Raw genomic sequence first — 57,671 nt, 5'->3', positions numbered from 1 at the left:
TTTGTCTGATGAATTTGCGTATTATCTTGCTGGATAGCGAGTGGCAAGCATTGGAAGATGGCATTGTGTTCAGAGTCGAGCGGCAGCAAAGTCGCATGATGCGTTTTGGCCGCATCAATCATGACTTTACCTGCCATGACTAACGCCTCTTTATTAGCCAATAAGATACGTTTGCCTGCACGTGCTGCTGCTAATGTAGACGCCAGTCCTGCCGCACCTACGATTGCTGCTACAACCGTATCAGTCTGTGAGTCAGTAGCGATATCTACCAATCCTGCCTCGCCCCCAACGACATCACTAGCGATTCCCGCTGCTTTGAGTCTGCTAGCAAAATCATCCACTGCTGCTGTCGGCACACTGACGCGCTTCGGCAAGAACTGCTGACAGAGCATAAATAGCTTGTCTAAGCGATGATAACCTGACAAAGCATAGACTTCATAGGTGTGCGGTTGCGCCGCTAATATTGCTAAGGTACTATCGCCAATCGAGCCTGTCGCGCCTAGTACGGCGATGCGTTGCGTCATAACCATTAATGCCCATGATACTTAAAAATAATAAAAATAGAATATCGTCTATCCACTACAAAACTATTGCTTTGGTAACTTCGCTAGCTATACTAATACATTGCTTGCACTTGGCTCACTTATATCAATATTACTGAGAATAAACTACAGAAAAGGTTTGAACAGAACAGTGCTGCTATATAACCTTACACCACCATTAAACTAAGCTGCTGTATCGCCCAAAAACCAAGTGCAAATATCGGTGTTGCAGACAACAATGAATCGATACGATCAAGAATACCACCGTGACCTGGCAAGATAGTCCCTGAATCTTTTACATCAGCACGGCGTTTGAGCATCGACTCAAACAAATCCCCAAGTACAGATACAAGAATAGTGATGGCTGATAACGCTACAAATGCAATTAACGGCACACCCGTCAGCTGTAGTTTAAAGACACTGATAGCTACCACAACCAACAGCCCTGTGACGAGGCCACCGGCCAGTCCTTCCATGCTTTTATTGGGCGAAACATTGGGTGCCATTTTTCGGCGACCAAGCTTGCGTCCAACAAAATATGCGCCGCTATCTGCACACCATACCAATAAGAATACATACAGCAGCCACCACGCAGATAACTGCCAGAGATAGAACATCGCTGTAATAGATGCCGTCAAAATAACTGCACCCATCATTGCTAGCTGATTGCCGTACCATCTCGTTTGTGTCGGGAAGACTCGAACCCAAGACAATGCCATCAGCCATATCCCTAACGAAGCTACCCACCAAAATAGCCAAGTCACCTTGAACATTAGTGATAATATAGTAAGCGCTAAAACCACTAGAACAAATACAGCAGGTTGGCGCCACTTAGGCATCAATTTGGCCCACTCATGAGCGGCAATGACGACGCCGATAGCCAATAATGGTGCAAATAAAATAGGTGTTTGGCTCGCAAACATTGCAATACCAACGATAATAACGAGAACAATTGCCGTCTTAATTCGTTGCCACATATTTATCGAGCCTTATAATAATGAAGAGCAAATGGTCAAAAAATGCATTAATGAAGAGCAAATGGTCAAAAAATGCATTATAGCAGCTAACTAACTATGGCTTAGTGATAGTGATTAATATCAATTCAAATCGTTTATCATTGCATAAACCAGCACTATTGACCAGTTATACATACTGACTGAACCTATCTACCCACTCGCTGCTCAGTAAGCCTGCTGTTCTGTCACTACCTGCTCGCTGGTTTTGCCAAAGCGGCGTTGACGTTTAGCAAACTCTGCAATCATCAAAGCCAACTCTTCTGCTGCAAAATTCGGCCACAATGTGGGAGTAAAAAATAGCTCAGCATAGGCAGATTGCCACAATAAAAAATTGGAAATACGATACTCGCCGCCTGTACGCACTAACATATCTACTGCTGGGGTGTCGGCTAATTGTACGTAGTTACCTACCAATTCTTCGCTGACATCCTCAGCTTTTAATTCGCCAGCTTGCACTCGCTGAGCCAGTTGTTTTGCTGCATTTGCAATATCCCACTGTCCACCGTAGCTAATCGCAATTACCAGCGTCATCGCATCAAAATCTGCCGTCTTTTCTTCTGCATCAGCCATTAGAGCCTGTAATGACTCACTGAGCTGACTGCGATCACCGATGAAACGCAGGCGAATACGATACTCATTCATGCGCGGCATTTGCTCATGAATCGTCGATGTGAGTAGCTGCATCAACAATGCTACCTCACTAGGCGGTCTTTGCCAGTTTTCGCTAGAAAATGCAAATACAGTCAACACTTCAATGCCTGTATTGACACAATACTCGACGATAGGATCGAGCGCATTTTTGCCAGCCACATGTCCTTGACCGTGGCCCAAATCATTGGCTTTACCATAGCGGTTATTACCATCCATAATGATAGCGATATGATGAGGAAGAATAGCGGGTGCCAAAACGGCTGAAGTGGACATAGGCGAACTTGCTTATTGTTAAGGTAAATAATAATAACGTGTGCAATGACGATTACAAAGCGCCATTGATATAATTCACTAACTTATCATAATTGCGTTGTTAGTTTTTAATACCTAAAACACGATGAACACAGTTCAATCAATGTCTTTGGCATAATATAGACATGGTTTCATATAGTTGATTCAGTTTAAAAGAGGTACAAGGCAACCAAATGCAGGTGTATACATGATACTCCAAGCGAGGTTAACGCTTTAGCTCTTTTATACAGGATTGGCTATATAAGTCTGCATAATAATAAACAGCCAATAACTATAAAGTATTGGCTGCTCAATTACAGATAATCTACCGAACTGATTCTTGCTATAAATAACAAGTATATCAGCATTAAACTTCCATCAAATCGCTTTCTTTCTTACTCAAGCGAGCGTCAATCGTTTCAATATATTTGTCAGTGATTTTTTGAATATCATCACTAGCACGGCGCTCATCATCTTCTGAGATTTCTTTTTCTTTTGCCAAGTCTTTGATGTCGTTCATCATGTCACGGCGAATATTACGGATAGATACTCGGCTGCTTTCAGCTTCGCCACGTGCAAGCTTTTGCATGTCGCGACGAGTGTCTTCTGTCAAAGCTGGCATCGGAACACGAATCACATCAGCAGTCATTGGATTCAGACCCAAATCTGCTTCACGAATGGCTTTATCTACTGCTTGTACCATCGTACGGTCAAACGGTTGGACCAGTAAAGTACGTGAGTCTTCAACGTTGACACTTGCCACTTGGTTCAATGGTGTATCAGAACCGTAGTAGCTAACCATCACACCTGACAACATGCCTGGATGCGCGCGACCAGTACGAACTTTACTGAAAGTGCTTTCAAGCGCTTCCAACGTTTTTTGCATGCGTGCTTCGCCGTCTTGTTTAATCTCTTTAATCATTGTGTATCCTTATTTATCGTTACCGACAAATCTTTTATTTGCTATTGGGATATTAATTATTTTTTGCTAATCGTTAGCTATTTACTGACGTTAATTACCAGTATCGCATCAATTAATGAAAAACTCGTGTGCCTTCATTTTCACCCATAATGACATTCAATAATGCATTAGGCTTAGTCATATCAAACACTTGTAGCGGTACGTTATGCTCACGGCATAATGCGATAGCCGTTAAATCCATGACACCTAGCTTTTGCTCTAGTACTTCATCGAAAGTCAGACCGTCATATTTGACTGCATCATCATTTAGACTTGGGTCTTTGTCATAGACACCATCAACTTTAGTCGCCTTCAAAATCAAACCAGCTTCGATTTCGATACCGCGCAAACAGGCAGCGGTGTCAGTGGTAAAGAACGGGTTACCCGTACCTGCAACAAAGATACAAACTTCGCCGTTTTTGAGATAACGAATCGCATTACGACTGCTATAGCTTTCGGTGACTTCACCAATCGGTAACGCTGACATCAAACGAGTTTTGATATTGCGACGCTCAAGCGCATCACGCATTGCCAGTCCGTTCATAACGGTCGCTAGCATGCCCATCTGATCACCAGTAACACGGCCAACGAGACCTTCTTTTTGTAATTGCGCACCGCGATATAAGTTACCACCGCCGACCACGATACCAACTTGAACACCAAGTCCACGTAAGTGAGCAATAGATAAGCTCATTTTATCAAGCACTTCGGTATCGATACCCATGTCTTTACTACCGGCTAAGGCTTCACCGGAGAGTTTCAGCAAGATACGAGCGTAACGCGGGTTTTTGTCAGACATGAGGTCACCTTGTTATCATGAAATTATAAAGAAAATTATCGGTAAAATACAAATCGAGTTTGTCCACAACGCTACACTTACAGCTAAGCGTATTAAAAAGGCCAAATTGCGCTAATTGTAGCAAAAACTGCCCATCATTGGGCAATTTTCACTCACATATCTTATTGGGTATCTAGCCTTGATAACTGGCGAACAGATCGTATTCGCTAGCATCATCGATAGTCACTGTTAAAAACTGCCCTACCTTAACTTGAGTGTTGATGTCATCAACATAGACATGACCATCAATTTCAGGTGCATCAGCATAGCTACGGCAAATAGCAATATTTTCATCGCTATCGATTTCATCGACCAATACCATTAAGGTTTTGCCAACTTTTTCTTGCAGCTTTTGCGCTGAGATATCCTGTTGTAGCGCCATTAGTCGCTCATAGCGAGACTGCTTAACGTCTTCAGGCACATGATCAGGCAAGTCATTGGCCACTGCGCCTTCTACTTCTGAATACGTAAATGCGCCCACGCGATCGAGGCGTGCTTCAACCAACCAATCAAGCAAGCACTGGAAATCTTCTTCTGTCTCGCCAGGGAAACCAACCACAAAGGTCGAGCGAATCACAATATCAGGACAGATATCACGCCATGCTTTGATACGAGCCAAGGTGTTTTCACTATGCGCAGGACGTTTCATCGCTTTTAGGATACGATGACTGGCATGCTGGAACGGAATATCTAGGTAAGGGAGCAGCTTCTTCTCCCCCATCAATTCAACAACTTTGTCCACATGTGGATACGGATAAACATAATGCAAGCGAACCCAAATGCCCAAATCGTTCAATGCTTGGCATAAGTCATAAAACTTAGACTTGAGCGGCATACCATTCCAAAAGCTGGTCTTGTACTTTAGGTCAAGACCATAGGCTGAAGTATCTTGCGAGATGATAAGCAATTCTTTCACACCAGCTTTTTTGAGCGCCAGTGCTTCGTTCATCACGTTATCAATCGGGCGCGATACCAAATCACCACGCAAGCTTGGGATAATGCAGAACGTACAACGGTGATTACAGCCTTCTGATATTTTTAGATAAGCATAATGACTTGGGGTCAGTTTGATACCCGCTTCATCGATCAAATCTATTTTTGGATCATAGTTCGCATCTTCGTTGCGATTTGGCTTGGGCACATGCTGCGACACTGCCGTAATCACTTCGTCATAGGCATGCGCGCCCGTTACTGCTAGTACCGCTGGATGCATTTCACGGATTTTGTCTGCTTCTTTACCTAAACAGCCAGTGACAATCACTTTACCGTTTTTGCTAATGGCTTCGCCTATTGCATCAAGCGACTCTTGTACTGCGGACTCAATAAAGCCGCAAGTGTTTACCACGACCAAGTCAGCACCATCATAATCACTGGCTACTTGATAGCCGTCACGGCTTAGCTCAGTGATAATACGCTCACTATCTACCAATGCTTTTGGACAACCTAGTGACACAAAACCAATCTTTGGCGCTGCACTAACTGGCATCGTAGCAGTCGCATTGGCAGTCAAGGCTGAAGTAGCATCGCTGCTTTGGGCTACACTACGGTTTTGGTTGTGGTTGGCTTTATGATGGTAAGGTTGTTTAGTATCTGCTTGACTGATATCTGTCTGGCTCTGCTCTTGTACTGTTGTAGGCGCGGCAGGATTGAAGATAGTGGCAGTGTCTTGTACAGCAGATAGAGGATTTGTTGCTGTCGTATTCACTGACTCGGTAGAAGTTTTGGACATGGCTGACCTTGCTAGAGATAAATTGGCTGAGCGCATTGTACGTTTTTTTTGCAAAAATCACCAGTTTTGCCGCTCTATAGTCTTGATTTGTGGTTAAATATTATCTCAAGCATCTGACTTTTTTGGGCATGACTAATGAACGCTGATTTTATAACCGCTAAAACAACCCCTGATCTTACATTTATATCTCAGCATTTATTCACTGCTATTTTATGGGTCAACGATGAGCTATTCATCACGCGTTTGAATGCTCAAGCCGAGCAGCTACTCGCTATCAGTACTGGCAGACTCATTAACCAATCAATCTTGACACTATTAGCACCCGATGAGCTGAAGTCTAAAGACACTATATCTATCGATAATGATAGTGACGATACGAATGCAAATGAGCCTTCGAGCGAGCCAGCTTACTCTTTGACCGAGCGCTTTGTACAATCGCAAAACTACCAGCAGCCTTTTATCGATCATGATCACATTATAAAAACACCGTTAAATAATAATTTATCGTTGTCAGTCGACTATAGCGTCACGCCGGTCATCTATGAACAGCAGCCCTATTTCATTATTGAGATGTGGGGCAAAGATCGTCAAAGTCGCATCTCTGAAGAGGAGCGCAAACAGCAGCAGTATACAGTTGCTCGTCATATGCTACGCTCAGTGGCGCACGAAATAAAAAATCCTCTCGCTGGTATTCGCGGGGCAGCACAACTGCTACAACGACAGTTTATTAAATTCAGTGACGCATCTACTACTAGCACCTCTAGCGCTGACAGTGCTTTGACAACTACCAATGCTGACACGCAGCATGATTTGCAAAAAATGAATCAAAAATTGCGTAACTATACGGATATTATTATCTCAGAAACTGATCGACTAACTCATCTTATTGGTCAGCTGCTGGGTTCTAATCAACTACCAAACTGGCAGACGCTTAATATTCACGAGCCCCTAGAGCATGTCTTAACCTTAGTGGCCAATCAGTATCCACAGGTAGTGTTACAGCGTGATTACGATTTATCATTGCCAGAGTTGTGCGCTGATAAGGATCAACTGATTCAAGTGTTTTTAAACCTCATTAACAATGCTTGTGAGTCGATGACTGAGTTCGAACAAACGCTGCAACAGAATAAAATCTCAGAATCTCAAGAATCGCCACAAGCTACCAGACAAACTGGGAGCAGTTCTGATTATCAACCAACGCTGCATATTCAAACGCGGGTTGCCTTTCAGCATACAATCGTAGGACAGCAGCATAAGCAAGTGATGCAAATCACCATTACCGATAATGGCTCAGGTATTGATCCAGCCCTAATCGGTCAAATATTTTTCCCAATGGTCACCAGCCGTGCAGCAGGGACAGGTCTTGGGTTATCCATCGTTCAAGATATTATCAGTCATCATCATGGTATGATTGATGTGAGCTCGACAAAAGAGCAAGAAGATAAGCAAACCCGATTCACACTATATCTGCCATTTACTCAACCTATCACTGAGACATAAATATATTACGACATAAATCTGCTAAGTTTCATAACGCTCCATACCCAATCCCCAACTTACCACCAATAATTGCTGATTAGGCCTAATACATGACTGAATATAGCGACAACCTCCAACCTAAAAGCGATACTCCATCACCACAATCACAAATAGTAACTGTGAACAATGCACCCAACGACCACCCTGCGACATTGTGGTTAATCGATGACGATGCAGCCCTACGTATGGTGTTGGCAGACACGTTTGAAGATGCTGGATTGACCGTTATCAGTTTCACCCAAGCGCAGGCAGCATGGACTCGCCTTAACGATGCTTTAAAACAGCAAGAGCCAACAGAGCAATTACCTGACGTCATATTAACCGATATTCGTATGCCAATGATGGACGGATTGTCTTTTAGTGACTGGGTCCATCAGCATTTCCCAAAAATGCCAATCGTCATTATGACGGCACATTCAGACCTGACTTCTGCTATCAATAGCTATCAGACAGGTGCTTTTGAATACTTGCCCAAGCCTTTTGACTTAGATGATGCAGTTGCAACGATTTATAAGGCCATCAATTATCAGCCCAGTTTAGAAACAGCTACCAACCTTTCAGATGAACCTAATACCAATATAACGTCTGACACTTCCACTGAAAATCCGATAAAACCTAGAGCAGTATCTGCTAGTAAGACAACCAAAGACAATAAGAACAAAGATGTAGTCGAAACCAAAGGTAATGGGAATCCTAGCGGCATCATTGGGCAATCCCCAGCCATGCAAACGGTATTTCGTGCTATTGGCAGGCTAGCTCAATCTCCTATTTCTGTCTTAATTACTGGGGAGTCTGGTACAGGTAAAGAGTTAGTTGCCAGCGCTCTACACCAGCACTCACCGCGTAAACAGCAACCATTTATTGCCCTCAATATGGCAGCCATACCGCACGACTTGATCGAGTCTGAGCTATTTGGCCATGAGAAAGGCGCATTCACTGGTGCGACGACAATGCGTCAAGGCCGATTTGAGCAGGCAGACGGTGGTACTCTATTCTTAGATGAAATCGGTGACATGCCTTTTAGCACTCAGACGCGACTATTAAGAGTCCTAGCCAATGGAGAGTTTTATCGTGTTGGTGGACAGCAGCCAATAAAGGTCGATGTACGTATCATCGCAGCCACTCACCAAAACTTAGAAGAGCTGGTAAAACAAAGCCGATTCCGCGAAGATTTGTTTTATCGTCTCAATGTCATTCGACTGCCTCTACCACCACTACGTACACGCCCTGAGGATATTCCTGCCTTAGCCCTCTACTTTATGCAGTCTGCCGCAGAGCAAATGAGTACCACACCGAAGCATCTACATCCTGCTGCATTGCAAATTATGCAGACGTTCGACTGGCGCGGTAACGTGCGTCAACTAGAGAACGTCTGTTTGTGGCTAACCGTGATGGCCACTGGTGATACTGTCATGGCGACAGATTTGCCACCAGAGCTACTTGAAAACATCTCACCTAATGCAGTGCTTCATGACGAACACAGCTCATCAGAATCAGAGGAAGGAAGCCAAGAGTATTTGGTACAGAATGGCGAAGTATCAAATAGTAATGTATTAAACAATCATCAAAATAATCGAAATAGTCAGATGTCTAAAAGCCAAAGTTGGCAGCAAGCATTGGCTGATTGGGCTGAACAATCCCTAAACACAGGCGAGACTGACATTTTGCAAACAGCAACACCTGAGTTTGAGCGCGTTTTATTGACAGCAGCACTCAATCATAGCGGCGGCAAAAAAATAGAGGCTGCAAGCTTACTTGGTTGGGGGCGTAATACTCTGACACGTAAATTACAACAGCTAGACATCTCTGCGCCAAGAGTAACAACTAAAGAGTAAATAAACGCATAAAACGCTATGATAAATAACTAATAATATCAATCACTTAAAACAGTCACCAAAAATAAATATCAAATAATTAAAAATAATTGCAAATAGGGGTTGCCAAACAATTAAAACTCTATATAATAGCCAACCACTGAGACGCACTACCGAATCAGTTAACTATCTGGATAGTGTTTGAGTTTAATCACTTTTGATGATAGAGTAACGAAAATGGGGCTGTGGCGGAATTGGTAGACGCACCAGATTTAGGTTCTGGCGCCGCAAGGTGTGAGAGTTCGAGTCTCTCCAGCCCCACCATTTTCGGATAGTACATCTTAGACCAAATATTAAAGCCTGCTTTTTAGCAGGTTTTTTTGTGTCTGAAATTTGACGTTAAAGCTGCAAAACACCCCATCAGAAGCTTTAAGCTACTTTCACAACCTTTCTAAACCCTTCAAAATTTCATCTGCACTCTGGTAGCGCCTCTCTACCCGCTTTGCTAATGCTTTTATGCACTTGTTATAAACATCATTAACTAATAGAAATTTTTTGCTTACTGTCATTGAATATTGCACTACGCTGATTTTTTCGGAGGGTTTCACGTTTAATGATATTTTTTGCATCGACCTCTTCTAAAGGTGATGTTGTTTCGCGAAAAAGATCGCCATCGGCTATTAAAGATAAATAACGAGAACAACAAACTCTTAAAAAAGAGGTGAAATTACCAATGTCATGATCAGCATCGAGAGACTCAAGGTATAGTTTAGTAATCAGCTGATTAACCGTCATTTGATCACGAAATGCCAACTCTTCTAATATATCCCAAAAAAACACTTCCAAACGAATTGAGGTAACTACTCCCTGAATTCGAAGCGATTTGGTTTTAGAGCTCCACAAGCTATCATCAGCACTAATAAACAGTTGGCACATATATCCTCTCTCGATACTGGGGTCTATTGAACGTTCAATAGACCCGAATTAAGGCTTATAGCAAAGCAACAAACTGCTTCAGCATAGCTGGGTGAGCAGGCCATGCAGGACCCGTTACCAGTTGGCCATCCGTAATAGCACCATCCATAGGTAACTCGATATACTCAGCGCCAGCCATTTCTATTTCTGGCTGACATGCAGGGTAAGCAGATACTTTTTTACCTGTTAGCACGCCAGCAGCCGTCAGTAATTGTGGCCCATGGCAAACCGATGCAATCGGTTTATCAGTATTTGCGAAATGCTGAATCATTGCAATAACCTTGGCATTCAAACGCAAGTATTCTGGCGCACGTCCACCTGGTAAATACAAAGCATCGTAATCTGCGACATCAATATCGGCAAAAGACGCATTAAGAACAAAGTTATGACCACGCTTTTCGGTATAAGTTTGATCCCCTTCAAAGTCGTGTATTGAGGTAGCGATGCTATCCCCTTCAGCTTTATCTGGGCATACCGCATCAACCTCATGCCCCATTGCTAGAAGCGCTTGGAACGGAACCATGTTTTCATAGTCTTCAACGAAATCACCAGTAATGATAAGTACTTTAGCCATGATATTCTTCCTTTATTATCATAAAATGAAATGAAGTATTGTCACTCAAATTGCCCGATATAGTCGATCCACTATAAAATAAATACAGCGATACGGATTATATTTTGCGCCGCCTCTGTCTATGTAGGCACAGCAAGCAAAAAAAACCGTATCGCGTAGTTGTATCTCTTTTATTTAGGACTGACTATAGCGACTTAGCTTAAAATGAGCCTGAATATCCATTCAAACATAAAAAACAATGACTAGGTAATATGTGAATACTACAAACAGTCGCTTTTTGAAAATAGCTTTTTGAAAATAGCTTTTTGAAAATAGCTTTTTGAAAATAGCTTTTTGAAAATAGCTTTTTAAAAATAAAATCATCAACTCAGCTATCATCTAATGATATTAACTCCTTTAAGACAGCGTCCATACTCCGATACCGTCTACCTACCCGCTTCGCCAATGCTGTATCGACAATACATTGATAATGGCTATATTCTGGCGGCAGCTTTGGAATAGGTTGCTGGCAATGCTGAATCGCCCACGCTTTTGATTTATCCTTGCTGTTAGCAGCTACCTGAAACGGTCGCTTGCCTGTTAGCACCTCAACCATCATGATGCCAAACGCATAGATATCGCTTTGTACTGTTGCACCCTGCCCTTGCCAACGCTCAGGTGATAAATATGCTAGTGTTCCAGCAATATTTGGATGACTATTAGCCACCGTTATATGTTGTGCTAACGCAAAATCAGTGAGTAATAATCTAGATGTCAGACCATTACTCATAATATCTACTGGCAACTCATCGTCAGCCCTCTCAAGCAAAATATTGCTAGGCTTAATATCATTATGCAACCAGCCAATCTGATGCAAATTAGCTATTAAGTATGCGGATTGAGTGATGAAATGATATTTTTGTGCCGCTGTTAGTGATAGATATTTTGAAGTAGTCAGCTGACTCGCTAAGCTACCGTTAGAGTAATAAGGCATGGCTACTATCACGAGCTGTTGTAACTGCTCTAGTATTTGAACGTTTATGCAATGATAAGCCAATAGTGGCGCTGCGATAGTCTTATCTTTGATTTTTAGTGAAGCATTTACAGCAGCTAAAATATCCGCTTCGTGAGTTAAGTCGGAAGCGATAGGATAAGCGCTATCACTCAACTGCCATTTAATCATGACTTGACCAAACTGTGAATGCTGGGCACGCGTTAAGCCTTGATAATGAATCCTTTTGATGTCTTGTGTTTGTTCTGTGCTTTGCTGAGCAATACGTTGATGTACTATCTCACTAAAATGCTGTGCAACTAACTCTTGGGTAATAATGGACAATAGCTGCTCTGCCTGAGCTTGCAAAGCTTGCGTAATAGACGGATTACTGGCACTATTTTCCATAGTATTGTTTCTCATAATATAGTGAGATTACTGCCTTACCATTCGTATCATTTCCAAAAATAATAATAACGCGAATAATGGTTACAAGTACTACGCTTAGTAGCCACTAAGATTATGGGCACTGAATTTTAGCAGCGTTAATTGTATTTTTGGGTATGGTATTAAAGATAACTTTAATTGCTAGAGCCACTATGTCACAACCAACTATCCCGACCACGCCATCTGATCAACCTACTTATGCCCTACCCGCACCTTTGTTAGATTTACTCAGTCAATACTTGCAAGAGCAGGTTACACCGACTATTGAAATCGACCCAAACCAGCTGGCTTATCGCTGGGTTGGCGGGCGCACTGGCCATCTACAGCCTTTATCGGTCAACCTGTTTTTGAGCTTAGATGATTTGCATGGTATCGATAAGCAAAAATCGAAACTGGTTCAAAACACCCGTCAGTTTATTAAAGGTTATCCTGCCAATCACGTCTTAATGTCAGGGACACGCGGTGCTGGTAAATCATCATTAATTCGAGCCTTGCTTCAAGCCCATCATAATGAAGGCTTGCGTATTATTGAGGTTGCCCGCGATGATCTACAAATATTAGACAAGATTCGCGCTGCCATTAATGCTCTACCAGCAGATTGTCATTGCCGCTACATCGTATACTGTGACGATCTCGCTTTTGACAGTCAAGACGAAAGCTATCGTACGCTAAAGAGTGTGCTTGATGGTGCGCTTGATTCAGAACAGGACAAACTATTGGTCTACGCTACCAGTAATCGCCGTCGCCTACTACCGCAAATGATGAAAGACAATATTAATATATACAACGGTCAAACGGATGAAGTCAATCCTTATGAGGCCATTGATGAAACCGTATCATTGTCAGACCGATTCGGCTTATCACTCACTTTTCACCCCATGGATCAGCAGACTTATCTGCATATTATTCAGCATTATCTGAATTTGGAACAGCAAAAAATCTCAGCTGATATGGATAGTGATGCTAAAGACATTTTAGAAAGTCAGCTAATGCCTGACAAAATTAGAAAGGATGCGCTACGCTGGGCATCAGAGCGTGGTGGACGTTCAGGACGTGTGGCCTATCAATTCAGTCGCTACTGGAGCGGTATAACGCAATTGCAAATTGAAGACAGCAAGCGCTAAGCCATATCTAGTGCTACTCATATCTAATACTAAGTCATATTTGACACTAGACCATCTCTAATCACTGCGTGCAGAACCTATATACTGCACGCGGCTGTCTTCTATACTGTTCTCTTCACTACCTTCTTGGCTGCACTCTTTATTGCCTACCGATTCGACTGCGCCATCGACCATGTATTGATCAAAATCAGCAGCTAACCAAAGATTGCCTTGATAGACACTTTCAGCGTCTAAACGAAGGTATGCCATGTTTGGCGTCTTGCTATTAGGATTATCAAAACCCTGATAACGCGCACTGAAGTGAGTCAAAATTAAATTATTTACGCCGCTTTTTTCTACAAGCTCAGCCACCAATTGCGCACTGCTATGCATCGGATCAAACTCGGGGTTTTTGCCTTGAATCTTAGTGAGCACCTCATGGGTATAAGTGGCTTCATGCACCAATAAATCCGTATCGACCAGTGCATCGGTGAGACACGCTGGCGTATCGTTATCTCCTGCTACCACTACTCGCGTTCGTGATAGTTCGTCATTGACGTAGTCGGCTGCACATAACTGCTGACCATCTTCGGTGATGACATCCTCACCTTTTTGTAGTTTACCCCATAGCGCGCTTGCAGGAATGCCTTGGGCTAGCAGTTTATCCTTATCAAGCCTGCGATGATGAATGGTCTGCGTGATACCAAATGCATGAGATGCGACCCGATGTGATAGCGTTGTGATATCAATATCAAGCTGATGTTGGTCGCTTAATTGGATATTCACTTTTTTTGTATCACGTTTCTCAGATAGCACGTCTTCAATCGCTACAAAATTGACGGTAAAAGGTAAGTACAACTCTGTAGTTAGGCTAATGGCCTCAAGCAATGTCGCAATTGCTTTTGGGGCGATCAGCGTCAACGGCTCACGGCGTCCTGACATAGCTGCACTGGCCAGCAACCCTGGCAATCCGTAACAGTGATCGCCATGCACATGGGTAATACAGATAGCAACCAATTGATGCATGGACAGCTTGGTATGTAATAGCTGCTGCTGCGTACCTTCACCGCAATCTATCAATAACCATGGACGCGACTTCTTATTCTGATTGTTCTGTTGACGACTTTCTTGCTGTGCGCCAGAGGTATGCGGATTCAGACATTCAATCGCCAGTGCGGTCACATTGCGCTGTTTAGTCGGTACACCTGCGGACGTACCCAAAAAAGTTAACTTTAGCATCGCGTTACGTCTCTTATGTATAACAATCGGCAGTTATGATAATTGGCACATCATGGTTTTTTGTGCTTCAACCATCTGCCCACCATTGGCCGTACACTCATTGACCATATTGGACTCATAAGACTTCCAACCACCATAAAAGCTCGCTGCGCATAGTATGACAACCAAAATTTTCTGCGACCAAGATTTGATAGAAACTTGCTGGCTATTAATAGCAGCTCTATCAGTTTGTGATTTATCGATATCTGTATTTGAAGCATTTGATTTATTCAGATCTGTCATCTTTTATCCTAAAAAAGGTTTTGTCTATGATAAACAAAACCTTTTATTTTACTATTAAATGAGTTATTTCTCACTATGCAAATGTGTTTCGTCTAAAACTGCAAACGACCACCTCTTTTTTCTGCGCGTTTAAAGGCATCTCGCTCTTCACAACGTTTGAGCCAGTTCAAAAGATTGGTATATTTACTCTGGTCTAAACCTGCACCCGCATTGGCACCAACAACTGCAAGATGCATTTGAATATCAGCGGCGCTAAATTCACTACCTGCAAACCAATGGTTTTCATGCAGATGAAGCTCCATCATATCTAGCATCTTCTCCAAACCGCTACTGATCATGTTTTTCTCAACCTGACCTTGGATTTTTTTGCTGATAGGTTTGATTAGCATTGGTGATTGAGCCACCACCTTTGTGAATACCAAACGCATGACCAACAATGGCATCAGTGAAGCCTCTGCAAAGTGTAGCCAAAAAGTATAGGCTTCCCAAGCTGCTTCGTTATTATCGTCAGGTTTGAATTGCTTTTCTTTATCATAGTGCTTAATCAGATACTCAATGATAAATCCTGACTCAATCAGCACACGATCGTCCGCTTCTAACATTGGCGCATTACCAATCGGATGTACTTGCTTTAGGCTATCAGGAGCACGGTATGCTTTGTTTCGCTCATAACAAGTCAGTTTATAATCGGCGGCAAGCTCTTCCAATAGCCAGATAATACGAAACGAGCGTGAGTTTGCTAAATGATGAAGATGTAACATAAACCGTCCTAGTTATATATTGTAGTAAGTCAACCATAGTATCTCAGATATAGTGCCATACACTCACTCGATCGTGGCACTACTACTATCGATAATAGCGTAATTCGTATCTCTTTGATACTGTGAATTGGCAGACATACTGGAAAGTAATACCTAACAATCAGTACTATATACGACGACGTATCTGCCAACGCTAGTCTAGATTTAATGCTTCGATTTTGCGCGTCATTTTGTCTATCTTTTGCTGATATTTTTTGATTTGGCGGAATCGATGCGCGATCAGTACACCTTTGATACGACGATTTTTGAGGCGGCGACGTGGTGGAAAACTGCCCACTTGCGGCTCATTGTAGCCATGTAAACGGTCTTCACGTTTGCGTGCCATATAGCCAAGTGCGCTATCAGCAATCATAATCAGCAGTGCGATAAAGATCATGCTGTACATTAGTACCGAGCCGCCGTCATGTAAGTTACGATCTAAAATTGCAATTGAGAATATAAATAAAAATATCGGCTCAAGGTAGCACAGAGTCCCAAATAATGAGACTGGTAGCTTTTGACTCGCCACCATAGTTAGTGACATCGCAGCGGTACTGATAATGCCTAATAACGGCAGCAAGTACCAAAGCTTGTGGTTGGTGATAGCTACTTCAAAACCGCCATTCATATATAGTGCGACCAGTACGACTGGTAACAACAGTACCAGATCTGAGATTAGACCAGTAATAGGCGGTACTGCTAACTTGCGGCGTAGTAGATAGTAAGGAGGATAACCCAAACAAACAAACAAAGTTGCCCAAGAGATCGCACCATACTGAAAGATATCGTAAGCGATACCAAGACCTGCGCATACGATAGCAGCCCACTGAAGTAAGCTCATGTCTTCGTTGTAAAAAAAGCGGCCAACAACAATCATAATCATTGGATATAGGAAATAACCCAACGTTACCTCAAGCCCCAAGCCATTGACTGGCGCCCACATAAATATCCAGATTTGCGCGCCTAGAATCGGTGTGGGTAATATAAATAAAAACCACTCTTTAGCATTTTTCAGTGTTTTTAGATAATCAAAAATGTGCTGCCACTGCTTTAGTACGCTTACCAGCAATACTAAGCTAAAAAACATCGTCAGCACGCGCCACGAAGCGACCTGCGTACCTGATAATGGTTGCAGCAGTAGACCAAATAAAAATAGTAATGAGTATAAAAAATTTGCAGCGACAGCAGTGATTGTACCCTGCGAGGTTTGGTTAGTAGTCAGCATCACAACAGCCTTTAAAGATTGGGGCACATCCATGGCAATTTTTAAAAAAAACAAAAGCCTCAGACGAGAACGTCTGAGGCTTTTGCATATAAGGTCGTCGCGTAATCTAAGATAAACGCTTTTAATGTATTAGGCTCACATTATGAGCGGCATTATGTCAAAGTCAGAATGAATAAGCAATGCCACTTTTCATCTAGTGTCTAAACTTCCGAATTGAGTAAATTTAATACAGGTAAGTGCTTATTTTACATCAAGTTGTTCGATTTTTTGCTGTAGCTTATTCATCTTTTTTTGATAACGACGTATCTTACGAAAGCGGTGGGCTTTTAGCACGCCATCGATACGCTGATTGATAAAATGACGACGCGGTGGAAAGCCTCCTATTTGCGGTTCTCTATAGCCATATAGGTGGTCATTGCGACGACGAACTATATAGCCTGCTGCACTATCGACCATCATGACCAATAGTGTAAGCGTAATCATACTATACATAAATAACGAGCCACCCTCTTCAAGGCTCTGACTCAAAATCGTAATCGATAACACGAACAACAGCATCGGCTCTATATAACTTAATGCTCCAAATAGTGATACGGGCAGCTTGCTACTGGCAACCATGGTCAGCGACATTGCCATCGCACTAAAAGCGCCCAGTAGCGGTAAAAGATACCAAAACTTCATGTCTTGTGCCGCCACATCAAAACCGCCCGTCATATAAAGCATGATAAGTACAACTGGCGTCAATACAGTTAAATCGAACAGTAATCCTGTGATAGGAGGGACAGAAAGTGTACGCCGTAATAGATAATATGGTGGATACCCCAAGCACACAAACAATGTCACCCAAGAGACCGAGCCATATTGAAAAACATCGTAACCAATGCCTAATGCTGCAAATATCGCAGCTACCTGCTGTAAGACACTCATATGCTCACGATAAAAAAAACGACCAAGCACAATCATCATTAGCGGCAATAAAAAATATCCCAAAGTGACATCAAGACCAAATCCATTGACAGGCGCCCACATAAACAGCCAAATCTGCCCACCTAATATTGGCGCAGGTAATACAAAAATCAGCCAGTCCTTCGCGGTCTTTAGCGTCTTAATATAATCAAAAACATGTTGCCACTGCTTAGTAAAACTGACCAATACCACCAAACTGACCAACATCATGAGCACACGCCATGATGCCACCTGCGTACCAGTTAAAGGCATCATAAATAGCCCAAATAAAAACATCATCGCAAATAAAAAGCTCGATGATACTGAGGCAACAGTTCCCTGAAAAGTTTGATTGGTCGTAAACATAGCAACAGCCTTAAAAATAGAACCTTATTTATCTTATTGATAAAAATGAGAATTAAAAAAAATAAAAGCCTCCGACGACGACGTCAGAGGCTTTTTTCTAGAAAATGCTAAGAGACTAGGCTCAAAAGCTAACTACCAAGACTAGTATCCGTCATTCTGTTATGCATCGTCATTTGGTTTATGATCATTTGCAATATCGATCACATCATCAACCTCAGTCGTTGTAGCACTATCAGTTGTCGCATCGATATCTATCTGCTCCTGACTTTCTACATCGAACGTACCGTCTTCTCTCATGGCATCAATAAGTTCATCATCACTTTCTTCGTGCTCGACACGTGCCATAGCGACCAGTTTTTCATCTTTTGATAGACGAATCAATGTCACGCCTTGTGTATTACGACCAGAGCTAGCGACATGCTCAACTGGAGTACGAACCAACGTACCTTTATCAGAGATTAAGATAATATCATCAGTAGAGTCAACCTTAGTCGCTCGTACTAGTGCACCGTTACGCTCACTGGTCTTGATAGCGATTACACCGCCACCGCCGCGATTTTGTGTATTGAACTCCTCGATAAAGGTACGTTTACCGAAGCCGTTTTCACAAGCAATCAGGATTTCGTGTACATCATCTTCGATAACGACCAATGACTTGATAAATTCATCAGTAGCCAGACGCATACCGCGGACACCTTTAGCCGTACGGCCCATCGCACGCGCATCATTCTCATCGAAACGAATGGCTTTACCACTTGAAGCAAATAACATTACTTCTTGACTACCGTTAGTGATACGAGCGCTGACCAGTTTATCACCGTCTTCTAATCCAACCGCAATCAGACCGTTCGAGCGAATATTAGCAAACTGCTTCAGCTCTACCCGTTTAACTGTACCATTAGCAGTGGCAAAGAATACAAAAGGTGCCTCTGCTTGATTACTACCTTCTAAATCATCACCATCTACTAAGTCGCTTGCTAGTGATGCATCACTCTTCGATGGTGACTCTTCTACGATTTTTGGAATTGGCAATATCGTTGTAACAGTCTCATCGCTATTTAAACCAATCAGATTGACCAATGGACGACCACGAGCACCGCGACTGGCAATCGGCACTTCAAAACCGCGTAAGCTAAAGACACGTCCACTATCAGTGAAACACAGTACAGTAGAATGCGTCGATGTCACTATTAGATGATCAATCACATCATCTTCTTTCATTGCTGTAGCCGACTTGCCTTTACCGCCACGTTTTTGCGCGACATAGTCATCAATCGGTTGAGTTTTGGCGTAGCCAGTACGCGATACTGTCATGACAACTGTCTGCTCAGGAATAAGGTCTTCACGACTAAAGTCCATGCGTGAATCGATGATATCGGTACGACGCTCATCACCAAAGTTATCACGAATCTCGATCATCTCATTAGAGATAATGGTCATCAGCTTATCAAAATCACCAAGGATAGACTCTAAATGCGCAATTTCACGCAGTAAGTCTTGGTATTCTTCAGTCAATTTGTCTTGCTCAAGACCAGTCAGACGATGCAATTGCATGTCTAAAATCGCATTGACCTGCTCCAGTGATAAACGATAACGTTCTTCGCCTTCGATTAGGCCAAACGGTGCGTTAGGATCTTCGCCCTCAATAAACTCAGGACGGACGGACTGACTACCAGCAGCGGTGAGCATCGCAACGACGCTACCTGAGCCCCACGTGTTATTTAATAAGCTTTCGCGCGCCAAGCCACGGTTTGCAGAAGCTTTAATCGTCGCAATAATCTCATCGATGTTTGCTAGAGCAACGGTTAAACCTTCAAGCAGGTGACCACGAACGCGGGCTTTGTTCAATTCATAAATCGTACGGCGAGTCACAACCTCTTGACGATGACGCACAAACGCTGCGATCAGCTGACGCAAAGTCAATAGTTTTGGCTGACCATTATCTAGCGCCACCATATTGATACTAAAGCTAGACTCTAGTGGCGTTTGTAGAAACAAGTTGTTAACGATAACTTCAGCCGTCTCACCGCGACGCAAGTCAATAGCGATACGCATACCGTCTTTATCAGACTCATCACGAATCTCGGTAATGCCTTCGATTTTCTTATCACGGACTAGCTCTGCGATACGCTCGATCAATTTGGCTTTGTTAGCCTGATAAGGTACTTCGGTGAATACAATACGCTCACGATCGCGATTGACACCAGTATTGCTCATCGGCTCAATATGATAACGACCACGGATGTGCAAGCGGCCTTTACCGGTACGATAAGCATCTAAAATGCCCGCACGGCCATAGATAATACCGCCCGTAGGGAAATCAGGACCTGAGATATGTGACATCAGCTCTTCAGCTGAAACTTGTGGGTTTTCAGCATACGCCAAACAAGCATTAATCACTTCGGTCAGGTTATGCGGTGCCATATTGGTCGCCATACCAACGGCGATACCTGTGGCACCATTGACCAATAGGTTAGGAATACGCGCTGGCATCACGCTTGGCATACGCTCAGAACCATCGTAGTTATCTTCCCAATCGACCGTATCTTTGTCCAAATCAGCGAGCATCTGGTGAGTCAGTTTGGTCATACGTACTTCGGTGTAACGCATCGCTGCCGGAGGATCATCATCGATCGAGCCAAAGTTACCTTGACCATCAACCATTGGATAACGCAAGCTAAAATCCTGCGCCATACGTACGATGGCATCATAAACTGCACTATCGCCATGTGGATGGTATTTACCGATAACATCACCAACCACACGTGCTGATTTTTTGTACGGTTTATTATAATCGTTTGATAGCACGTGCATGGCATACATCACGCGGCGGTGTACAGGTTTGAACCCATCACGCACATCAGGCAGCGCACGCGAGACGATCACGCTCATCGCATAATCCAAATACGACTGCTTTAGTTCATCTACGATGCCAATAGGACTGACCGATTCGCTCATATACACTCCTTCACTCACATTCTTTTTCTAACGTTGACACATCGCTTACGGCACCCATAGATCATATAAAAATACTGCCACATCAATGGGCAGTCATGACCAAAATACATACCATAAAAAACATTGCTATACGTGCAAAACAACCAGAAAATAGTGATACGGTTTTTGTTAAAAACAATGTTTAATAAAAGAAGCTATTTTAGCACAAAATTGCTGATTTAGGGGGTTCTGACCACCATTAAAATCAAGCTGGACGGTTCATGCACAGTGATATTTTGAATGATCCGTATACACTAAAATAATTCTAATGGCAGGTTTTTTTTGATTGGCTGATTTTGCCATTTTTACAGACGGATTTACCATCTGCTGAGCAATGAGACACCCCGCCCATTTTTCCTGAACAAGGAGTATTTCGAGCTTGAGCTTGGCTCATAGAGGCGAAGGCAAATACTAGGACTAATAGTGCTGTGGTAATTGATTTCATTGTTTAATCTCTGTGTATGATAAGGTTTGAACCAAAAAACATTATATTTATTTGGTTCAGCTCGACAAGATTTATTTTGACTAACTGAGTGAATATTTATATCTCTAATCAAACATTCCATCTAATGTAGCATCGATATTCAAATTAGCGCTAAAATATTGAGCACAGAACTCACACGTAGCTTGCATATAAATCATATCAACCAAACAACTGTGATAACTAGAACAACTAGCTAATATAGCAATGCTTACAACTGGCTTGGACATAAGCCAATGGTTTTCATGAAAATATTGTGGTTTAAATCACTTTAATGACACTATTATTTTTAGTGGTACTGGACAAAAAATTTCTAACCGCTACACTAACTCATCTTTTATATCACTTAAATAACGACCTAACAGGCTATCTTTATTATGGATATCATTCTTGCAATCGTTTGGATTTTAGCAATGGTGCTGTATAGCTTTTCGAGCGATTATGTTGCTAGCTTCCCCAACCACAACAACGGTGCTGTCCCTTATGTCCGCTGGGGGGCACTTTTAGTCGCTATGGCTTTATCAGCATACTTGGCACAAGCCTACCAAGAAAACCTACAAGGCAATGGTATGTGGGTATTTGTTATCGTAGTATTTGTCGTTATTGTTTTAGCGAAGGTCGTTTTTAAATGGGTAATTAACAGACGTTTGAAGCGCTAGTTCATGCTAAATCTTTTTATTGCTTGAATCCTTTTTACTTATTGATCTGAATAACTTATGCCAATTAAACATCAAGATAGCCAGCCTGACTCAAACCTTTCTATACCAGCAGAAAATGATCGAGTAGATCGTAGCTTCGATGCTATCGCCGATCACTTCGAAAAAAAAGTCTATGGTGGTTTAAAAGGCGATATTCGATTGGCCGTGCTACGCCGTGATATTTTTGAATATAGTTCACAGATGAGTGAGGCACTTGGGCGACCTTTACGTATCTTGGATGTGGGTGCAGGGCTTGCACAAATTGCGATAGAACTTGCTGCTCAAGGTCATAGCGTCGTCATCAATGATATATCAGCAAATATGCTTGAGAAGGCGAAAGCGAGCGCAGAAAAAGTTGATAAAAAGCTAGACATTACTTGGTATGTTTGCCCTTATCAAACGCTTGAAGAAAAACTGGCTCAGACAGAGACAGAGAAGTTCGATTTGATTATGTCGCACGCGCTACTCGAATGGTTGGCAGAGCCCGCGGCGGTCATGGATTTTTTTGATCAGCATTTAACAGATGATGGCGCGCTATCTGTCTGCTTCTATAATCCAGCAAGTTTTGATTATCGCAATCTTATCATGGGGAATTTTAACTTACTCGATAGCCTACTTGATAATAATGACTACAAAGCAGATAACATCAAAAGCTTAACGCCGAATCATCCAGTGGCCAAAGAAGAGGTCGAGTCTTGGCTCAAAGCGCACAACTACCAAACTGTACGTAGCAGTGGTTTACGAGTATTTCATGACTATGCACCGCTTAAGCGTGGCGGACATAATGACCCGGATGCCGTGATCAGAATGGAGCTACGCTACTCACAATTAGAGCCGTACAAATGGCTTGGACGTTACTTACATATTCTAGCTAAACGTTGAGTTTAAACGTTAGCTTAGGTATTACGAAGACTGCTAAACCTCTTCATCAACTCTTGATGATCTATCGTATTCTGACCAAGTAGTGGCATTAATATCTTTTTCATCAAAAACGACGACATGCTCTAGCAAAGGCAGAATGCCAATATGCGAGCCGATTGCATGATTATGATGGCTCGCAACCAAAGATAAGACCGTCTGTCCGTCATCTAGTTGTAGACGGTACAAGTAGTTGGCACCGCGAAAAACACGTCCAATCACTAAAGCTGTCTGCGTACTGTCATCATCATGAATAATATCATCAGGACGTACAAGTACTTTGATGGGCGTGCCATTTGGATAATCATATTCACAGTACTGTGGTTGGCCTGATTCGTCATGGACTTCCATACGACGATAAATGTTACCCAGTGCCGTCTCGACATGACCTTCTTTAATAATACCGTCTATCATCGCGCCTTCACCTACGAATTCAGCGACGAAAGGACTGACAGGCTTATGATACAACTCGCTTGGCCTTGCCCACTGTACCAATCGTCCTTTATCCATTACTCCTACTTTATCTGCTAGCGCGAATGCTTCGTTTTGATCATGAGTGACCAAAATCGCTGTGGTATTGGTACGTTTGAGAATATCACGGACATTCATTGCTAATGACTCACGTAATACTACATCTAGATTAGAAAACGGTTCATCAAGTAGCAGTAGTTTTGGCTTTGGAGCGAGCGCTCTTGCAAGCGCTACTCGTTGCTGCTGACCACCAGAAAGCTCATTCGGACGTTTGTCTGCATGCTCAGTTAATTCAACTAAACTTAGCATCTCAGCCACCCGAGCCTTTTTGTCGGCAGATGACCATTTATTAAGACCAAAGGCGATATTCTTTGCCACGCTTAAATGACCAAAAAGAGCATAATCTTGAAACACCATGCCCATGCCGCGCTTGGCTGGTGCAACTGCAAATGATTGGCGAGCTGTCTTTTCAGTTAAACGTTGGTTGTTTAAATAGATGGTACCGCCGCGGCTTTGTTCCAATCCCGCAATAGCTCTTAGCGCTGTGGTTTTCCCGCAGCCGCTATAACCTAAGAAGCAACCGATCTCACCTTGCTCCAATACCAACGATAGACCATTGACGACGATAGTATCGTCATAGCCTACGATTAAATTTTGCACGCTAAAATAAGGATCGTTCGCGATATGTTTCTCAGTACTTTGTTGTGAGGTGTTGTTTTGCTCTACAGTGTTATTCGGCTGAACTGGATTGATATTGCTCTGTGACATTGGTGATTTTTCTACAGGTGTATGGTTAGCCCGAGCTTTCGCCGACTTAGCATTCGTTGAGTCTTTAATTGAATCAGTGTACATAGACGGTACCAGTTCGCTATTAGTAAGTAAAACCATCGATAAAACAGGACAAATTATAATATAGCTTACACTACAAGTGTGCTGTAAAACTTATACCAAATTATTGCTACTAGCTTTGTTGCTATTAGCTTGGTTGCTATTAGCTGTTTTTATCGCTTTGACGCAGTAATATCCAAACAGGGAGCAACCCAACCAGCACAATGAGCAAGCTCGGTAATGCAGCTCGCCCCCACATACCTTCGCTTGTCATTTCGAATACTCGTACTGCCAGCGTGTCCCAGCCTTGACGCCGTGTCATCAAAGTAATAGGCATCTCTTTCATCACTTCGACAAAGCCCATCAATAATGCAGTCAAAACACCAGGGCTAAGTACAGGCAGCATCACATGACGCCAGCGCTGATAAGAACTGTCGCTCAGTAATTTTGCAGCGGCTTCTTGATTGACTGTCAATCGCTGCAACTGTCTGTCAACTGGCTGAAAACTCACCGTCATAAAACGTGTCGATAGCGCCAGTAGCATGACAATGACACTGCCAGACAGTACTTGCTGTGATGTAATGCCAAACGCAATCATTTGATTATCAAGCCACGCAATGGGTATAAATATCCCTACCGCCAACACTGTCCCCGGCACGACATAGCCTAAATTGGCCAAAGTGGTCATTAGCTTAGTCGATTTATCAGGATATTGCCGTTTGATCCACGCAATGATAATAGCCAAAAAGGCAATAAATAGCGTGGTCATACTCGCAATCATGAGGCTATTGGTGACAAAATCAATGTAACGCGCATCAAAATCTTGGCGGAAATTCAGTGCCGTCCAATAGATAAGCTGCAAGAAAGGGATTAAGAAAGCCATCAAAAAAATGATCGTACACAGCAGTGTCATGGCAAGTTTGGCAGGTTTGCTAGCGTCAAAGCGTTGGCTGCTACCTTGGGTAAGTGAGCTGCCACGCTTAGCTTGCCAATACTGCTCAAACAATACCACGATAAATATCACACCGATGAGCAGGGCTGCTAGCTGAGCCGCTGTGGTCAAGCTGAAAAAACCAAACCACGCTTTATAAATAGCGGTAGTAAAAGTATCGACATTAAATACCGATACTGCCCCGAAATCCGCTAAGGTCTCCATACTGGCTAACAACAAGCCGCCAATGATCCAAGGTAGTGCTTGTGGTAATGCCAATCGAAAGAATACACGGCTACGACTCAAACCAAGCATCTGCCCCGCTTCTATCGCTCGTCTGCCTTGCGACAAAAATGCCTGACGTGCTAGCAGATACACATAAGGGTAAAACGCTAGCGACAATATTAAGCCTGCACCCCATACGTTTCTTATCGAAGGGATCGCTGTACTAATACCGGAATCACGCAAAGCGGTCTGTAACGGCCCACTAAAGTCAACAATGCCGATAGTGACAAATGCCAATACATAAGCAGGAATAGCAAGTGGCAACATCAACGCCCACGAAAAGAAACGCTGACCAGGGAAACGGTACATGCTAGTAACCCAAGCCAGCGCAGTACCAATAGTTCCTGAAACAACAGTTACCATAAGCAACAAGATTGCCGTGTTTTTGAGCACTTGTGGCAGTACATAATCTGCCATATGTGTCCAAATCTCTGCCACTGGCTGAGTCCATGACAGCAGCACAATCAAAATCGGTACTAGCATAAACAACGAAATCAGCCCTAAGACTGATTTCGAGATAATACGTTTGCGAAGGGCGTGGTCTTGGCTGACAGTCTGCTTGTCATTAATACCATCATTGACAGTATCGTTTTGACTAACAGACGCGTCTGGCGTTGTGATCATATTATCATTACCGTGTCATACGTATAGAGACCTTATAAGCTTATACCAAACTCAAAATCGTCATTATCTGGATAATTTATCTAAAATGACTAACTTTTAAGCGCTATTGTTTCACAGTTGCGATTCTGAGGTTGGCAAAACTATTATTAGCGGTCCCTTATTTATAACCTGCTTTGTCCATTAATTGAATCGCTTGAGTTTGTAGCTCACCAAACTTCTGCACACTGATATCATCTTTATTGAATGGGCCCCATGATCTGAGCATATCTGACTCATCAATGCCTTCTTTTACTGGGAATTCTTTGTCTGAGCTGGCATAAAGACCTTGTGCCTCATCAGATGACAACCACTCTATCAATTTAAGCGTACCATCTGGATTGTCTGAACTTGCCACTACACCAGCACCTGAGATATTTACGTGCGTACCAGTCGTGTCTTGGTTTGCCCAGAATATATTGACAGGAAAATCTGGTTTCTCATCTAATATACGGCCATAGTAATAACTATTCGCCACACCTACTTCGCATTGACCAGCAGCGATGGCTTCAAGCATACTGGTATCATCACTGAACACATCAGTGGCTAGGTTATCTACCCAACCACGAACGATTTCTTCCGTTTTTTCTTGACCCAAGTGTTCCATCATACTGGCCACAAGTGATTGGTTATAAACCTTTTTAGACGTGCGTAGACATAGTTTGCCTTTCCATTTTGGATCGGCTAAATCTGCATAAGTAGATAACTGGTCAGCACTAACTTTGCTTGGATCATAAAAGATAGTACGGGCACGTAGTGATAGACCTGTCCATTGACCTTGTGGATCACGGTATTTTGCAGGGACATTGGCTTCCAATACAGTAGATGATACTGGCTGTAATAGGCCTTGCTCTGCAGCCTGCCATAAGTTACCAGCATCAACAGTTAACAACATATCAGCAGGAGTATTTTGGCCTTCCGCTTTTAAACGTGCCATAAGCGGACCTGTGCTGTCTGTGACTAGCTCTACTTTGACACCTGTTTGCTCTGTATAGCGATCTAGCAATGGCTTAATAAGCTGTTCATTACGTGATGAGTAGATAGTAACCGTCTGACCATCAGCATTCATAGCTTCGTCAGTTGCTGTTTGCTGCTCAGCACCTGCTTCTGTTGACTCTACTTCTCCGCTCTCTTCTGTGGTTGAAGAATTACTACAACCTGCCAGACCCAACATCATGCCAAATACGGCTGCAGGTAAAATAAGCTTAGTAGAGGTTAGATTAGCGCTGATAGCGTTCAATGACATGGTTTTCCCCATAGTAATGCTATAAAAAAGTAAGACGAATGGTGAGACAGAATAATGGTGATTACAACTCTGGCTTGCTAAGCGTTAGCAGTAGTCAGGCCATAATATATCAAAGCAACATACTAATGGAAGTGAGATTAATTATCAATACATTTGTTTAAATGACAAATGTACCAGCGATGAGCCTCTAGCACTACTTCTTAAGTGCTATTTTTACCAACATTCTCAATAGTTTAGTGCTAGCAATTTTCTTTACTTAAGCTAAAGCAACCACTGCCCTAAAATTGCATTGACCGCCGCTTCCGTACGCAGGATACGAGGTCCTATATGTACAGGCGTGCAGCCCTGTTTTGACAGGAGTTCTACTTCATAATCGATCCAGCCACCTTCAGCGCCTATGCAGACTATATTCGGCAGCTTTTGTGATGATTGCTGTTGTAAAAACTCGGAAAAAGACTGCTGACTGTAAGGATGTGCGATAATTGCACGATTGCTCCTTAAGTTTGCAAATGTATCTTCAACAAATGGCTTGAAGCGTTTTTGTAGGGTAATACTAGGAACGATGGTATCGATGCTTTGTTGCAGGCCCTCTAATACAAACTCGCCAATTCGCTCAAGCATTGGACTTTGCCAGTAGCTTTTTTGAGTACGGTAGCTATTGGTAAGGATGATATCGCGCACACCCAGCGCCGTCATATCCATAATCAATCGTCTTAGCACCTTAGGACGCGGTAACGCTAAGATAACAGTTAGATCCAATTTTGCTGGCGGCGCAGTATTAAGCTGAACGTTATTTAACCGAATACTATCAGAGGTAATATTTTCAATGACAGCCGTACCAAGATTGCCACCAATTTGTCCAATTTTAAGCGTATCACCGACTTTTGCACCCAGCACTTTAGTCACATGGCTGACTTGAGACAAGGTATCGATTTTTGCTGCATCTGACGAGAAATTCTCAGCGGGCAATAATATACAGTTCATAAACTATCTTGGTTAGAAGACAATTCGATAACGTCTTCAATCATCGTAAATTGACGTGTCAGTACCGCTTGCTGCTGCACGGTTATTTGCTCGCCTGCTTGCCCTGCCTGTGTAGCCAATGTCAAATTGCTTAACCAATTCTCCAACTGTACATAGATACTTATAGCATCTTCACGGTTATAAACTGTCTTCTTATGAGAAGGTTTATTGTTTGCCTTTAACTGGTTATCACTTGCCATTTGTGCGTCCGCACTATTTGAACTATCTGACTCAATCGGACAATAAGATTCATTACTTGGCTGATATAAAGCGCCTACGCTAGCCAATTTATCTACCACGCTTTGGCATGATTGAGTGTAACGCCCCATCAGTACAGGCGTAGCCACACTTGCAGGCTCTACTGGGTTATGTCCACCAATATCTACCAGCGAACCACCCACCAATGCTACATTTGCCAATGTATACCAAGTCATCATCTCACCCATACTATCTGCTAAATAGACTTGCGTGTCTGCATCAATCGCGTCACCATCACTGCGACGAGCCATGTTTAGCCCAGTTTTTTGAATAAAATCTGCTACTGCGTCAAAACGCTCAGGATGCCTAGGAACGATAATGAGCAATGTATCTGCTAATGCAGACTGAGACAGTAGTTGCTGCTGCAATGACAATGCTGCTGCCTCTTCGCCATCATGAGTACTCGCAGCTACCCACACAGGACGATCTACTATACAAAACTCTGCTCGTAGATCAGCTTTCTTACTATGGATACTACTATCTTCTATCGCTTTATCATCGAGTTTAGACGCATTGATCACCCATTTTAATGAGCCTGCCACACGAATTTGAGCGCTACTCGCCCCTAATTGCCGAAAGCGCTTGGCAGAATCGCCGTCTTGCGTAATAATCAAAGAGAGGTTTTTCATCATACTGTCGCTGACTGCGCCAATCTTTTGATAACTCTGAAAAGAAGAGGCAGATAATCGACCATTGACTAAAATACTTGGAATACGATGCTCAGACAACTTGGTCAAAATATTTGCCCACAGCTCTGTTTCTACAAACAGTGCCGCGATAGGCTGTACATGGGTCAAGAAAGTCTCAATAACAGCAGAACTGTCAACTGGCACATAGCTATGGCTCATCTGACCCTGAGCTATCTTTTCTGCAAAACGGCTAGCGCCACGGGCAAAACCTGTCTGAGTCGTATTGGTCAACCATATTTGATAGCCATTGACCAATAACATATCTAGTAAAGGCGCGACCGTATTGGTCTCACCTAGTGAGACTGCGTGGCACCAAATCACTCCTTTATCGATATTAGCATTTACCGCTGGACGCGATGGATACTGCTTGCCAAAACGCTGATCGACTTCCTGCTGATAATTGTCATTTTTATGAGATCGACGCCACACTTGCAGACGATATAGTGGCTTTAGCAATCCAATAAGAGACTGATAATATAGAGGTGTCTTATGTACCGCATGACTAGACTGTAATACAGGGTCAATTAGATTTGAAGCGTCGTCAGACGTGGTATTAGATGATGGCATGGAACAGCCCAGATTAGTTATAAATCAAACAATAAAAGGGGAAACATAAAGCGCGCCAATTCTACCTGAATTTAAGCGGTAACAATAAGCTTTTAAAAAGTTACTGAGTAAATAGTTATTAGATAACGATTGTTAGATAATGACTATTATCAGCAAAGCGACGACAATGATTACGCTAAATAATAGTTGATAACGCTTGGTGCTATGTTGCTCTTGCTTTTGCGTGGTCATCAGTACCTGTGCTTGCTGCCACTGCTGAACTAGATTGGCTGCTTCTGTATGGCCGTTATCTGCCGCTTGCTCTAACCAATATTTACCACTATCTATATCTTGAGATACCCCTACTCCTTGGTAGTACATTTTACTGAGTAGGCGCTGAGCACGGCTGTCGTTTTTGCTGGCGGCTTGATTGACCCATTCTACGCCAGATTTTTTAGAATTATCACTGTCCGCTGTCAAACCTTCGCATAACAGCTCATACATGGCTAAACGTAACATAGCCGCTGTATTACCATCTTTAGCAGCAGCTTGTAGTATTAGCATAGCTTTCTTTTTGGCCGCGATGTGATTATCTGAAAATATAACTTGGCGACGGGGTTTGTTTTGTTTGGCAATATACCGCTCGAACTGATCCAGTACTTTACGCGCTTGCTGATACTGCATATCACCAGTTGGTTGTGGCACCGCTATCTCGTCTAACTCTATGAGCAGCTGCGTAAACATTTCTGGCGTCGAGGCGCTTTTTACAGATGACGTAGGGGTAGTTGGTTGTTGCGCTACTTTAGTCAGTTCAGGTTTTATTGGACTCTCAGACTCAGCAGGTACTACGCGTGCCTGCAACTCAGTTACCGTATCAGATGGGTCTAAGCCACTCTTACTATCAGTTAAAACTGCATCGGCTTTTTTATGCTCAGCCTCTACTCTTACTTCCTCTGGCTTTTTAAAGGAAGCACTTAATTGGCTAGTACCGACATGCGCACCTGAATCTGTATCTGTGCTTGGAGCGATACTTTCAGCTACTTGATGAGTGGTTACTTTATGCGTTGTTGCTTTACGAGCTGTTAATGCGGACGTTGAATTAACAGTGCTGCTTACAATATTTGGTAGTCTAAGGCTAACCGCTTGATACAGCCCACTATCTACTTGCTCGCCTTGTACTGCGTCAAACTGCCGATCAATATGACCAAACAGACGCAGCCCTATTGGCTCTAGGGCAAAAAACAAGCGCTCTGTACCCACGTTATCATTCTTATAACCAACTGCCATATGCTGATAAAAATCATCGGTGATCAATGACAGCTCAGGGTAACGCTTTCGTAACTCAAACTGTCCATACCAATGTGGTTTGCTTTGCCACTGCTTCGCCAATACACGGCCGGCATAAAACGCCAAAAACACCATAAAATTACGATAGCGCTCATCGACCAACAGCATCGCCTCACTCCATATACCGCTCTTGATCATTTCTCGGCGCACTTGAGACAATAGCGTGTCGATACGCTGTAAACTCTCAAGTGACTCGTCTAGCATACAAGTACGCAGCTCAGTCTCATAAGCGATACCACCTGCAATAGGACGCCCAGCCAAGAAGTCTTGCCAGTAGCCTTCTGTAATATAGTCCAGTGGCGTTAAAGGTGATGCAGACATAGACGGGCTTAACCTCTTTGCAAATAGACAAATTAAAAAACCATAAGCTATAAAAGTGATGTATTGATAAGACAATAGATCGATACTAGTAGATTACCTTACCTTAAAAATCAAAGTGCTACAATAAAGGACTGAACAAGCGCACGACATTATCAAACAAGCGTTTTGATCCGTGACGCTGTTGCCATTCATCACTATCCAAGATTCGACAATTTTCTAAATAGACTTCCTGACAATCCGCTACTTGGGCGACCATTTCTGGCGTATAAATCGCCAAGCTGACTTCCATATTTAAATAAAAGCTGCGCATATCAATATTGACAGTGCCAAATAAACAGTAATCGTCGTCAATTACCACTGTTTTTGCGTGTAGTAAACCGCCCCTAAACAATGCAATCGTCACTCCAGCATCCAATAATTCTTGATAATACGCTTGCGAGGCGTGCTGCACCAAAAATGAGTCAACCTTTTCAGGAACAATAATCGTTACATCAACGCCACGCTTAGCCGCTATCGCTAGCGCACCCGATAGTGATTCATCTGGTACGAAGTAAGGTGTGGTAATACGGATGCGCTTATTAGCACGATGAATTACGGTAACTAGCGTATTGTAAATCACATGAGCCGTCAGCTGCGGTGCTGAAGGGATAAGTTGTGCCAACACCTTGTCTACGACAGGCATTTTTGGTACGACAATCGAAGTGGCACCAATATCTGGCTGTTCGTGAGGATCCGTCGTATCCTCCAATACTTTCACTCGACTATTCAGATCATTGATGGTTGGATTCATCACATATAACTTACGGGTGTAATTATTAACTCGCTGATGCAGCTCAGCAAGATTGTCATTATTTTCAGCACCGATATCGGTAACAATGACCTTAGCCATCGCTGTGTTGATACTCATAGAGTGCTGACCGGTCGTTCTTAGTGCCACATCAATCCATTGACCAACGTTTTTGTTTTGCTTAAAAAACCTTGGATCGACCAAGTTAAAACTACCGATATAGCCGATATGTTCATCGATAACCACCATTTTTCGATGATTGCGCAAATCAGAACGTTTAAATAATGTCTTGAACAACCCTACTGGCAATGACTGATGGACATAGACACCTGCTTTTTCTAATTTACGATGCACGCTACTATTAATAAAGCTAAAGCTGCCTACACTATCGGCCAATATATGACATTCTACGCCGCGCTGCGCCGCTACGGATAGCGCTTCTATGACTTCTAATACCTGGCCTTTTGGATAGACAATATAAAATTCCATGAGGACAATATGCTGGGCAGCATGAATGTCTTCAATCAAACGCTGAAAAATAGAAGCAGGATCCGTGAGCAACTGCATTTGGTGGTCAGGAAATACACCAAGCCCTGTCCAGCGAGTCCCTATCTGGCTAACACCGCGGTAGTTGGCTGGTAGTAAGTCTTGCCCTTTATCAAAAATCAGATTTTCACGCTGTGCCATATCATTCATCAAAATACTTGCTTGATCCACGCGGTCACGATAGCGCCGCCCAATCATCGGCTCACCGAGCAGGATATAAGCAATAAAACCAAATACTGGCAATGTATAAAGTACAGCAACCCAAGCAATAGACACACCAATATTACGCTGCACAGAAACCACTCGCAGCGTCATTACTATCATAAGTACAATATTCAGCACCAAGCCTAGACCCGCCAAATCTCCCAAAGTCCAGCTGGTAAAAGTATCTTGAATAGTAAAAGTATTTATACTGGCCTCCATCAACCATATTTAGCAGACAATATGTGCTCAACGAATAAAGCATCCATAGTATAGTAGTTTTTCAGCACCAAACAACAAATAATGATAATAATTAGAGTTTTGGCAATGCTATATAATACAAGGCTTTGCGTGCCATTTCGTATAGCTCACAAGGGCAATTTATAATTATTTTCTAAAAATAGTAAAATAATATTTGACACCCAACTGTAAATCTATATAATACACACCCACAGCAACGGAGCTTAGTGACAAACTAAAGAGCTCAGTTGATGTTGAATAAATTGCCTAGCAATTGTTCGAAGGGTGATTAGCTCAGTTGGTAGAGCGTCTGCCTTACACGCAGAATGTCGGCGGTTCGAATCCGTCATCACCCACCACTTGTTTAGCAAGTGGCTAAACAAGCTAAGAGACCTAAGCAGCGGTAGTTCAGTTGGTTAGAATACCGGCCTGTCACGCCGGGGGTCGCGGGTTCGAGTCCCGTCCGCTGCGCCATATTTAAAACGAATTTAAACTCTCGAGTTTAAGCAAGTTTCGCCTCAAGTATTAGTTTACTTGAGGTTTTTTTGTGTCTGAATTTCCGCTTAAAGCCTTTATCCATAAGGGTTGGTTATTCTTTCTTTATCAACCCTTAAGAAGTAGTCCACTCTTTAATAATGTATTTTCTATAAGTCTGCATACATGCACTCTGCTTCTTGAAAATCGGTGACCAAGTGCTCGGTGACCAAACGGTGACCATTTTGTGACCAAGATTATTAAAAGTTGCTGATGGTAACTGACCCCCAAATTTTATGCTTATCGATAAGTTCAGGAGCTTAAAGGATCAGCCTCAAACTAAGTTTGAGGTAAAGACGGAAACCTTTCTACCCATTCACCGATAACCACTTTGTCAGTTTCAATACAAAATGGTATTGCCCACAACCTCAATTTTTCTGCTAAATGAAAACATTCCAAAGGTGTTTCGAACTGATGGTGTTTAGGATAAATAAGCATCATGTCTCCACACCCATTCAAATATTTGTGACCATAAGCAAATAGCTGATAAATATCATCCTGTTCTATATCAAAATTCTTTTTATTTGAGTTTATTAACTTCCATTTGGTATCAAGTACATGGTAATTTTTTCTTTCTCTACTGATTAATAGATCAGGCTTTAATTGAAAGCGCGATTTTAAACCTTTTTGGTCATTCACCATGTGCTTATTAGAAGCCTGTGTTGTTAGTTGCCAGGGCGACTTGATATCTCGTCGTAAGCATTTTGCCACATACTTCTCGAACAAAATTTCCATTGGGAATAACAATGCAATACCCCGATGCTCTCCCTTTTGAAAGTTTGGATTAAGCTTTTCAAGTATTAGTTGGCACCATGGCTTTATCGCTCGGTAGGATTGCAATATTTTGATGTCTGACCACTTATGCATTGAGTTTAGAGGCTCTCTAAGACTCGTTATAGGGTCTAAGATGTGTGAGAGCTCATTAGCCAGTCGCCAGTTCTCAGAACTCCTACAGTGCTGCTGTACGTAATCCAATGCTGTTTTGATTAGTTGGTTCTCAAGTCGATTTGGATGATAGACATCATGACGAATATGAAAAAGATGAGCTCGGCCAACCGTTTGCCTTTGTTGAACTGTAATATCAAGCTGGCCACGAATAAATCTACTTTCTTCTTCAATTCTTTGATAGTCAAATCTGAGCCCAGACGCTACCAGCTCCTTTAGCAAATATAAAAACTGGTAGTATATCCACTCATGAATAGGTAAGTTCATTCGATTGAGACTGGCAGATTGAGCCTCTTTATAGGATAGGTTTAATACGGAGCTTAGCATTTTGCATAAGACCTCTCTGCTCTTATCTGACTCTTGAGTACCTAATCCTGTCTTTGGTAGTATCTCAATACCTTCGCGGCAAGGGCTTTCCAAATAACCTACATAAGAATGCAACTGTAAGTAATTTGGACGCTTATAAGTAATAAACCGTCCATAGCTCTCTTTTTCACTTAATTCCACTAACCAATCAAAAGTTTCTTGCTCAATGATAGCCAAGTCTAAGCTAGGAAATACTGTCTGATCGGTAGTCAGCTGAGCATATTCTCTGACTTGAATCATTCTTCACCTGTAGCAGTATCAAAGTGAAATATACCTTTATATGCTTGAGGTTTAGAAAATGCATCAGCATTAATATAATAGCGTCTATCTGCTGTAATCTGGCTTAGAACTTTACTAGGAAAAAGTTGATTCATAGTAGGATTTATTTTTTCAGTCTGTATAAACCGATCTTCAAAATCTTTAGCAGGGTCATTCAACACCCAACCAATACGCTCCCAGTCTAAAAAGAAGTATTCTTGCAGTAACGGGATAATCCGTCTCTTAAAAATATTACCTAATTCAATTTCTTTTTCGGCATCTGAATCCAAGTCTTTCAAAGACCAGAAGTACGAATGACCTATGGTGTGTTCACGATCTAACAGCACTTCAATACGCTGATTTATTACTGTTAATATTTCAGATACAGCAATGCCATGAACTGTTATGCCATCTAAAAGTTCAGGCTTAGGTAATAGCTCAATAAAATCAAATCGTCGGCGTAATGCTAAATCTAGCTGTGCAAGAGATTTATCAGCGGTATTCATCGTTCCTAGCACGTAAAGATTTGAGGGGACTGAGAATTTCTCTTTAGAATAAGGTAGTATGACTTCGCGCGCATCTGTACCACCTTTACGCTTATCAGGCTCAAGTAATGTAATAAGCTCACCAAAAATACGAGATATGTTGCCGCGGTTGATTTCGTCAACGATCAATACATAATTTTCTTTATCAACTGTTTCTTGAATGAGTAATCTAAGGAACTGATATTGATTCTGTTTTTTTGCTTCATTCAATAAATCGTCCCAGTTAAACCTAGATAGCTCATAGCAAGCTTGAGGCACCATCTTGTAATTATTGTTTAATGGAAGTATATTTAAATTCACACCTCTCGCAATCCATTTGACACTTCTAACATGCGGGTAGTGATTGTTTAAACCTTCAGCATTCTCGTCATATTTATAACCTGAAGTAACAATTCCGATAGCTTGTATAGATAATTCACTTTTTAGGCAAAGTATTACGTCACCAACTGAAATATCGTTAGCAAAACAATTTAGGGAGGACTGAGCCTTTTTCAGACTATCCCAGTAACTTTTTTCAACTAACGTTCTATTATCGTAATCAACACTCAAATCTCCAGTTTTGTGCCATCCAATTCTTGCTTCATTGTTATCAAGACAGCTTTTTCTAAACTCTCTTTCTTTAACTTCGCCAATTGATAATTTCCATATTTTTGGAGAATTAGATAACCCCTCAAACTTCTCACTTTTGATAGTGTTTCCTGCTTTTTTAGCTATTTGCTTAAAAACTCCAGACTCAACCTCATAATAAATATGTCTTGTTTCCTCATTAGTTTTTGCTCTAATCCCTTCAACAAAGTCTTCATAAGCAAAGCTTTGGTGGAACGTCGTAAATGCAATGCGCCCTTTTGCTGTTAACTCATCATACTTATCTTTGATCTTTCGACGCTTGAACTTGTCATTATTCAGAGACTCATACCAATCAGGAGCAACGCACTGGACAGCGAGTTCTGTAGTACAGTAGGTCTTACCTGTTCCAGGTGGTCCATATAAAATTCGATTAAGGTTAGCCATATTTGGTTCTTTACTTTTCGATTTAATGTTATACCCACTCTGTTGTGATGCAACTTTCCTATTAGAGTTTTCGAACCATGCTTCATACGATATTTGCCAAAATGGCTTATCAGTATAGGCGCTTAAACTTGTAAGAATTTTTTGATAATCAGACCAGTTTTCTTTAGGCAAAATAAAGCCTTTATTTTCGAGCCATGGTTCAGTTTGTGCATCTATGGGTAGGTACTGTGATGGACTAATATAGAACAAATATTGAGTAAGTTTTGTAAATCCTGTACCAAGTATTTTTAATGCCGAATTAAAGTCTTGCTCTTTAATATCACCATTACGAGCTTGCCGAAATAACTCCCAAAGCAAGGGAATTGAGTCATCAGAACGTAAATACTCATATGGAAATAACCAAAATTTCTGTGCTTGAGATGTAGGGACTCCATCAAAATCTTTAGGAACAGTAATATCTAGTCCTATCAACTTTATTAGTTCTTCAACAAATTTCCCTCTATTCTTAACTCCAAATTTCATAAAAGCAGCAAAAAAAGTAAAAGGATCTATCTCTTTCAATTCTTCTTTTTGATTCTCAATATGTTTATCTTCTAAACCTTTAATAATACCAATTTTAACGAGTGTATTAACTAGATCAGGCTGCCTATCCTCGTAGTCAGCTATCCAATCCGCAATAGCTTTAAAAGCCGGAATCCATGTGTACTGTTCATTGCGCTGTCTGACATCCATTAAATAATCTTCCATATAATTTTTTCTAACTATTCAAAAATAAAATTTTTACGGCATTAACCCAGTGGGAGATCGCTCAAGTATTTGAGACTATACTCATGCCACTAAAGGCATACAAAAATAGGAGCTACACCATGAGTAAGTCTACACAATCAAAACCAACTTCGAACCAAGGCAACGGCGGAAACTGGCCAACTAAGAATGGCTCAAGCAACTCGTCAGGATCAAATCGTGGAAATGCAAAGCCTAAATAAATTCAAATACAATTAATTTGGAGAGGCAGATGTGGCGGCAAGCCACATCTGCTTTCAAAAATATGAGATATTCGACCAATAATGATTTTAATCATCATATAAAGCACTTAATAAAGCAAGGCTGGTTATTTAGAAAGAGAAGAAAACACAATCAGATCGTTGCGCCAAGTGGACAATCTGTTACTTTTTCTAAAACACCGAGCGATCATAGAGCTCTTAAAAATTTTATCAATGATATTAGACATACAAAAGAAGGATATGCACAATGAGAACTACAAGCATTAAGAAGAGCCCTTATTTTTTCCCTGCTGAAGTAGTAAGAGCTATTGCTACAGCAATTGACAGCAAGAATGATAGTGAATCGTTAGATAACAAATGTCATGATCTATATCTAAGTAAGAATGAGCTTGACCAGCTTATCAATATACATATACATAAAGTTATCGAACGAGTTGAGCTAAAAAAATCAGTTGAGAACGAGCTTAAGGCTTTGGTTGCTCAGATGTTTGATGATTACCTAAAGATAGTAGCAACCTATAATCTATCAGAGCAGCATAGAGATGATATTGGACCTTGGGTAATTGAAGCATTTTTTTGCCCTTATTTAATTAATATTGTCTCTTTTTTAGGAACAAGAACAAGACCCTTTGAAAAATCTGACTACATTGAGCTAATGACTGATAACTCTACAGGCTTGGAGCTTACTTTCAAAATTATTGAAAAACGTGTTAAAGGTTGGAATGCTTTTTATACCAGTTTATCTAAGGGCGATAAAGATAAGATTACGGCATGGCGTCGCGGTGATGACCTACCCAGTTATGGCAGTTTGCTGGCGATTCTCAATCCTAAGCACCATGATATATCAAAGAATATTCTGATTTTCTTAATAACGGCTCGTGCTATTGGGTACTTTAAAAAACACAATGATTTTGAATTATTGACCCAATATTTAAAGCCGCCTACATCTTTTAAAGCTCTGATGGTTCAATTCGAGGACTTACTATTAGCACTACATGAAAGAGATATGCAATATGTAGCCACTCTATATCAGAATAAAGATGAGCAATTTCTTCATCGACCTTCTACTATTATTTTAGAGCTTCTGACTTATAGTCTAAGCAGTTTTTCGAAGGATGAAATAGAGAAAGCAAAAGAGTATTTTGTTAATACATTTGAGCTTAGTCTTTATCGGTCAGGACACTTATGCGAGCAGATTATCGAAGTCGGTTTCGTGATTGCTAGCTGGCAAGAGAGACCTGATATGAACTTAATATCAAAGCTAAAAAGTGTCCAAAACCTATATGGCTACACTCTACCTACGATATTGACTGAGGATACCAAACGTAAGAAGGAAAACCTAGTTGAAGACTGGGAAATCAATATGTGGCGAAGCAATGCTCAAAAGGTGTTCAATAACTTTAAAGTTGAACTACCAGAAAAATATAGAGTGAGCTCAGCTGTTCTACCTATACATTTAAACGCGAAAGAGCTAGCACTTGACCTAAAAAAACCTAATAAAAAAGTGAAAGTAAATGACAATGCCAAGCTTCATAGGAACAAGGGTAAGAGCAAGCAAGTAACGACACAACTTATTTGGAATACATTACGAAAGGATCTAGATGCTGTTAATCAACTCTTACAAGCTGGTGCTGATATCAACATCCTCTCTGATAACAACGAGTCAGCTTTATTAGTTGCTTTACAGCATATGAATTTAACTGAGCTTCATGAACCAGACGATAGCTTTTATAAAGTGCTTAAAGATTTGGAGTATGCACCAAAGACAATCAACGCGGTAACCGCTAAAAAGCATCTGTTTACACTATTAAGTGCAGTGCAAACAGGACGACTCGAGGTCGTTGAACATATCCTAAGCCTAGGAGCGGATGTGAGCCAAAAAGGCGGCAGCGGTCATGTAGATGCCTTAACTATGTGTATATCTTTAATTGGAACGATTAAGAACTCAAAACAGCTACTTAACCAGTTCTCTATGATGACAAAAGATCCAGAAAAAGCGATAGCTAGGATGAGCGATTATGAGTTTTCTGCTTTTATTAGAGAAACTCAAGGTAGCCTTGGCCTCAATAGAAAACAAGTGAGTCACCATCTTGCTCAAGGTAAGAAAAGTTCAAATGCAATGGCTATTCTTAAAGAGCTATTTGAAGTTTTTAAAGAACAAACTCAAGCAAACTACGAGTTATTTGATTTGAGCGAAATGCGCAAAATAGCAAAGCTACTAATTGATCGAGGTGCAAATCCTAGCGCTAGATATGATTGGAGTGGCATCGACGGATACACTCCATTCTTACTAGCCTGCGAGCTTAATGAGGATGAACTGGTCACTCATATGCTAAATAATGCTACTGAAGACTCAAAAGATGACATTATTAATACGGTATACAGAGATCGTAGAAATGGTAAAGCTGTGAGCTATGAAAAAATCTGTCAGCATTTCAAAACTGATGATGTAATGGATGTTGTAGATAGGAGTATAGTTTTAGCGAGTAGTGATAAAGTAAGTTAAGCTATTTCGCCTCAAACATTAGCTTGTTTGGGGCTTTTTCTCTCAACTTGCTGTAATTGAAAGTCGAGAGTGAATGGCTATCACAACACCTCATAGAACACTCTCTCTCAATAAATAACCATGAACTGAACCTCGCTCAACCATAAAGTCTAAAATGTTGATTATTTTAGTTTTTAATCTGACATCCTGCTTAATTCTTTGACGATTCAAAAATAGGTATTGACGTAAATAATTCTCTAAATTAAACAAAGTATCAGATTCAACGTCTCCAAGTTTTAAATCATAATTATTTGAAGTGATACTACTAATCCAATCAATACCTTGATCTTGGAAGTTGCTAGCTACTGAATTTAGTACTCTTGCAATTGAATATAGTACCGAAGGGTGATAGCCTAAATCTTTAGATATACTACTATATAACCATAAGTTATTTTCTTTTAAGCTACGCCATTCTTTTGTATTCTGCTTCCAACTTCCCCAAGCAAGTAGATAGTTAATAATTAAATTGTCGTAATCACGATTGTAGCTAGTTTGAGGATAAAGTTTAATTATCTCAGGATAAAATACTCGCCAAATGTGCCAAAAACTTGCTGGCTGATAAAAAATATCTTCTGCTCGAACAAACCACTCAATTAGCTGTTCCGTTTCTTCGCTCTTTTTCAAATAACTTAAAAATGGCTGTAATAGACTATCTATAATATCTTTATTCTTTTGATGAACAATAATAGTACTTATTTTTTCAAGGATATTTAGTCTGATTTTATATAAATTATGGATATTATTAATATCTCGCCTGTTTTTAAGTAGTAACTCCACAATAGTAGGTAAGGTGGAAGCTAAAATATTTAAGTGATTTTGACTAGTCGTATCGTTTGGGAGTAATAAATAAACTGTCTCTAGATCAGCGATACCAAAAAGACTTAACTGACTTGCATCAATAACAATTTTATCTAGTGGCTCATCTAATACTTTTTTTGCTTCGCATAATTCTAAGAATTTTTTAAGTATCTCTTGCTTCTTATCCAATTCCAAACTGTATTGTTCATTATTACTTTCTAGAACCTTTAAGGCTTCGTCGTATATTGGTTTTAATCTAATGAAGCCATTAAATATATTTGAAGCAATTTCAGGATTTTTCTCCCAGACGTTTTTTTGATGAACCGCTTCAATTGCATGTTCACAGACTGTTTTGTATGTTCCTAACCAGTGTTTATCAAACATTATCATTATTAAAATTAAGATTAGATCATCACTATCTCCAGCATACTCATCAATCAAATAGGGTAAAACCTGTATACAAGCTTCCATACCATCGCCAACTTGATAGCCATAATTATCCAAGAACAGTCTCTTAATACCAGCTTCAATGACTTTTTTACATAAATCTTTGTCGGACTTTGGAAGGAGATGGCTATATTCAATAATTAGCTTTGAACAACTATGAAAAGCAATATTGCGATTGAGCTGTATAAAAGTTGCATCTGATGTGCTTTCAAGCTCTTTTAATAAACTTTTAGTATCATTTAAAGCCAGTAAAGCATTACCCTTGTACTTTTTACTACTCTCATACTCTTCATCGTTGCTAGAATTTGACCACAAGTCCAATGAAGTATATTTAAACCTTTCGTTATATTCTACTTGTGCTGTTTCACTAATCCTTTTTTGTTTTTCTGTCAATTTTGGTGTAAAAGCAACTTTGGTTTGTTCTTCCTCTTCGATTACCTCAGGTACTAAATTACGTCTATCCATTCTTGCTAACAATATACCTGTAGTTTCATCTCCATCACTCAACTCAGATTTATGTTGATCGATAATCTTAAGAATATTTTCAATAAAGTCTGAGTTTTGACCTTCTGAAAAGCTTTTTACGCCATAAAATTGATAGTGCAGACATAAGTGCTCTAAATTCGAATTTCTATGCTTGTCTTCACAAGTTTTGAGACGCTCATCTCTATAAAGAATATTCTTTAAATCTAAGTTAAAACCATATCCCGTACTAGAAATTGACTTCACTCGATACTCTGTTCTACATCGCATAGTGTCAGTGTGAAATAAGTCAATAGTTTTGAAAAGCATAAGTGCTATATCATTAAAAGTATTAAAATGTGCTAATACAATGCTAGCTACAATGGCCGTTATAGATGTCGAATCTGCTGTATTTAAAATACGCAGTAATAGTACCCTAACAATATAATCATCAATGTTTTCATCATTTGAAATTTGTATTAGGAATTTCTCTAATGCCATATGTATAGATTGAAGTAAATAAGGTGTTACAGGGCTACCGTGACCTCTATACATCGTCCATAATGCGAAACTATGATATTGTGAGATTTCTTTATCTTGAGTGTATATTTTAACTTTGGCAACATCTTCTCTACCTAATTCTGATTGAGCATAATTTGCTACGGCATAGTTCGTAAAACGAATGATAAAATCGATTGCATTTGAGTAGTCTTTTGTATTTAGTAACCAATAGATAGGTGTTTGGTGAGCACTTGCGGGGTAATATTTAAAATCATGACTATCTTTAATACCATATCTCGTTTCCATATCAGGGTTATATTTCAACGAACGGTAGAAATCATCATCTTTCTTTACGATCCAGAATATTTCACATAGTTCAATGACTGATTTTGGTAATAGCTGTATTAACGGAATAGCTAAATAGCATTTAGTTAGAATCGTTACACAGAAGTCTTGATACGGATTATTATGCTCAACCCAAACATGCTCAATGACTTTATCAAAGATTTCCTTTATTTCGTCTTCTATTTCACGGCATGACGCAAAAACAACTTTATAAATATTATTATCTTCGTTTCGAGAGTATATATGTTCTCCTTGTTCTGTCTTCTTTAGAATACTAACTGCAAGTAAACCAGTAAGTCTTGTAGTTTCTCCTCTAGGGTTACTTTGACACCAATCCAATAAGATCGGTAGAACTCTATTTCTATTACTTTCAAAAAAATTAAGCTGATGCTTATAGATAAAATCAATAGTTGCTTGCCAACCTTTACCTTTGGGTCTAGTATTCTGTAGCAAAGATACAACGTCTTTACAGGCAACCTGTAATAAAAATATAATACGTTTTAAAATAAAAAAATTATTTGCTATCAACTCATTTTCGTATAGTTTAAAAAACTCGAACGAGTACTCTGACAGTAACACTGAAACCAATAGTTCATCTTTCCAAAACTGGCTTATGTCACTGACAAAGACATTATTAATGAACCTTTTAATATCAGTATCTTCTTCTATTAATTTCTGAGATAGCCAAAGTCTAAAAGCCCTTCTGATTGCTAGTGAATTACCTAGCTCTCTAAAAAAATCCTCAATATTTACGTAGTTTTGGTAATTCTTGATTATAATATGGTTTAAAGCCCACTCTTCGAATATATCATGAGTTATGAAATATCCGTCATATTGCTCATCATAGCCTAAGATGTCATCTACTCTTAGCTGGTATAATGCATCCTGAGGAAGGCTATCACCAGTAATATAGAAACGATTAGTGTCAGCGCGCTGCTTTGCAATTTTTTCTAAACATCGACTTCTCTTAATATGAATATTGTTCTTTTTGACAAGGCTATTTTGAATTTTCTTTTTCCAAAGTAAGTCTATAAAACTAGTAAAATTACTGATAGCTTCTTCACTTTGATAGTAGGCAATATACTCATTAAGATAAAATAAATTTCTTAGTCTATCCTTAAAACTATCATTATTAGGTAAAACAATTTCAAATTCATCAGATATTTCAATTAGCTCTTTACCTGACAACAACTCAACCTCTAAAACCTCACACTGTAGCTGGTAGCTTTCATTTATGTGAAAACGTAAGTCATCTAAATAAGAGGCACGCGTAGTAAAGATTATCGTCCAACCGTGTGCTGTGAGACTATTAACTAGATCATGTAACACGTTTTGATTGCTTAAGTCGGCTAACTTTTCTGCAGAATCAATTATAAATAATTTAGTAATTTCATTTTCGTAGGTACTTAAGAAGTCAGCAGTTGAAAAGTTATGTTCAAAACGGAATAAATCACTAACATGATTAACGTTTAACTCTGTGGCTTTGAATATACATATAGGTATATCAAGGGAATATTGCTGATAAAACTCTTTAAGAATAGCTGTTTTACCACTACCACCCTCACCAGATAAGATAATGTGCTTATTCCCACGCGTAAGCTCTTCAATTTCTGAAATATAATTTTGGCGCTCAATTTTTATCTGCTGCTGATTTACGCTGATTTTGGTACGAATAGCGTTTAAGATACTAGTGTTATGAGCAAAAACACTGTCGCGCAACTTATCTAAAGTTGGATTTAAGCTAAAAAACAGGTCTTGAATATACTTATGCTTTGGTAAAACTAGTTGAAGTTCAAAATGACTAGGTACACGCCATTCAAGTGAGACGCCAAGCTTTTTACAAGCTTCATTTATTTCGACTTCATAGCTAGCTTTCTTTCTGTCTTTTAGAGAGCTTTCAGATAGCTCCTGATTGATATAAAAATAAATAACGTCTACTTCAGAGTTCTTACTTTTGGCTTTTATAATAGCCTCAATAATTTCTTTTTTTCTATCACTAATAGATACTTCGTAGTATTTAGCTGAGAAACCATAAACTACGCCATCTTTCTCAAGCGGCTCAGTTTCAATTCCTGTTTGGTTTTTATATCTGAATAATCCAACATTATTGTTAAACTCTGAGCAAAATAATAAATAAGCCATCTGCTCGAACGCCCATTGTTCCTTATTTTCATTTTTGATGGCAAATTTATTCCAGTTCATTGTAATCCTTGTAGTTTTGCTCTTTGGATGAATTATTTGTAACTTCAGTTTTTAAAATTAAATAGGGTCTGTTGAACATTCAAATGTGGTGCTGGCAGTCATTATTTTTTAGACAATATGCAGTGAAATTTTTGATGCCTAGTCATTCTAGGTTAAACAATTTCGCCATATATTGGCAAAAAAGAGTATTTCCCTGAAAGGCTGATGCTAAAATCACCCCAAACGTTGTTGCAAGCCTAGCTAAGGTCTCGACATTATCGTCGGTTTGCGCCTAGTTTGGTGCAATTTTAGCAATCAGCAGCCCTAATATTTGAATGTTCAACAGACCCTATTATTCACAGTCGACTTTCACACATTCAATGACTGTAGTATTCCCATCGTTGTATATTCTGAGCTTAGGCTCCATTACTTTGTCTCCATAATCGTAGGCTATAAACTCAGGTTGATGTCTATCTATAGCTTGACCAATATATACACAAGCAGCATTTGAGGCACAAACTAATAGATGTACTTTTTTGATACCATGCATTTGATTCAATTTAGTAAAAATCTCCTTAAGTCTATTAGCTAGTTTCTCACCCTCAAGTGGATGCGCTATTGCGCCATTACCGTATCCGTAACTCTGAGGAGGATATATATTTATTACTGGAAGCTTGTCTTGGGCTTGCTGATTAAGATGGTCAATTGTTGAATCAATCATTTCAGCATCTGCAGTTAGTTTGACGCTAACAATAACCTCTGATTGCTCTGGGTCAATCTCTGGCTCATCAATAATAAACGCATCTTCCCTAGGATCTACTCCAGGCCACATCCAACTACTAGCATCTCTGTAACGCAGCATTGGCATTAATTTGGATTTATTACCAAACTTCGCGCCAAAACCTATTAAAGCAAAAGTTGGACCTAAAACGAATACTGCAGCACCAGACCCTTCAGTCCGATCATGAATTCTATTAACACATTTCTCGATATTCTTTGAAGCATTCTCTTCAAAACTATTATCAAGATCCATTGACTCACTTGCACCAGAGTTCACACTAATAATATGATCTGATGCTCTATGTTCAAATACACTTAGGGACTTTGATATTGCCACTGAATTAGGTTTTTCTACATGCTGACTGTTTACACCCCAAGGAATAAAGAAAATATCAACTGGCGTATAATTTAGAGCATCAAGTAACTTGTTGCACAAATAAACATGCTCTTCACGCATTTTAGTTAATAATGGCGCTGGATAATATGAGCTTGCAACCCTATCTACCAAGCGATGATGTACATCACATAACAATAAAACGTTACTGGGTTCATTAGACAATAGAGTTGATAGATATAGTGTTCCTCTTGGGCCTTTAGTAGAGGATGCAGTGATATGAGCTAAATAGCCGTAGTTACCTTCATAACCTGTCAGTTCGTCTACATCTAAACGTTGACCACATCCTCTGAACATACATCTACCATGGCTATCATCCATGACTTTACGTATTGTATTAACTGTAAAATCTTTACCTCTACCACCATCATTAGTTTTCAAAATTAGATCATTTACAAAATCTTTTAACGACTCATTCGTTACAGAATATGAGCTTTGAAGACAACCAGACCATAAAGACATAACTTCATTTTTCTGATTTATATTTTTATTTTCAAAAACTTCAACTTCAGAAAGTCTATAATCCACCGTTATTTCAAAATTTTTACTTAAGTATTGAATGAATAAGTGATTGTCATTATCTGTAAGAGAAAACGTAAAAACATCAAGTAGCTCACCATCATTGAACAGCAATGTCAGTAAGTTATGGAAGCTTGCGTCTGAAAGAAAGCCAACAGAATCCCATTGCAATCCTGTCTCTTTAAGATGATCAAGATATTGTTTGGCTGAGTCAAGATCAGTAAATATAGTCTTGTTTAGGGTTTGATCATGCGGGATCTGAGTTACTACAGATAGATTATTTGTAGTCATTATTTAATCGTCCAATTCAGTAGAAAAAGGTAAATAGCCTAAAAATATTTTAGAGTTTTGAGAGTATGCAATCCAAAAGCCAATATGACTAGTACCAACGATGACGTACAAAATACGTTCCGATAAATATTTAGAACTAGTGAATTGACTCGCTAAATCATTTAAGTCCGTACTAGATGGATTGGGTTTTGGCTCAGGGTGTGTATGCCATAAACCTAGCAGACCACCAAAACCTTTGGTATCTTTCCAATATTTTTTCAGAGCTTTATCGTGAGATTTGGAACGAAAGAAAGTGGTACGAGTACGTCTATCTCTGAACATTGGCGTAGTTAAGTCGTCTACTACTATTGTATGACTGTCTGGATAATAGCTACCTAATAATATACCGCCAGCTTCCTTGGATTTGGCTTGTGACTGTCTAAAATCGAACCATGTGGATATGACAGACTCGGCTATTGCGCCATCGTATGCTTTATCATTTTCTTTTTCTTTCCATATAATGCGCTTATTTAGGTACTGCAACATGAGCAACCTGCCACTTTAATAGTATTTAAAGACTGTAAGTAGTAGCCACCATTTTGTAGAGCCAATGCGTGATGTTTGGTGGCCTTCAAGTTATAGTTGGTCGGTAACTTATTGGTAGCGCACCATGACTGTAATCCTACTTTATTCTCGATTACATATTCAGCCATTATTACTGCTGTTTTCATAGCATGAACTGAACCGTATGCAGTGAACGCTCCAGCACATCCAGTGATATTTCTTGATAAAACTATGCCTGAAGGATTACTAAACAAACTGGTATTTATATAATTTGAAGGATTGCCATCGTGATCATAGTAAAGACATTTTAAACAGCCATCCTCATTGCTTTTGAATCCTAGAATATGACCACCCAACCCGTAAGCCTCTAGCCAACCAGATATAACTTGGACATTCGCCTCGTAAGTATATAAGCGGCGGCACACCTCTAGTTCTGTGGGAGGGTGACCAGTAGCTAACACTATGGAATGAATTTCAGATAGCTGTTCATCATTCTGGCTATTAAGCCAGTTTAAGATATTAGTTTTGTAGACTACTACTTCTAATTCAGGTATGTTTTGTTGGAGACGATTTTTAAGGGCACTAACCTTTGACTGGTTGACATCTTGTATTCCAAGGTAATGCCGCATAATATTGTCGGTTTTCATATCATCATAATCAACCAGTATTAATTTATCGACATCTGACTCAGCCAGTATCTCTGCAACTCTTGACCCAACTGAACCGCATCCGGCTATCACAACAGTTTTCTTACTTGAAAATTGAGACTCCATGCCAGTACGATTAAGTAAATACTCGCGCCAACCGCGCTGCAAGGTTTGAATCTTAAAATTGCGATATTTATTCGAAGCCATATCCTGATAATAGGAGATGACCAAGTAAGTACGCATTTTAGGCGTAGGTATCTCTAAGAGAACGATTTTAAACTTACTTTTCTTATTTAAGCTGTCTAACTGTTGGGTACTGAAGTTTAAGGTTTGTTGTTCCCACCAGTGTTCATCAAAGGATGTGAAAAGATTAGGAATAACAAAATTCTCGATACGAGGCAGGATTATTTTAGTTACTTTTATAGCAGTGTAAGGGTTGGAGCTAGGTGGATGTTGACTAGCTCCGTCAACTAAGTATTTGATATGATGACACTGAGGTGTATTACGTTGTTTCGTAAGATTAATACACCATGCATATAAGCTGTCAGACTGATTTGGATTATGCGTCGCAATAACAATAGGGTCATCCGATACGACTGTTTGATTGTAACCATCGATCTCTTCGTATAAAGCCTTTCTGTTTCCAGCACTGTAAGATTCAAGGGCATTCGTCAGAATGCTTATAGCCGTATCTACAGCATATTTGAAGAGGCCAAATAAGTCAGCGCTATCAAACATCTCACCTTGATGATCTGTGACACATATCAAGCCGTTATTACCCACATGATCTAACGCTGGCAAGTTGCACTGAGCAACTGACACTGTAGGCAATGATAGCCAACGCTTTTGATCAATATATTTGACTGATAAAGGTACTGTCTGACCTTGAATATTTAAATCAAAGCCGATGGCTATAAAACCATCCTTTTTATCATAGCTCTCAATGCTTTTACCACCAAGAGATTGAATATAATTTTTGAAGCTTTGCTGTATGCCATCGCTGATTTTCATAACATTACCTATGCTGATGAGCCAGTACTGACATATGGCGCTTCATTACTCTTTTTAGCTTTATCGATTTTGTCCACTACTGGAAAGTCATCACCAAAAATTTTTCTTAATGTCTTACTGGCTTCATGCGCGTCTGGCTCATTGACGGCTGATTGTAAATTATCTCTTAGTGTCTCAAAACGCTCCTTAGTAATAGCCATATCCTCATCGTTGACAGATTTTAGCAAGTCACCACCTGGTGTTATAGGCAGATTAATGCTGAGACGACCAAAGTAATCAAAATTACTAAGGATAGTTTTAATTAAATCCAGTAGAACCTCTCCATCATTCTGGGTATCTACATCTGGTTCTAACCAATGATACGCTGCCATAGTCAGTCCAATGCTATGGATACCAACATATTTATGGTTGCGCCACCTTTTTAAGTAGCGTACACATCTACGAAACTGTCTACGTTGATCAGAACCGTTATCCTCATAGGTATCATTACCTTTATATAAGCCATTGATTATTGAGTTGATACCTTCAGGATCCGCTGCCTGCCAAATTCGCTTATCTTCAGTTAACCCTTTTCTACCTTTAGCTAGATAGTATGTATCATCGTATTCGTTGTTAGATTTGGCATATATTGGTAAATCAACATGATAATCAGCTATCCCATTTTTTTTATATGTTACTGTAATACAAGATCGACTTACCACTACATCACGATTTGTATGTTGGATACATTCTGCTATTAACTCTTTTAGATCTACAGTATCTTCATAATCTTCAATATAACAGTCAAGAAGTACACCAACATCGATATCATAATCACCAGCTCTGACAGGTTTAATACCCGTATTTAAAGCGTAGCTTCCTTGGTTGAAGCTTCTTTCATACTGAGGATAACCATCGTCTTTTCTTTCTGCCAATTTACTCTTAAGCTTATCGATGATTAGGTCGCGTTTTTTACGTAAAAAGTCGTTCTCTTCGTAAGTGCCTAATTTAATAGCATTATGAAATTTTAAGAACTGTTTTTGTAAATCTGCCATATACGTTACCTCTCAATAATTGTTAAGTTTTAATAGTTATAGAATATATCAAGTCTCTACCAACATTGATAGGTACAGAACATTTGCATACGACAAGTAATGTCGCATCCATCCAAGTCAACGCTGAAAAATATCCAACAATAGCTTAAAGTAGCTCTACCAAAGCAAAAGCTTAAGATATCGTATTACAGGTCGATATCTGGTGAGAGCAAGCGGGTTATATGATAAATTACCACTCAGAATATTAAGCACTAAACATGCCAGCCATTTATGGCTGAAAATAAAGAAGGAAGTGAGGCGATATGCCTATATTGAACTGGTTGAATAAAGAGCAAGCGTTGACCACAGCGCGTGACTGTCCGTATCGTCTATTAGAGTTGGTACCGGAATTATCGTATGGCGAGTCAGATACTGACAATATGCTTATTCAAGGCGATAACCTCGATGCATTGAAGGCGCTCATTCCTACGCATTCAGGGAAGGTAAAGTGCATCTTTATTGACCCGCCTTATAACACCAAAAGTGCTTTTGAACACTATGATGATAATCTAGAGCACAGCAAATGGCTGTCGATGATGTATCCACGCTTGGAGCTTTTGCAGCAACTATTATCTGAAGATGGTTCAATCTGGATTACGCTTGATGATAACGAAGCCCATTATTTCAAAGTTATTTGTGACGAGATTTTTGGAAGAGCAAACTTTATAGGAAATATAATATGGCAAAAAAGAACCTCGCCAGCTAATGACGCTATATATTTCAGTAAAGATCATGACAATATTATTGTATATGCAAAAAACAAAACTATATGGCGCCCTTATAGGTTGCCATTGAATGAAGCTCAAGCTAAAAATTATAAAAATCCAGATAATGATGAGCGTGGATTATGGAATTCAGCAGCTTACACTTGTGCGAAGAGTTCAACAGAGCGACCTAATCTTTACTATCCTATTATCCAGCCGAATACAGGCGAGGAGATTTGGCCAAAAAAAACTCGAGTTTGGGCTTATGGACAAGAAACTCACGAAAAACATTGCGAAAATAATATGATTTACTGGGGTAAAGACGGACTATCAAAGTCACCTCGAATTAAAAAGTTTATTGAAGACGCAAAACCAGTTGTACCTAGATCTATCTGGATGAATTCAGAGGTAGGTCATAATCAAGAAGCCAGAAAAGAAGCGCTTAATTTATTTTCAGATACACCATTTTCCACACCTAAACCTGAAAGTTTGATGCAGCGTATCCTTCAAGTAGCTACACAGCCAAAAGACCTTATCCTAGACTCGTTTCTTGGTTCTGGTACTACAGTTGCAGTAGCTCATAAAATGAACCGCCGTTATATCGGTATTGAACTTGATGAAAATGCAGTCACTCATTGCCAGCCAAGGCTAAAAAAAGTAGTCGATGGTGAGCAAGGTGGTATTTCAGAAGACGTCAACTGGACAGGAGGTAGTGGCTTCAAATTCTATCGCTTAGGTGAAGTCATTTTTAGCGAAAATGGCTCTTTAAGAGAAGGTATCAGCTTTGATTCGCTTGCTTCGCATATTTGGTATGGCGATACCCGACAAGCACTACAACAGTCAGCTAAATCACCACTACTTGGCGTGCACAATGGCGTCGCTTACTACCTACTTTATAACGGTATTTTAGGTGATAAACGTCCTAACGGTGGCAACGTACTCACATCAAAAGTGCTAACAATACTGCCACCTCATCCTGAAGACCCAAAGAATGGTAAAAAAGTCATCTATGGTGAGACGAGCCGAATGGGAGACGCCCGTCTCAAAAGTGAAAATATTATATTTAAGCAAATACCATACGATGTGAAAGGAAGATAAGCGATGTTTGAACTAAAGAGCTATCAGCAAGGCGCACTTGACACACTTACGAGTTTTTTTCAGCGTTGCCGTATGGATGGCGATATTGACACAGCATTTCAGCAGACACTACAGGATAATAATTTTGTAGAAACCCCTTACCGTGCTTACTCTTTTGATGATACACCTTATGTCTGTATTCGTATTCCGACAGGAGGCGGCAAGACTGTGCTGGGCGCTTATGCGGTATCTACAGCTGCGACTCATTATCTATCGCAAGATTTCCCGATTGTATTATGGCTAGTACCTACTACTACCATTCAGCAGCAAACCGTCTCGGCTCTCAAGAGCAATCCAGACTATACTGATCATTTAAACCGCGCTTTTGCCAATCAAGTCAGTGTTTACGATATCGCTGATGTCAATCAAATCCGTGCCCAGGATATTGGCAATAAAACAATTATAGTAGTCTCTACTATTGCTAATTTACGAGTAGCTAAGACGTCTGATCGTAAGGTATATCAGTATCATGAAGACTTTGAACCGCATTTCGCCAAACTGAGTCGTCAGCATCCTTTTTATGACAAGCTTGAGACCGTCAGTGAAGATGATGTTTCTGAAAACGGTTTGACCGTCAATGATATAGGTAAGATAAAGTACTCTTTTGCCAACCTATTAGCACTTTATAACCCTCTAGTTATTGTCGATGAAGCCCACAACGCTAGGACGTCATTGACCTTTGATACCCTAAAACGTGTGCATCCTGCGGCTATTATTGAGTTTACTGCAACCCCTAACACCTCAACGACCAATGGTAGTAATATCTTATATCATGTCTCAGCGGCACAACTGAAAGCTGAAGAAATGATCAAACTACCTATCATTTTGACCGAGCATATTAATGGCTGGGAAGAAGCGGTACGTGATGCGGTATTAACCCGCGATAGATTAGCGCTTAAAGCACAACAAGATATCGACTATATACGTCCTATCGTCCTACTACAGGCGGAGAATAAGAACGGCAAGGTAACGGTTGAAATACTCAAAAAGTGTCTGATTGAAGATCATAATATTACTGAGGATAAAATCGCGGTAGCTACAGGGACGCAGCGAGAGCTAGATGGTATCGATCTTTTTGACCCTAACTGTCCTATCGAGTACATCATTACCATAGAAGCTTTGAAAGAAGGCTGGGATTGCTCATTTGCCTACGTATTCTGTTCAGTTAAACAGGTGTCTTCTAGTAAAGATGCTGAGCAGTTATTGGGGCGTGTATTGCGCATGCCTTATGCAAAACGCCGCGTGATAGAAGATCTAAATAGAGCTTATGCACATTTGGCAACCACAAGTTTGGCACAAGCGGCAAAGGAGTTAACAGATAAACTTATCTCAATGGGTTTTGAAGAGTTAGAAGTTGCCACGTTCCTTCGGCAACAAGATGCCAATCAAGGTGATTTATTTGGTCAGGTAGATAAAGATGACGTTATAAACTCGAAGCCTAAGTTGACGCCACCTTCTTTGATGGTTGAGGTGCAGGATACGATAGATACTACCGAGTTATCAGAAGAAGAACGCAGTAGCATTAAGATCTCTGAGGTAGGTGGTCGCCAAGTAGTTACGGTTACGGGTAAAGTCTCAGAGCCTCTGAAAAAAGCCATTACTAAAGTGGCCGTTGAAAATAAAAAAGAGATTGAGACTTCATTTGATAGGCATAACCTTAGCGTACATGCCGCTTTGTCACCGGCAGAGAACGGAGTGAAATTTGCCCCGCTACCAAGATTGTGTGTCATGGTTCAGGGTGAGCTTGAACTGGTTGAGAAAGAAGTATTCTTGGATGTATCAGGTTGGAATCTATTAGATTATCCAGCTAAGCTCGACTATCAGCCCACTGAAGAGACGACAAGCTTTCTAGTCGATGTAGAAGGCAAGAAAGTTAAATACAACCTTGCTCATGAGTCACAAACTTTAAATTTAAACATGGCTAATACCGAGGTAACCCAAGATGAGCTTATAGGCTGGCTAGACCATGAATGCCGTCAAAGTGATGTAACCCAGCGAGAAATGACGAGTTTCTTAACTAAGGTTATCAATCAATTATTGCAAATACCCGCGCTGACACTCACTACTCTCATACGTAATAAGTATCCACTTGCTCGTTCTATACAGGAGCTGGTATCTGCATATAGACAGCAAGCAATGACTAAAGGATATCAGCAAACCTTATTCTCAAGCGATGCTGACGTGCTTACGACTTACGATTTTAGTTACGAGTTTAAAGCAGATAATTATCCAACGCGACCACCTTACTATTCAGGTAGTTATGCGTTTGACAAACATTATTATCCGCAAATTGAAGACATGAAATCTTCAGGTGAAGAGTTTGATTGCGCTCAGACTATTGATCTACTACCTCAAGTTAAGCATTGGGTAAGAAATCTAGTCAGACGTGGGGAAGCTTCGTTTAGCTTGCCACTGGCACATACCAACTTTTATCCTGATTTTATCGTTGAATTGCAAGACGGTCGCATATTGGTTGTAGAGTATAAAGGCAAGCCTTACGAAACTAATGACGATTCAGCAGAGAAACGTATGGTAGGCGAACTTTGGGCAAGTCATAGCCTGGGTCAGTGCTTATTTTTAATGGCAGTTAAAAAAGATGATAAAGGTCAAGACGTGCGGCAGCAGATACTTAACGTTATTGGGTAAAATAGCTAACCTATGTATAGTTTGCTAACGGACCTAGGTAAGCTACCTAATCCTGAAGATCTGGCTAGCGATAATATTGAGGCTGGGCTAGCAAGCTTTCGTGCTGTGTTGGATGAGCTTGAGTGTTGAGTAGATTAACCTTTATGACTCACGTAAATATAAAAAAGACGCCTATATATTCTATAGACGTCTTTTTTATTCGCTTGAATATATTTGGCTTACATACAGAATTTTCGTGCGAGATTATTTACTACCTATTGAGGTATTATGTAATCAGCTACTGCTTCGTCTAAACTTTTAGAGTCTTTATCGCCCTCTATTCTTGAATATCGAGGATTTTCACAATTCACATTAATAATGCCTCTAAATTCGCTCATTTTACCGTTAGCTGTTAATGCTACTAACATAGTTGATGGTATATTTTTTTTAGCGCCAATATAACTCTCAACAGTCATTGGATAGGCTGTCCAAAGCGTTGAATAAACGCCTTCATGTTTGTCATCAAGTATAGTTATACCTTTAGGAAAACTAGGCGCTGCTATAGCAACAGTAGAGATAAGAGATGAAAGTGTTAGAACAGCTATAGATAGTAAAAAAGGCGATTTCATAGTCGCTCCAATAGTAGGATTAATGTTACTCAATTATTGCTCAGTAAATACAGCATAATAGAAGTCGTTAAACGCTAGCTAAGCAACCCATCTTCAAGATGCTTAGAAGCCTGTCTAACTGCATAGCCATCTGATTTTAATAAGTTATCCCAAATATCTAAGCATATATTCAAAATATCATCATCTTCATCATCAACCGCTTCATCATATATTCTTTGCAATATTTTAGTTAATTTATCCATTTCACTATGAACACTCTGTTTAGACTCATCAGATAAAGTAGTTGTAGTTATTTCAGAGAATAGCTGTAATAACATACTTTTATAGCCTTCTAGATCTAAGACATGATTCTCTAAAGCATAAAATAAGTGATATAGCTGTGTATGTGCTATTTGAGAATTCATGTAAATATCTACCAGTTCCTTAGTGGCTGCTTTATTCCAAAAGTTCTTTTCTCGAATAGAAAATAGCAATTCATCTCTCACTTTCTGCGAGCTATCATTGACTAAGGATCTGTACATATCAACTAGTTTGTGTTCTTGCTCTGCATAATCATCTGTTATTAACAATTGAGCTAGAACTTGAGCAATTCCTAACTTAATTGACTCATCGGCTGTTAAAATAGATGATAGTTCACTTTCAAATAAATCGTTAAAGAAGTAACGGGCGAAAATTTGTGTACCAGCCTGCTTACGAACCTCTTCATATTCAGAAGTAAGCATGAGTTTAACTAATGCTACATATTGATATTGAAATTCATCAATAAAAGCAAAATTGAAAAAATAGTGAGCATAATGAGCGCAGCTCATACGTAAATCAGCATGACATAGTTCTAAAAATTTTTGTAAAGCGTATTCTGTATCATAATTCAAAAAAGGAGCGAGCAGTTCAACTACAACAATTTTCACAGCTGGGTGCGAGTCGTTTATAGCAGAATCAATCAAACTTAGATTATTCCGTGCATACTCTTCGTTATCCCAAAATATTTTGGCAATACCACTGTATGCAATACCTCTATAACAGTTTATAGAATTTTGCATTAGACTATCAGCAGTAGTATGCTCAGCATCATCTCCTTCTTTAGGGTTATATACATTGAGCTTGTTATTACCAGGATTAGATGAGTGAAGAGCGATATCGATAAGTTTATCCAACATATCAGAGTAATTTATAATTTTTGGAGTATCTGCTAATAATCTTGTAAGTGCTTGACTCTCATCAAAATCTCCAAAATGTCTAATAACTTCATAACGAAGGTCTAACGGGCAGGGTTGCCAGTTTTCCTTAAAACCTTCAGCTAAATTAGATGAGTTATCATCTGCTAATCCATAGCAAATACTTTCAATAAACTCTTTGTTAATGTCTTTTGGCAGTGCTAATGCTAGCCTTGCAAACCTCTCAGGTTCGTTTTTCACTGCTGTACTTAGACTAGTAGCAAAAGCCCATGTGCTTGACTCTTTTCCTATTAAACCTTTCCATTGCCTTTTAGTAGAGTTTAGCTTTTCATCTGGCGTTAGAATAAGTTTCATCCACGCTCTATCGGATAGGGTATTAGGTTCAGGTAAGGGAGATGTGACCGCACTAGCCATTCCTACA

41 protein-coding genes and 3 tRNA genes (2 of these 44 cut by a window edge) are annotated in these 57,671 nt (G+C 40.3%); 12 read left to right on the top strand and 32 right to left on the bottom strand.

Annotated elements, in window-relative coordinates:
- The 6 genes from ispC to rimO form a co-directional block, all read right to left on the bottom strand.
- A protein-coding gene (gene ispC / locus ACT3QR_RS00465; protein ID WP_444519443.1) for a 1-deoxy-D-xylulose-5-phosphate reductoisomerase crosses the window boundary here: on the bottom strand, positions 1–530 show its start. 679 nt of this gene lie to the left of the window's left edge; 530 of the gene's 1,209 nt are visible here — the first part of the coding sequence; it begins with the start codon at positions 528–530; its stop codon lies beyond the left edge, outside the window.
- A 179-nt stretch (positions 531–709) separates the two neighbouring features.
- Positions 710–1,519, bottom strand: a complete 810-nt coding sequence (locus ACT3QR_RS00460) for a phosphatidate cytidylyltransferase (RefSeq protein ID WP_444519442.1) — start codon at positions 1,517–1,519, stop codon at positions 710–712.
- Between the two features lie 204 nt (positions 1,520–1,723).
- A complete protein-coding gene (gene uppS, locus ACT3QR_RS00455) occupies positions 1,724–2,482 on the bottom strand; it encodes a polyprenyl diphosphate synthase (protein ID WP_444519441.1) in 759 nt (252 codons plus the stop codon).
- Positions 2,483–2,867: 385 nt separating this feature from the next.
- Complete coding sequence (gene frr / locus ACT3QR_RS00450) at positions 2,868–3,422, bottom strand: ribosome recycling factor (RefSeq protein ID WP_444519440.1); 555 nt, start codon at positions 3,420–3,422, stop codon at positions 2,868–2,870.
- A 112-nt stretch (positions 3,423–3,534) separates the two neighbouring features.
- Positions 3,535–4,260 (bottom strand): UMP kinase, encoded by a 726-nt coding sequence (gene pyrH / locus ACT3QR_RS00445; RefSeq protein ID WP_424509833.1) that lies wholly within the window; start codon positions 4,258–4,260, stop codon positions 3,535–3,537.
- A 172-nt stretch (positions 4,261–4,432) separates the two neighbouring features.
- On the bottom strand, positions 4,433–6,028 hold the full coding sequence (rimO, locus tag ACT3QR_RS00440; protein ID WP_444519439.1) for a 30S ribosomal protein S12 methylthiotransferase RimO: 1,596 nt from the start codon (positions 6,026–6,028) through the stop codon (positions 4,433–4,435).
- Positions 6,029–6,163: 135 nt separating this feature from the next.
- Here rimO and ACT3QR_RS00435 point away from each other — a divergent pair, with 135 nt between their 5' ends.
- The 3 genes from ACT3QR_RS00435 (at position 6,164) to ACT3QR_RS00425 (ending at position 9,705) form a co-directional block, all read left to right on the top strand.
- The gene (locus ACT3QR_RS00435; RefSeq protein ID WP_444519438.1) at positions 6,164–7,528 is read left to right on the top strand and encodes a two-component system sensor histidine kinase NtrB; all 1,365 of its coding nucleotides are present in this window, start codon (positions 6,164–6,166) and stop codon (positions 7,526–7,528) included.
- Between the two features lie 89 nt (positions 7,529–7,617).
- Complete coding sequence (locus ACT3QR_RS00430; RefSeq protein WP_444519437.1) at positions 7,618–9,402, top strand: sigma 54-interacting transcriptional regulator; 1,785 nt, start codon at positions 7,618–7,620, stop codon at positions 9,400–9,402.
- A gap of 218 nt (positions 9,403–9,620) precedes the next feature.
- Positions 9,621–9,705 (top strand) — tRNA-Leu (locus ACT3QR_RS00425).
- A 213-nt stretch (positions 9,706–9,918) separates the two neighbouring features.
- On the opposite strand, the gene ACT3QR_RS00420 is transcribed toward ACT3QR_RS00425, so the two are convergent.
- From ACT3QR_RS00420 to ACT3QR_RS00410, 3 genes are all read right to left on the bottom strand, one after another.
- Positions 9,919–10,317: a ribbon-helix-helix domain-containing protein gene (locus tag ACT3QR_RS00420; RefSeq protein ID WP_444519436.1), complete on the bottom strand. Its 399-nt coding sequence runs from the start codon at positions 10,315–10,317 to the stop codon at positions 9,919–9,921.
- Positions 10,318–10,372: 55 nt separating this feature from the next.
- Positions 10,373–10,933 (bottom strand): DJ-1/PfpI family protein, encoded by a 561-nt coding sequence (locus tag ACT3QR_RS00415; protein WP_444519834.1) that lies wholly within the window; start codon positions 10,931–10,933, stop codon positions 10,373–10,375.
- Between the two features lie 364 nt (positions 10,934–11,297).
- The gene (locus tag ACT3QR_RS00410; protein ID WP_444519435.1) at positions 11,298–12,308 is read right to left on the bottom strand and encodes a serine/threonine protein kinase; all 1,011 of its coding nucleotides are present in this window, start codon (positions 12,306–12,308) and stop codon (positions 11,298–11,300) included.
- A gap of 191 nt (positions 12,309–12,499) precedes the next feature.
- Between ACT3QR_RS00410 and ACT3QR_RS00405 the strand changes: the two genes are divergently transcribed.
- A complete protein-coding gene (locus ACT3QR_RS00405; RefSeq protein WP_444519434.1) occupies positions 12,500–13,471 on the top strand; it encodes an ATP-binding protein in 972 nt (323 codons plus the stop codon).
- Positions 13,472–13,528: 57 nt separating this feature from the next.
- Here ACT3QR_RS00405 and ACT3QR_RS00400 read toward each other — a convergent pair whose 3' ends face one another.
- The 7 genes from ACT3QR_RS00400 to ACT3QR_RS00370 all read right to left on the bottom strand — a co-directional run bounded on the left by ACT3QR_RS00400 (position 13,529) and on the right by ACT3QR_RS00370 (position 21,749).
- Positions 13,529–14,689: a ribonuclease Z gene (locus ACT3QR_RS00400; protein WP_444519433.1), complete on the bottom strand. Its 1,161-nt coding sequence runs from the start codon at positions 14,687–14,689 to the stop codon at positions 13,529–13,531.
- A 33-nt stretch (positions 14,690–14,722) separates the two neighbouring features.
- A complete protein-coding gene (locus ACT3QR_RS00395; RefSeq protein WP_192519986.1) occupies positions 14,723–14,971 on the bottom strand; it encodes a hypothetical protein in 249 nt (82 codons plus the stop codon).
- Between the two features lie 92 nt (positions 14,972–15,063).
- Positions 15,064–15,732, bottom strand: a complete 669-nt coding sequence (locus ACT3QR_RS00390; protein WP_444519432.1) for a glutathione S-transferase — start codon at positions 15,730–15,732, stop codon at positions 15,064–15,066.
- Between the two features lie 193 nt (positions 15,733–15,925).
- Positions 15,926–16,996, bottom strand: a complete 1,071-nt coding sequence (gene rarD / locus ACT3QR_RS00385) for an EamA family transporter RarD (protein WP_444519431.1) — start codon at positions 16,994–16,996, stop codon at positions 15,926–15,928.
- 240 nt (positions 16,997–17,236) lie between these two features.
- Positions 17,237–18,307: an EamA family transporter RarD gene (gene rarD, locus ACT3QR_RS00380; RefSeq protein WP_444519430.1), complete on the bottom strand. Its 1,071-nt coding sequence runs from the start codon at positions 18,305–18,307 to the stop codon at positions 17,237–17,239.
- Positions 18,308–18,466: 159 nt separating this feature from the next.
- The gene (gene gyrA, locus ACT3QR_RS00375; RefSeq protein ID WP_444519429.1) at positions 18,467–21,265 is read right to left on the bottom strand and encodes a DNA gyrase subunit A; all 2,799 of its coding nucleotides are present in this window, start codon (positions 21,263–21,265) and stop codon (positions 18,467–18,469) included.
- Between the two features lie 304 nt (positions 21,266–21,569).
- Positions 21,570–21,749, bottom strand: coding sequence for a hypothetical protein (locus ACT3QR_RS00370; protein ID WP_444519428.1), 180 nt, complete (start codon positions 21,747–21,749; stop codon positions 21,570–21,572).
- Between the two features lie 413 nt (positions 21,750–22,162).
- Here ACT3QR_RS00370 and ACT3QR_RS00365 point away from each other — a divergent pair, with 413 nt between their 5' ends.
- Together ACT3QR_RS00365 and ACT3QR_RS00360 are read left to right on the top strand one after the other, a co-directional pair.
- Entirely contained in the window at positions 22,163–22,444 is a 282-nt protein-coding gene (locus ACT3QR_RS00365) for a hypothetical protein (protein WP_444519427.1), read from the top strand.
- A 57-nt stretch (positions 22,445–22,501) separates the two neighbouring features.
- Complete coding sequence (locus ACT3QR_RS00360) at positions 22,502–23,365, top strand: methyltransferase domain-containing protein (protein WP_444519426.1); 864 nt, start codon at positions 22,502–22,504, stop codon at positions 23,363–23,365.
- Positions 23,366–23,398: 33 nt separating this feature from the next.
- On the opposite strand, the gene ACT3QR_RS00355 is transcribed toward ACT3QR_RS00360, so the two are convergent.
- The 7 genes from ACT3QR_RS00355 to ACT3QR_RS00325 all read right to left on the bottom strand — a co-directional run bounded on the left by ACT3QR_RS00355 (position 23,399) and on the right by ACT3QR_RS00325 (position 33,762).
- The gene (locus ACT3QR_RS00355; RefSeq protein WP_444519425.1) at positions 23,399–24,724 is read right to left on the bottom strand and encodes an ABC transporter ATP-binding protein; all 1,326 of its coding nucleotides are present in this window, start codon (positions 24,722–24,724) and stop codon (positions 23,399–23,401) included.
- Between the two features lie 139 nt (positions 24,725–24,863).
- A complete protein-coding gene (locus tag ACT3QR_RS00350; RefSeq protein ID WP_444519424.1) occupies positions 24,864–26,540 on the bottom strand; it encodes an ABC transporter permease in 1,677 nt (558 codons plus the stop codon).
- A 157-nt stretch (positions 26,541–26,697) separates the two neighbouring features.
- On the bottom strand, positions 26,698–27,822 hold the full coding sequence (locus tag ACT3QR_RS00345) for an extracellular solute-binding protein (RefSeq protein WP_444519423.1): 1,125 nt from the start codon (positions 27,820–27,822) through the stop codon (positions 26,698–26,700).
- Positions 27,823–28,083: 261 nt separating this feature from the next.
- Positions 28,084–28,806 carry a 16S rRNA (uracil(1498)-N(3))-methyltransferase gene (locus ACT3QR_RS00340; RefSeq protein WP_444519422.1) on the bottom strand — a complete coding sequence of 241 codons (723 nt, stop codon included), beginning with the start codon at positions 28,804–28,806 and terminating at the stop codon, positions 28,084–28,086.
- Positions 28,803–30,359 (bottom strand): 3-deoxy-D-manno-octulosonic acid transferase, encoded by a 1,557-nt coding sequence (locus ACT3QR_RS00335; protein ID WP_444519421.1) that lies wholly within the window; start codon positions 30,357–30,359, stop codon positions 28,803–28,805. The genes ACT3QR_RS00340 and ACT3QR_RS00335 overlap by 4 nt, the downstream gene beginning before the upstream one ends.
- A 132-nt stretch (positions 30,360–30,491) precedes the next feature.
- On the bottom strand, positions 30,492–32,006 hold the full coding sequence (locus tag ACT3QR_RS00330) for a tetratricopeptide repeat protein (RefSeq protein ID WP_444519420.1): 1,515 nt from the start codon (positions 32,004–32,006) through the stop codon (positions 30,492–30,494).
- 118 nt (positions 32,007–32,124) lie between these two features.
- Entirely contained in the window at positions 32,125–33,762 is a 1,638-nt protein-coding gene (locus tag ACT3QR_RS00325; RefSeq protein WP_444519419.1) for a cardiolipin synthase, read from the bottom strand.
- 301 nt (positions 33,763–34,063) lie between these two features.
- On the opposite strand from ACT3QR_RS00325, the gene ACT3QR_RS00320 reads away from it, so the two are divergent.
- Positions 34,064–34,139, top strand: a tRNA-Val gene (locus ACT3QR_RS00320).
- Positions 34,140–34,177: 38 nt separating this feature from the next.
- Positions 34,178–34,254, top strand: a tRNA-Asp gene (locus tag ACT3QR_RS00315).
- A gap of 339 nt (positions 34,255–34,593) precedes the next feature.
- Here the strand turns inward: ACT3QR_RS00315 and ACT3QR_RS00310 are convergent.
- Together ACT3QR_RS00310 and ACT3QR_RS00305 are read right to left on the bottom strand one after the other, a co-directional pair.
- On the bottom strand, positions 34,594–35,865 hold the full coding sequence (locus ACT3QR_RS00310; protein WP_201595097.1) for an McrC family protein: 1,272 nt from the start codon (positions 35,863–35,865) through the stop codon (positions 34,594–34,596).
- The gene (locus ACT3QR_RS00305) at positions 35,862–38,186 is read right to left on the bottom strand and encodes an AAA family ATPase (RefSeq protein ID WP_444519418.1); all 2,325 of its coding nucleotides are present in this window, start codon (positions 38,184–38,186) and stop codon (positions 35,862–35,864) included. The genes ACT3QR_RS00310 and ACT3QR_RS00305 overlap by 4 nt, the downstream gene beginning before the upstream one ends.
- A gap of 268 nt (positions 38,187–38,454) precedes the next feature.
- On the opposite strand from ACT3QR_RS00305, the gene ACT3QR_RS00300 reads away from it, so the two are divergent.
- The gene (locus ACT3QR_RS00300) at positions 38,455–38,694 is read left to right on the top strand and encodes a hypothetical protein (protein ID WP_442333786.1); all 240 of its coding nucleotides are present in this window, start codon (positions 38,455–38,457) and stop codon (positions 38,692–38,694) included.
- Entirely contained in the window at positions 38,691–40,949 is a 2,259-nt protein-coding gene (locus ACT3QR_RS00295) for a hypothetical protein (protein WP_444519417.1), read from the top strand. Before ACT3QR_RS00300 ends, ACT3QR_RS00295 begins: the two co-directional genes overlap by 4 nt.
- 90 nt (positions 40,950–41,039) lie before the next feature.
- On the opposite strand, the gene avs4 is transcribed toward ACT3QR_RS00295, so the two are convergent.
- The 5 genes from avs4 to ACT3QR_RS00270 form a co-directional block, all read right to left on the bottom strand.
- A complete protein-coding gene (avs4, locus tag ACT3QR_RS00290; protein WP_444519416.1) occupies positions 41,040–45,743 on the bottom strand; it encodes an AVAST type 4 anti-phage nuclease Avs4 in 4,704 nt (1,567 codons plus the stop codon).
- A 331-nt stretch (positions 45,744–46,074) separates the two neighbouring features.
- The gene (locus ACT3QR_RS00285) at positions 46,075–47,706 is read right to left on the bottom strand and encodes an SAVED domain-containing protein (RefSeq protein ID WP_444519415.1); all 1,632 of its coding nucleotides are present in this window, start codon (positions 47,704–47,706) and stop codon (positions 46,075–46,077) included.
- Between the two features lie 3 nt (positions 47,707–47,709).
- Positions 47,710–48,231 carry a Mov34/MPN/PAD-1 family protein gene (locus tag ACT3QR_RS00280; protein ID WP_201559899.1) on the bottom strand — a complete coding sequence of 174 codons (522 nt, stop codon included), beginning with the start codon at positions 48,229–48,231 and terminating at the stop codon, positions 47,710–47,712.
- Entirely contained in the window at positions 48,216–49,907 is a 1,692-nt protein-coding gene (locus ACT3QR_RS00275; RefSeq protein ID WP_444519414.1) for a ThiF family adenylyltransferase, read from the bottom strand. Before ACT3QR_RS00275 ends, ACT3QR_RS00280 begins: the two co-directional genes overlap by 16 nt.
- Before the next feature lie 8 nt (positions 49,908–49,915).
- Positions 49,916–50,941 (bottom strand): cyclic GMP-AMP synthase DncV-like nucleotidyltransferase, encoded by a 1,026-nt coding sequence (locus tag ACT3QR_RS00270; RefSeq protein WP_444519413.1) that lies wholly within the window; start codon positions 50,939–50,941, stop codon positions 49,916–49,918.
- A gap of 302 nt (positions 50,942–51,243) precedes the next feature.
- Between ACT3QR_RS00270 and ACT3QR_RS00265 the strand changes: the two genes are divergently transcribed.
- The gene (locus ACT3QR_RS00265; RefSeq protein ID WP_201559902.1) at positions 51,244–52,782 is read left to right on the top strand and encodes a site-specific DNA-methyltransferase; all 1,539 of its coding nucleotides are present in this window, start codon (positions 51,244–51,246) and stop codon (positions 52,780–52,782) included.
- Between the two features lie 3 nt (positions 52,783–52,785).
- Complete coding sequence (locus tag ACT3QR_RS00260) at positions 52,786–55,467, top strand: DEAD/DEAH box helicase (protein WP_444519412.1); 2,682 nt, start codon at positions 52,786–52,788, stop codon at positions 55,465–55,467.
- Positions 55,468–55,721: 254 nt separating this feature from the next.
- Here the strand turns inward: ACT3QR_RS00260 and ACT3QR_RS00255 are convergent, their stop codons facing one another.
- The gene (locus tag ACT3QR_RS00255) at positions 55,722–56,075 is read right to left on the bottom strand and encodes a hypothetical protein (protein WP_444519411.1); all 354 of its coding nucleotides are present in this window, start codon (positions 56,073–56,075) and stop codon (positions 55,722–55,724) included.
- A 74-nt stretch (positions 56,076–56,149) separates the two neighbouring features.
- Positions 56,150–57,671 carry the end of a hypothetical protein gene (locus ACT3QR_RS00250; protein ID WP_444519410.1) on the bottom strand. The gene runs 3,152 nt beyond the window's last position, so 1,522 of the gene's 4,674 nt are visible here — the last part of the coding sequence; its start codon lies off the right edge, out of view; it ends in the stop codon at positions 56,150–56,152.

This window comes from Psychrobacter sp. AOP7-B1-25, assembly GCF_052376195.1.
Taxonomy (GTDB): domain Bacteria; phylum Pseudomonadota; class Gammaproteobacteria; order Pseudomonadales; family Moraxellaceae; genus Psychrobacter.
This window is presented reverse-complemented; position numbering and strand designations above follow the sequence as displayed.

What these genes read in the sequence shown, in the direction of transcription:
- ACT3QR_RS00460 (WP_444519442.1), bottom strand. Translation starts at nt 1,519, where the DNA reads ATGTGGCAACGAATTAAGACGGCAATTGTTCTCGTTATTATCGTTGGT.
- uppS (WP_444519441.1), bottom strand. Translation starts at nt 2,482, where the DNA reads ATGTCCACTTCAGCCGTTTTGGCACCCGCTATTCTTCCTCATCATATC.
- frr (WP_444519440.1), bottom strand. Translation starts at nt 3,422, where the DNA reads ATGATTAAAGAGATTAAACAAGACGGCGAAGCACGCATGCAAAAAACG.
- pyrH (WP_424509833.1), bottom strand. Translation starts at nt 4,260, where the DNA reads ATGTCTGACAAAAACCCGCGTTACGCTCGTATCTTGCTGAAACTCTCC.
- rimO (WP_444519439.1), bottom strand. Translation starts at nt 6,028, where the DNA reads ATGTCCAAAACTTCTACCGAGTCAGTGAATACGACAGCAACAAATCCT.
- ACT3QR_RS00435 (WP_444519438.1), top strand. Translation starts at nt 6,164, where the DNA reads ATGAACGCTGATTTTATAACCGCTAAAACAACCCCTGATCTTACATTT.
- ACT3QR_RS00430 (WP_444519437.1), top strand. Translation starts at nt 7,618, where the DNA reads ATGACTGAATATAGCGACAACCTCCAACCTAAAAGCGATACTCCATCA.
- ACT3QR_RS00420 (WP_444519436.1), bottom strand. Translation starts at nt 10,317, where the DNA reads ATGTGCCAACTGTTTATTAGTGCTGATGATAGCTTGTGGAGCTCTAAA.
- ACT3QR_RS00410 (WP_444519435.1), bottom strand. Translation starts at nt 12,308, where the DNA reads ATGGAAAATAGTGCCAGTAATCCGTCTATTACGCAAGCTTTGCAAGCT.
- ACT3QR_RS00405 (WP_444519434.1), top strand. Translation starts at nt 12,500, where the DNA reads ATGTCACAACCAACTATCCCGACCACGCCATCTGATCAACCTACTTAT.
- ACT3QR_RS00400 (WP_444519433.1), bottom strand. Translation starts at nt 14,689, where the DNA reads ATGCTAAAGTTAACTTTTTTGGGTACGTCCGCAGGTGTACCGACTAAA.
- ACT3QR_RS00395 (WP_192519986.1), bottom strand. Translation starts at nt 14,971, where the DNA reads ATGACAGATCTGAATAAATCAAATGCTTCAAATACAGATATCGATAAA.
- ACT3QR_RS00390 (WP_444519432.1), bottom strand. Translation starts at nt 15,732, where the DNA reads ATGTTACATCTTCATCATTTAGCAAACTCACGCTCGTTTCGTATTATC.
- rarD (WP_444519431.1), bottom strand. Translation starts at nt 16,996, where the DNA reads ATGCTGACTACTAACCAAACCTCGCAGGGTACAATCACTGCTGTCGCT.
- rarD (WP_444519430.1), bottom strand. Translation starts at nt 18,307, where the DNA reads ATGTTTACGACCAATCAAACTTTTCAGGGAACTGTTGCCTCAGTATCA.
- gyrA (WP_444519429.1), bottom strand. Translation starts at nt 21,265, where the DNA reads ATGAGCGAATCGGTCAGTCCTATTGGCATCGTAGATGAACTAAAGCAG.
- ACT3QR_RS00370 (WP_444519428.1), bottom strand. Translation starts at nt 21,749, where the DNA reads ATGAAATCAATTACCACAGCACTATTAGTCCTAGTATTTGCCTTCGCC.
- ACT3QR_RS00365 (WP_444519427.1), top strand. Translation starts at nt 22,163, where the DNA reads ATGGATATCATTCTTGCAATCGTTTGGATTTTAGCAATGGTGCTGTAT.
- ACT3QR_RS00360 (WP_444519426.1), top strand. Translation starts at nt 22,502, where the DNA reads ATGCCAATTAAACATCAAGATAGCCAGCCTGACTCAAACCTTTCTATA.
- ACT3QR_RS00355 (WP_444519425.1), bottom strand. Translation starts at nt 24,724, where the DNA reads ATGTACACTGATTCAATTAAAGACTCAACGAATGCTAAGTCGGCGAAA.
- ACT3QR_RS00350 (WP_444519424.1), bottom strand. Translation starts at nt 26,540, where the DNA reads ATGATCACAACGCCAGACGCGTCTGTTAGTCAAAACGATACTGTCAAT.
- ACT3QR_RS00345 (WP_444519423.1), bottom strand. Translation starts at nt 27,822, where the DNA reads ATGTCATTGAACGCTATCAGCGCTAATCTAACCTCTACTAAGCTTATT.
- ACT3QR_RS00340 (WP_444519422.1), bottom strand. Translation starts at nt 28,806, where the DNA reads ATGAACTGTATATTATTGCCCGCTGAGAATTTCTCGTCAGATGCAGCA.
- ACT3QR_RS00335 (WP_444519421.1), bottom strand. Translation starts at nt 30,359, where the DNA reads ATGCCATCATCTAATACCACGTCTGACGACGCTTCAAATCTAATTGAC.
- ACT3QR_RS00330 (WP_444519420.1), bottom strand. Translation starts at nt 32,006, where the DNA reads ATGTCTGCATCACCTTTAACGCCACTGGACTATATTACAGAAGGCTAC.
- ACT3QR_RS00325 (WP_444519419.1), bottom strand. Translation starts at nt 33,762, where the DNA reads ATGGAGGCCAGTATAAATACTTTTACTATTCAAGATACTTTTACCAGC.
- ACT3QR_RS00310 (WP_201595097.1), bottom strand. Translation starts at nt 35,865, where the DNA reads ATGATTCAAGTCAGAGAATATGCTCAGCTGACTACCGATCAGACAGTA.
- ACT3QR_RS00305 (WP_444519418.1), bottom strand. Translation starts at nt 38,186, where the DNA reads ATGGAAGATTATTTAATGGATGTCAGACAGCGCAATGAACAGTACACA.
- ACT3QR_RS00300 (WP_442333786.1), top strand. Translation starts at nt 38,455, where the DNA reads ATGTGGCGGCAAGCCACATCTGCTTTCAAAAATATGAGATATTCGACC.
- ACT3QR_RS00295 (WP_444519417.1), top strand. Translation starts at nt 38,691, where the DNA reads ATGAGAACTACAAGCATTAAGAAGAGCCCTTATTTTTTCCCTGCTGAA.
- avs4 (WP_444519416.1), bottom strand. Translation starts at nt 45,743, where the DNA reads ATGAACTGGAATAAATTTGCCATCAAAAATGAAAATAAGGAACAATGG.
- ACT3QR_RS00285 (WP_444519415.1), bottom strand. Translation starts at nt 47,706, where the DNA reads ATGACTACAAATAATCTATCTGTAGTAACTCAGATCCCGCATGATCAA.
- ACT3QR_RS00280 (WP_201559899.1), bottom strand. Translation starts at nt 48,231, where the DNA reads ATGTTGCAGTACCTAAATAAGCGCATTATATGGAAAGAAAAAGAAAAT.
- ACT3QR_RS00275 (WP_444519414.1), bottom strand. Translation starts at nt 49,907, where the DNA reads ATGAAAATCAGCGATGGCATACAGCAAAGCTTCAAAAATTATATTCAA.
- ACT3QR_RS00270 (WP_444519413.1), bottom strand. Translation starts at nt 50,941, where the DNA reads ATGGCAGATTTACAAAAACAGTTCTTAAAATTTCATAATGCTATTAAA.
- ACT3QR_RS00265 (WP_201559902.1), top strand. Translation starts at nt 51,244, where the DNA reads ATGCCTATATTGAACTGGTTGAATAAAGAGCAAGCGTTGACCACAGCG.
- ACT3QR_RS00260 (WP_444519412.1), top strand. Translation starts at nt 52,786, where the DNA reads ATGTTTGAACTAAAGAGCTATCAGCAAGGCGCACTTGACACACTTACG.
- ACT3QR_RS00255 (WP_444519411.1), bottom strand. Translation starts at nt 56,075, where the DNA reads ATGAAATCGCCTTTTTTACTATCTATAGCTGTTCTAACACTTTCATCT.